The organism is Siccirubricoccus deserti (genome assembly GCF_014283215.1).
GTDB lineage: Bacteria > Pseudomonadota > Alphaproteobacteria > Acetobacterales > Acetobacteraceae > Siccirubricoccus > Siccirubricoccus deserti.
Window position 1 is genome coordinate 112063 of sequence record NZ_JACOMF010000005.1, and the last position, 55754, is coordinate 167816.

Annotated in this window: 52 protein-coding genes (2 of these 52 only partly in view); 34 read left to right on the forward strand and 18 right to left on the reverse strand. The window is 70.2% G+C overall.

The annotated features are described in order from the left end of the window. Window positions 1-170 carry the beginning of a DUF4214 domain-containing protein gene (locus H7965_RS06525; protein WP_186769745.1) on the reverse strand. 1123 nt of this gene lie to the left of the window's left edge, so only the first 170 of its 1293 coding nucleotides appear in the window; the start codon lies at window positions 168-170; the stop codon falls past the left edge of the window. A 203-nt stretch (window positions 171-373) separates the two neighbouring features. Here H7965_RS06525 and H7965_RS06530 point away from each other — a divergent pair, with 203 nt between their 5' ends. From H7965_RS06530 to H7965_RS06570, 9 genes are all read left to right on the forward strand, one after another. Further along, window positions 374-1033, forward strand: a complete 660-nt coding sequence (locus H7965_RS06530; protein WP_186769746.1) for a lectin — start codon at window positions 374-376, stop codon at window positions 1031-1033. A gap of 50 nt (window positions 1034-1083) precedes the next feature. After that, window positions 1084-2070, forward strand: a complete 987-nt coding sequence (pdxA, locus tag H7965_RS06535) for a 4-hydroxythreonine-4-phosphate dehydrogenase PdxA (RefSeq protein ID WP_186769747.1) — start codon at window positions 1084-1086, stop codon at window positions 2068-2070. Beyond that, window positions 2070-2789: a pyridoxine 5'-phosphate synthase gene (locus tag H7965_RS06540; RefSeq protein WP_186769748.1), complete on the forward strand. Its 720-nt coding sequence runs from the start codon at window positions 2070-2072 to the stop codon at window positions 2787-2789. The genes pdxA and H7965_RS06540 overlap by 1 nt, the downstream gene beginning before the upstream one ends. A 273-nt stretch (window positions 2790-3062) precedes the next feature. After that, on the forward strand, window positions 3063-3524 hold the full coding sequence (locus tag H7965_RS06545; RefSeq protein WP_222440492.1) for a (2Fe-2S)-binding protein: 462 nt from the start codon (window positions 3063-3065) through the stop codon (window positions 3522-3524). After that, complete coding sequence (locus H7965_RS06550; protein WP_186769750.1) at window positions 3521-5686, forward strand: xanthine dehydrogenase family protein molybdopterin-binding subunit; 2166 nt, start codon at window positions 3521-3523, stop codon at window positions 5684-5686. The genes H7965_RS06545 and H7965_RS06550 overlap by 4 nt, the downstream gene beginning before the upstream one ends. Window positions 5687-5976: 290 nt before the next feature. Beyond that, window positions 5977-6663 carry a substrate-binding domain-containing protein gene (locus H7965_RS06555; protein WP_186769751.1) on the forward strand — a complete coding sequence of 229 codons (687 nt, stop codon included), beginning with the start codon at window positions 5977-5979 and terminating at the stop codon, window positions 6661-6663. Continuing rightward, window positions 6660-7841 (forward strand): 3-hydroxybenzoate 6-monooxygenase, encoded by a 1182-nt coding sequence (locus tag H7965_RS06560; RefSeq protein WP_186769752.1) that lies wholly within the window; start codon window positions 6660-6662, stop codon window positions 7839-7841. Before H7965_RS06555 ends, H7965_RS06560 begins: the two co-directional genes overlap by 4 nt. A gap of 256 nt (window positions 7842-8097) precedes the next feature. Further along, window positions 8098-9096: a Bug family tripartite tricarboxylate transporter substrate binding protein gene (locus H7965_RS06565; RefSeq protein ID WP_186769753.1), complete on the forward strand. Its 999-nt coding sequence runs from the start codon at window positions 8098-8100 to the stop codon at window positions 9094-9096. 77 nt (window positions 9097-9173) lie between these two features. Next, window positions 9174-9944 carry an enoyl-CoA hydratase/isomerase family protein gene (locus tag H7965_RS06570; RefSeq protein WP_186769754.1) on the forward strand — a complete coding sequence of 257 codons (771 nt, stop codon included), beginning with the start codon at window positions 9174-9176 and terminating at the stop codon, window positions 9942-9944. Window positions 9945-10069: 125 nt separating this feature from the next. Here the strand turns inward: H7965_RS06570 and H7965_RS06575 are convergent, their stop codons facing one another. From H7965_RS06575 to H7965_RS06585, 3 genes are all read right to left on the reverse strand, one after another. Then, the gene (locus H7965_RS06575) at window positions 10070-11110 is read right to left on the reverse strand and encodes a S1C family serine protease (RefSeq protein WP_186769755.1); all 1041 of its coding nucleotides are present in this window, start codon (window positions 11108-11110) and stop codon (window positions 10070-10072) included. A 124-nt stretch (window positions 11111-11234) separates the two neighbouring features. After that, window positions 11235-12212 (reverse strand): tripartite tricarboxylate transporter substrate binding protein, encoded by a 978-nt coding sequence (locus H7965_RS06580; protein ID WP_186769756.1) that lies wholly within the window; start codon window positions 12210-12212, stop codon window positions 11235-11237. A 365-nt stretch (window positions 12213-12577) separates the two neighbouring features. Beyond that, complete coding sequence (locus H7965_RS06585) at window positions 12578-13024, reverse strand: Rrf2 family transcriptional regulator (RefSeq protein WP_229682491.1); 447 nt, start codon at window positions 13022-13024, stop codon at window positions 12578-12580. Window positions 13025-13090: 66 nt separating this feature from the next. Between H7965_RS06585 and H7965_RS06590 the strand changes: the two genes are divergently transcribed. From H7965_RS06590 to rnk, 3 genes are all read left to right on the forward strand, one after another. Next, on the forward strand, window positions 13091-13243 hold the full coding sequence (locus H7965_RS06590; RefSeq protein WP_186769757.1) for a hypothetical protein: 153 nt from the start codon (window positions 13091-13093) through the stop codon (window positions 13241-13243). A 19-nt stretch (window positions 13244-13262) separates the two neighbouring features. Then, window positions 13263-13658 carry a group III truncated hemoglobin gene (locus tag H7965_RS06595; protein ID WP_186769758.1) on the forward strand — a complete coding sequence of 132 codons (396 nt, stop codon included), beginning with the start codon at window positions 13263-13265 and terminating at the stop codon, window positions 13656-13658. 445 nt (window positions 13659-14103) lie between these two features. Next, on the forward strand, window positions 14104-15036 hold the full coding sequence (gene rnk / locus H7965_RS31675; protein ID WP_186769759.1) for a nucleoside diphosphate kinase regulator: 933 nt from the start codon (window positions 14104-14106) through the stop codon (window positions 15034-15036). A gap of 277 nt (window positions 15037-15313) precedes the next feature. On the opposite strand, the gene H7965_RS06605 is transcribed toward rnk, so the two are convergent. The 4 genes from H7965_RS06605 to H7965_RS06620 form a co-directional block, all read right to left on the reverse strand. Continuing rightward, window positions 15314-15775, reverse strand: a complete 462-nt coding sequence (locus tag H7965_RS06605; protein WP_186769760.1) for a PAS domain-containing protein — start codon at window positions 15773-15775, stop codon at window positions 15314-15316. Then, complete coding sequence (locus H7965_RS06610; RefSeq protein WP_229682490.1) at window positions 15772-16731, reverse strand: 5-formyltetrahydrofolate cyclo-ligase; 960 nt, start codon at window positions 16729-16731, stop codon at window positions 15772-15774. Before H7965_RS06610 ends, H7965_RS06605 begins: the two co-directional genes overlap by 4 nt. Then, window positions 16728-17564, reverse strand: a complete 837-nt coding sequence (locus H7965_RS06615) for an XdhC family protein (protein WP_186769761.1) — start codon at window positions 17562-17564, stop codon at window positions 16728-16730. The genes H7965_RS06610 and H7965_RS06615 overlap by 4 nt, the downstream gene beginning before the upstream one ends. A 132-nt stretch (window positions 17565-17696) precedes the next feature. Further along, window positions 17697-18554 carry a LysR family transcriptional regulator gene (locus H7965_RS06620; RefSeq protein ID WP_186769762.1) on the reverse strand — a complete coding sequence of 286 codons (858 nt, stop codon included), beginning with the start codon at window positions 18552-18554 and terminating at the stop codon, window positions 17697-17699. 135 nt (window positions 18555-18689) lie between these two features. On the opposite strand from H7965_RS06620, the gene H7965_RS06625 reads away from it, so the two are divergent. Further along, on the forward strand, window positions 18690-18905 hold the full coding sequence (locus H7965_RS06625; protein ID WP_186769763.1) for a CBS domain-containing protein: 216 nt from the start codon (window positions 18690-18692) through the stop codon (window positions 18903-18905). Between the two features lie 15 nt (window positions 18906-18920). On the opposite strand, the gene H7965_RS06630 is transcribed toward H7965_RS06625, so the two are convergent. From H7965_RS06630 to H7965_RS06640, 3 genes are all read right to left on the reverse strand, one after another. Further along, a complete protein-coding gene (locus H7965_RS06630; protein WP_186769764.1) occupies window positions 18921-19853 on the reverse strand; it encodes a hydroxyacid dehydrogenase in 933 nt (310 codons plus the stop codon). A 165-nt stretch (window positions 19854-20018) separates the two neighbouring features. Further along, window positions 20019-21719, reverse strand: coding sequence for a sensor histidine kinase (locus H7965_RS06635; RefSeq protein WP_186769765.1), 1701 nt, complete (start codon window positions 21717-21719; stop codon window positions 20019-20021). 89 nt (window positions 21720-21808) lie between these two features. Next, window positions 21809-22510 carry a response regulator transcription factor gene (locus tag H7965_RS06640; RefSeq protein WP_186769766.1) on the reverse strand — a complete coding sequence of 234 codons (702 nt, stop codon included), beginning with the start codon at window positions 22508-22510 and terminating at the stop codon, window positions 21809-21811. A gap of 108 nt (window positions 22511-22618) precedes the next feature. On the opposite strand from H7965_RS06640, the gene H7965_RS06645 reads away from it, so the two are divergent. The 5 genes from H7965_RS06645 (at window position 22619) to H7965_RS06665 (ending at window position 27343) form a co-directional block, all read left to right on the forward strand. After that, window positions 22619-23356, forward strand: a complete 738-nt coding sequence (locus H7965_RS06645) for a HugZ family pyridoxamine 5'-phosphate oxidase (protein ID WP_229682489.1) — start codon at window positions 22619-22621, stop codon at window positions 23354-23356. A 143-nt stretch (window positions 23357-23499) separates the two neighbouring features. After that, window positions 23500-25095 carry a phosphoenolpyruvate carboxykinase gene (locus H7965_RS06650; RefSeq protein WP_186769767.1) on the forward strand — a complete coding sequence of 532 codons (1596 nt, stop codon included), beginning with the start codon at window positions 23500-23502 and terminating at the stop codon, window positions 25093-25095. Further along, window positions 25095-25511 (forward strand): DUF2237 family protein, encoded by a 417-nt coding sequence (locus H7965_RS06655; RefSeq protein WP_229682488.1) that lies wholly within the window; start codon window positions 25095-25097, stop codon window positions 25509-25511. Before H7965_RS06650 ends, H7965_RS06655 begins: the two co-directional genes overlap by 1 nt. 302 nt (window positions 25512-25813) lie before the next feature. Further along, a complete protein-coding gene (locus tag H7965_RS06660; protein WP_186769768.1) occupies window positions 25814-26035 on the forward strand; it encodes a hypothetical protein in 222 nt (73 codons plus the stop codon). A gap of 180 nt (window positions 26036-26215) precedes the next feature. After that, window positions 26216-27343 (forward strand): hypothetical protein, encoded by a 1128-nt coding sequence (locus tag H7965_RS06665; RefSeq protein WP_186769769.1) that lies wholly within the window; start codon window positions 26216-26218, stop codon window positions 27341-27343. A gap of 15 nt (window positions 27344-27358) precedes the next feature. Here the strand turns inward: H7965_RS06665 and H7965_RS06670 are convergent, their stop codons facing one another. Further along, on the reverse strand, window positions 27359-28207 hold the full coding sequence (locus H7965_RS06670; RefSeq protein WP_186769770.1) for a prephenate dehydratase: 849 nt from the start codon (window positions 28205-28207) through the stop codon (window positions 27359-27361). Between the two features lie 128 nt (window positions 28208-28335). On the opposite strand from H7965_RS06670, the gene hisN reads away from it, so the two are divergent. The 7 genes from hisN to H7965_RS06705 are packed head-to-tail and all read left to right on the forward strand — an operon-like array spanning window position 28336 to window position 36141. Then, window positions 28336-29133: a histidinol-phosphatase gene (hisN, locus tag H7965_RS06675; protein ID WP_229682487.1), complete on the forward strand. Its 798-nt coding sequence runs from the start codon at window positions 28336-28338 to the stop codon at window positions 29131-29133. Between the two features lie 42 nt (window positions 29134-29175). Further along, window positions 29176-31020, forward strand: coding sequence for an extracellular solute-binding protein (locus H7965_RS06680; protein WP_186769771.1), 1845 nt, complete (start codon window positions 29176-29178; stop codon window positions 31018-31020). Then, window positions 31020-32129 carry a microcin C ABC transporter permease YejB gene (locus tag H7965_RS06685; protein WP_186769772.1) on the forward strand — a complete coding sequence of 370 codons (1110 nt, stop codon included), beginning with the start codon at window positions 31020-31022 and terminating at the stop codon, window positions 32127-32129. The genes H7965_RS06680 and H7965_RS06685 overlap by 1 nt, the downstream gene beginning before the upstream one ends. 13 nt (window positions 32130-32142) lie before the next feature. Then, window positions 32143-33180: an ABC transporter permease gene (locus tag H7965_RS06690; RefSeq protein ID WP_456308123.1), complete on the forward strand. Its 1038-nt coding sequence runs from the start codon at window positions 32143-32145 to the stop codon at window positions 33178-33180. Continuing rightward, on the forward strand, window positions 33177-34772 hold the full coding sequence (locus H7965_RS06695; RefSeq protein WP_186769773.1) for an ABC transporter ATP-binding protein: 1596 nt from the start codon (window positions 33177-33179) through the stop codon (window positions 34770-34772). The genes H7965_RS06690 and H7965_RS06695 overlap by 4 nt, the downstream gene beginning before the upstream one ends. Then, a complete protein-coding gene (locus H7965_RS06700; RefSeq protein ID WP_186769774.1) occupies window positions 34769-35209 on the forward strand; it encodes a hypothetical protein in 441 nt (146 codons plus the stop codon). The genes H7965_RS06695 and H7965_RS06700 overlap by 4 nt, the downstream gene beginning before the upstream one ends. Further along, window positions 35209-36141, forward strand: coding sequence for a 2-hydroxyacid dehydrogenase (locus H7965_RS06705; RefSeq protein ID WP_186769775.1), 933 nt, complete (start codon window positions 35209-35211; stop codon window positions 36139-36141). Before H7965_RS06700 ends, H7965_RS06705 begins: the two co-directional genes overlap by 1 nt. A 164-nt stretch (window positions 36142-36305) precedes the next feature. Here H7965_RS06705 and H7965_RS06710 read toward each other — a convergent pair whose 3' ends face one another. The 3 genes from H7965_RS06710 to H7965_RS06720 form a co-directional block, all read right to left on the reverse strand. Then, window positions 36306-36716, reverse strand: coding sequence for a MarR family transcriptional regulator (locus H7965_RS06710; protein WP_186769776.1), 411 nt, complete (start codon window positions 36714-36716; stop codon window positions 36306-36308). A 166-nt stretch (window positions 36717-36882) separates the two neighbouring features. Further along, complete coding sequence (locus H7965_RS06715; RefSeq protein WP_186769777.1) at window positions 36883-38277, reverse strand: leucyl aminopeptidase family protein; 1395 nt, start codon at window positions 38275-38277, stop codon at window positions 36883-36885. A gap of 282 nt (window positions 38278-38559) precedes the next feature. Continuing rightward, window positions 38560-39630, reverse strand: coding sequence for a hypothetical protein (locus H7965_RS06720; RefSeq protein WP_186769778.1), 1071 nt, complete (start codon window positions 39628-39630; stop codon window positions 38560-38562). Between the two features lie 406 nt (window positions 39631-40036). On the opposite strand from H7965_RS06720, the gene H7965_RS06725 reads away from it, so the two are divergent. After that, a complete protein-coding gene (locus H7965_RS06725; RefSeq protein ID WP_186769779.1) occupies window positions 40037-41842 on the forward strand; it encodes a glycosyltransferase family 2 protein in 1806 nt (601 codons plus the stop codon). Here the strand turns inward: H7965_RS06725 and H7965_RS06730 are convergent. After that, window positions 41831-42388, reverse strand: coding sequence for a D-glycero-alpha-D-manno-heptose-1,7-bisphosphate 7-phosphatase (locus H7965_RS06730; RefSeq protein WP_186769780.1), 558 nt, complete (start codon window positions 42386-42388; stop codon window positions 41831-41833). The genes H7965_RS06725 and H7965_RS06730 overlap by 12 nt on opposite strands. Next, window positions 42385-42969, reverse strand: a complete 585-nt coding sequence (locus tag H7965_RS06735) for a D-sedoheptulose 7-phosphate isomerase (protein WP_186769781.1) — start codon at window positions 42967-42969, stop codon at window positions 42385-42387. Before H7965_RS06735 ends, H7965_RS06730 begins: the two co-directional genes overlap by 4 nt. A 189-nt stretch (window positions 42970-43158) precedes the next feature. Here H7965_RS06735 and H7965_RS06740 point away from each other — a divergent pair, with 189 nt between their 5' ends. The 7 genes from H7965_RS06740 (at window position 43159) to H7965_RS06770 (ending at window position 53857) form a co-directional block, all read left to right on the forward strand. Continuing rightward, entirely contained in the window at window positions 43159-46485 is a 3327-nt protein-coding gene (locus H7965_RS06740; RefSeq protein ID WP_222440495.1) for a glycosyltransferase, read from the forward strand. Further along, the gene (locus H7965_RS06745; RefSeq protein ID WP_186769783.1) at window positions 46460-47512 is read left to right on the forward strand and encodes a glycosyltransferase family protein; all 1053 of its coding nucleotides are present in this window, start codon (window positions 46460-46462) and stop codon (window positions 47510-47512) included. Before H7965_RS06740 ends, H7965_RS06745 begins: the two co-directional genes overlap by 26 nt. Further along, on the forward strand, window positions 47509-48639 hold the full coding sequence (locus tag H7965_RS06750; RefSeq protein ID WP_186769784.1) for a class I SAM-dependent methyltransferase: 1131 nt from the start codon (window positions 47509-47511) through the stop codon (window positions 48637-48639). Before H7965_RS06745 ends, H7965_RS06750 begins: the two co-directional genes overlap by 4 nt. 333 nt (window positions 48640-48972) lie before the next feature. Then, a complete protein-coding gene (locus tag H7965_RS06755) occupies window positions 48973-50346 on the forward strand; it encodes a lytic transglycosylase domain-containing protein (RefSeq protein ID WP_229682486.1) in 1374 nt (457 codons plus the stop codon). A gap of 209 nt (window positions 50347-50555) precedes the next feature. Further along, the gene (locus H7965_RS06760; protein ID WP_186769786.1) at window positions 50556-50771 is read left to right on the forward strand and encodes a hypothetical protein; all 216 of its coding nucleotides are present in this window, start codon (window positions 50556-50558) and stop codon (window positions 50769-50771) included. Window positions 50772-50857: 86 nt separating this feature from the next. Continuing rightward, entirely contained in the window at window positions 50858-52996 is a 2139-nt protein-coding gene (locus H7965_RS06765) for an acetate--CoA ligase family protein (RefSeq protein WP_186769787.1), read from the forward strand. A gap of 3 nt (window positions 52997-52999) precedes the next feature. After that, window positions 53000-53857 carry a MaoC family dehydratase gene (locus H7965_RS06770; RefSeq protein WP_186769788.1) on the forward strand — a complete coding sequence of 286 codons (858 nt, stop codon included), beginning with the start codon at window positions 53000-53002 and terminating at the stop codon, window positions 53855-53857. Between the two features lie 42 nt (window positions 53858-53899). Here H7965_RS06770 and H7965_RS06775 read toward each other — a convergent pair whose 3' ends face one another. Further along, window positions 53900-55042: a polysaccharide pyruvyl transferase family protein gene (locus H7965_RS06775; RefSeq protein WP_186769789.1), complete on the reverse strand. Its 1143-nt coding sequence runs from the start codon at window positions 55040-55042 to the stop codon at window positions 53900-53902. A 164-nt stretch (window positions 55043-55206) separates the two neighbouring features. Here H7965_RS06775 and H7965_RS06780 point away from each other — a divergent pair, with 164 nt between their 5' ends. Continuing rightward, window positions 55207-55754 carry the 5' portion of a 3-oxoacid CoA-transferase subunit A gene (locus H7965_RS06780; RefSeq protein WP_186769790.1) on the forward strand. It continues 151 nt past the right edge of the window, so 548 of the gene's 699 nt are visible here — the first part of the coding sequence; it begins with the start codon at window positions 55207-55209; its stop codon lies beyond the right edge, outside the window.

Sequence of the window (55754 nt, forward strand, 5' to 3'; positions counted from 1 at the left end):
AGGGCGGCATCCCAGCGCACCGAGACATACAGCCCATGCGGGCCGATCGCCTCGATGCCGGTCAGCCCGGCGAGGTCGCCGGCCAGCGCCAAGGTGCCCACCCAGTCGCCCAGGCGGCTGTTCTCGGCCATGGAAGCCGGCAGGGAACCCGTCGCCGTCACCATTCGCATTGCCGCACTCCATCCCGCTGCACCACGTCCATGGAACTGCGCAAAGGCTGAAGAATCCCTTATGTTCGTCTTTTTGAGACGAAACGAGGATGGAGGTGGATTGGCTGGCGAGACGTTGTGCCTTCACCGGTTCGATGTTGGACCGCGGCCATGGCATCCGGCGTAAGCTGGCGACCGGGACAAGACCCCGATGGGAGGACAGGATGGTTGCACGACCGATGGCGGCGGCGCTGCTGGCCCTGACGCTGGGCGCCGGCCCCGCGATCGCCCAGGCCCCGGCCCAGCCGGCCCAGGCCTCGCCGCAGATGAGCTTCTTCGTCACCAGCGCCAATCCCGGCCGTGGCGGCGATCTCGGTGGCCTCGCCGGGGCGGATGCCCATTGCCGCAACCTCGCCGCCGCGGTCGGTGCCGGCACCCGGAGCTGGCGTGCCTACCTCAGCGCCACCGGCGTCAACGCCCGCGACCGCATCGGCCGCGGCCCCTGGCGCAACGCGAAGGGCGAGGTCATCGCCCAGGACCTCGCCGAGCTGCATGGCCAGGCCGCCGGGCTGACCAAGCAGACCGCGCTGACCGAGCGTGGCACGGTGGTGAACGGCCGCGGGGACACCCCGAACGACCATGACATCCTCACCGGCAGCCAGGCCGACGGCACCGCCTTCACCGGCACCGAGGACCGCACCTGCCGCGACTGGACCAGCGGCGGGGAGGGCGCGGCCATGGTCGGCCATAGCGACCGCATCGGGCTGCGCGACGATGCCGCCGCGCGGTCATGGAATTCCTCGCACGTCTCGCGCGGCTGCGACCTGTCGGCGCTGCGCAGCACCGGCGGCGCCGGGCTGTTCTACTGCTTCGCCGCGGATTGACGGTTACGCGCCGGGCGGCGCGCGACTACATCGGGGGCATGGACACCCCCATGCCCCCTGAACGGCTCCCGCTGGCGCTGACGATGGGCGAGCCGGCCGGTATCGGCGGCGAGATCGCCGCCGGCGCCTGGGCCGCGCTGCGCGCCACCGGCCCGGTCTTCCTGCTGATCGACGACGCCAGCCGCATTCCCGGCCCGGTGCGGCGCATCGAGGCGCCGGAGCAGGCGGCGGCGGTCTTCGGGCAGGCGCTTCCGGTGCTGCACCGGCCGCTGCCGCGCCCCGCCGTGCCCGGCAGGATCGATCCGGCCAATGCCCCGGCGGTGATCGCCTCGATCGATGAGGCGGTGGCGCTGGCCCGGGCCGGCCGAGCCGCCGGGGTGGTGACCAATCCGATCCAGAAATCCGCCCTCTACGCCGCCGGTTTCGCCCATCCCGGCCATACCGAATACCTGGCCGAGATCGCCGGCACCGGCGTGCCGCCGGTGATGCTGCTGGCCTGCCCCGAGCTCCGCGTCGTGCCGGTGACCATCCATGAGCCGCTGAAGCAGGCCATCGCCCGGCTCACCCCCGCGCTGATCGCCGAGGTGGCCCGGCTGACCGCCGCCGGGTTGCGCCGGGACTTCGGCATCGCCGCGCCGCGCCTCGCCATCGCCGGGCTCAACCCACATGCCGGGGAGGATGGCACCATCGGCACCGAGGACCGCGACATCGTCGCCCCCGCCGTCGCCGCGCTGCGGGCGGAGGGGATCGACGCCCGTGGCCCGATCCCGCCGGACACCATGTTCACCGCCAAGGCGCGGCCGGGCTACGATGTGGCGCTTGGCCTCTATCACGACCAGGCGCTGATCCCGATCAAGACACTCGACATGGCGGGCGGGGTGAATGTGACGCTCGGCCTGTCCATCGTGCGGACCAGCCCGGACCACGGTACCGCCCTCGACATCGCCGGCACCGGCAGGGCCGACCCGGCCAGCCTGATCGCCGCCCTCCGCCTCGCCGCCGAGATCGCGGGCCATCGCCAGAAGGGTTTCGTCTGATGCGCCTCTCCGTGAATGTCGACCACGTCGCCACCCTCAGGAACGCCCGCGGCGGCGCCTTTCCCTGTCCGGTGGAGGCCGCCCGCTGCGCGGTGCGGGCCGGCGCCGATGGGGTGACCGTGCATCTGCGCGAGGACCGCCGCCACATCCGCGACCGCGACGTGGAACGCATCTCGGCCGAGGTTGCCACCCGGCTGAATTTCGAGATGGCGGCGACCGAGGAGATGGTCGGCATCTGCCTCCGCCTGAAGCCGCCGGCCTGCTGCCTGGTGCCGGAGAAGCGCGCCGAGCTGACCACCGAAGGCGGGCTCGACGTGCTGCGCAGCGGCCCCGCCCTCGGCGAGGCGGTGAAGCGTCTGGCCGGCGCCGGCATCGAGGTCTCGATCTTCATCGAGGCCGATGCGGCGCAGATCGAGGCCGCCGCCCGGCTCGGCGCCCAGGCGATCGAGCTGCATACCGGCACCTACGCCGATGCCACGCCGGCGGCCCGGGCGCCGCAGCTCGAACGGCTGAAGGCCGGGGCGGCGGCGGCGGCGGCGGCGGGCCTCGCCTGCCATGCCGGGCACGGGCTGACCTATGACACCATCGGCCCGATCGCCGCCATGCCGCAGGTGGCGGAGGTCTCGATCGGCCATTTCATCATCTCGCAGAGCATCTTCGAGGGGTTGCCGAGCGTGGTGCACCGCTTCCGCCGGCTGATCACCGAAGCCCGCGGGTAGCTGCCTCCACGCCCGCGGGCGTTACCGCCCTCCGGCGGTCCGCTCCAACAGGGCGTGGAAGAACGGTGGTCGCACCCCACACGTCAGGCGCGGGCTTGGCCCGCGCCTCCGATGCCGGCGGAAAGCCAACGACCTGGGACGGCCGGGCCACGCCCGGCCATGAGGGGTTGTGGTGGCGTTCACGCCCGGCAGCGGATTCCTTCGCGGCCTTGCCGAGGCTTGCCGCCGTCCGCCGGGCACGGGATGCTCCGCCCCAAAATACGGAGGGGCGGCATGGTGGAATTCACCCTGAACGGCGCGGCGGTGGCGCTGGACGTGCCGTCCGAGGCATCGCTGCTGCAGGCGCTACGCGGCCCCGCCGGACTCTCCGGCCCCCGCTTCGGCTGCGGCGACGAGCAATGCGGCAGCTGCATGGTGCTGGTGGATGGCAAGCCTGCCTATGCCTGCACCCTCTCCGTCGCGGCCGCTGTCGGACGGGCGGTGACGACAGTGGAAGGCCTCGGCACCCCGGACGCGCCGCACCCGCTGCAGACGGCTTTCCTGGCCGAGCAGGCTGGGCAATGCGGCTACTGCCTCTCCGGCATCCTGGTCAGCGCCGCGGCGCTGCTGGCGCGGGATCCCGCCCCGGATGAGGCGGCGATCCGCGCCGCCCTCGACCCGCACCTCTGCCGCTGCGGCAGCCACAACCGGATCATTCGCGCGGTGCGCCGCGCGGCGCGGGAGATGGCGGCATGAGCCCGGCGAAGGAGCCTGGCGCCTCGCCCCAGGGCAGCGGCTTCGCCGCCGTCACCGCCGCGCCGCCGCCGGGGGCGCCGACGCTGCCCGGCAGCCTCAACGGCAACCGCCTTCTGTCGCACTGGCTCGGCTTTCATGCCGATGGAAAGGTCACCATCACCCCCGGCAAGGTGGAGCTGGGGCAGGGGATTCTCACCACCCTCAGCCAGATCGCCGCCGATGAGCTGGACGTGGATTTCACCCGCGTCACCGCCCGCGCCGCGGCGACGCCGGACAGCCCGGATGAGGGCGTGACCAGCGGCAGCCTCTCCACCCAGGACAGCGGCAGCGCGATGCGCCATGCCTGCGCCGCGGCGCGGGCGATCTTCCTGCAGGTGGTGGCGCAGCGCACCGGCATCCCGGTCGAGGACATCACCATCGAGGATGGCATCTTCCACGGCCCGGCCGGGGAGATCGGCAGCTACTGGGCACTGGCCGATGCTGCGCTGCTGGAGACCGAGGCGCCGCCCGAGGTCACGCCGAAGCCCGCTTCGGCACGACGCATCGCCGGCACCTCCGTGCCGCGCATCGACCTGCCGGACAAGGTCTTCGGCGCGGCGCGCTACGTCCATGACCTGCGCCTGCCGGGCCTGCTGCACGCCCGCGTGGTCCGCCCGCCGTCGCGCGGCGCGGTACTGACCATGCTGCGCGATGGCCCGCTGCCAGGCGAGGCGCGGGTGGTGCGCGACGGCAGCTTCCTCGCCGTTCTCGCCGCCACCGAATGGGATGCGGAGGCGGCGGCGACCCGCCTCGCCGCCCGCGCCGAATGGGCGGAGCGCGACACTTTGCCGGAGGCCACCACCCTGCCCGACTGGCTGCGCGAGGCCGCCGCGCGCGGCGAGCGCAGCGCCGTCGTGCAACGCGGCGACCCCGCCGCCGGCGTCACCCGCTGGCTGAAGCGCAGCTTCCACCGGCCCTACATCGCCCATGCCTCCATCGCCCCTTCCTGCGCCGTGGCGCGCTGGCAGGACGGGAGCGTGGAGGTCTGGAGCCATAGCCAGGGCCCCTACAACCTCCGCGCCGATCTGGCGAAGACGCTGAAATGCCCGGCGGAGCGCATCACCGTCCGCCATATGGAAGGTGCCGGCTGCTACGGCCATAACGGCGCCGACGACGTGGCGCTGGATGCGGTGCTGGCGGCGCGGGCGGTGCCCGGCGTGCCGGTGCGGCTGCTGTGGAGCCGGGCGGAGGAGCTGGGCTGGTCGCCCTTCTCCCCCGGCATGCTGGTGGAGATCGAGGCCGGCACCGACGCCACCGGCACGCTGGTGGGCTGGCGCAGCCACATCATCAGCAACGGCCATTCCTCCCGCCCCGGCCGGGCGCCGGAGCCGACCCTGCTCTCGGCCTCCATGTTGGCCGAGCCTTTCCCGGTGAAGCCCAGCATCAACCCGCCGATGTCCGGCGGCGGCGGGGCGCCGCGCAACGGCGTGCCGCTCTACCGCATTCCCGGCATGGACATCGCCACCACGAGGCTGCTGGAGATGCCGATCCGCGCCTCCGCGCTGCGCGGACTCGGCGCCACCTTGAACGTCTGGTCGATCGAGAGCGTGATGGATGAGCTGGCCGGGCAGGCCGGCGCCGATCCGCTCGACTACCGGCTGCGCCACCTGGACGACGGGCGCGCCGCCGCGGTGCTGACCCGCGTGGCGGAGATGGCCGGCTGGGCGAAGCGGGTGAAGCGCGAGGGATGGGGCCTTGGCCTCGGCATGGCGCGCTACAAGAACCTCGGCGGCTGGGCCGCCGTGGTGGCGGAGGTGGAGGCGTGCGAGCGGGTGTTCTGCCGAAGGCTCTGGATCGCCGGCGATGTCGGCGAGGTGGTGAACCCGGATGGTGTCGCCAACCAGTACGAGGGCGGCGCCATCCACGGCACCAGCGTCGCGCTGCTGGAGCAGGTGCGCTTCGACCGCCGCCGCGTCACCAGCGACAGCTGGGAGGACTACCCGATCCTCCGCTTCTCCGAGGTGCCGCGGGTGGAGGTTGCGTTCATCGACCGGCCGGAGCAGCCCTTCCTCGGCGCCGGTGAAGCCAGCATGGCGCCGACCATCGCGGCCATCGGCAATGCCATCACCGACGCGCTGGGTGTGCGGCCCTCGCGGTTGCCGTTTACGCCGGATAACCTCTGACGAGAGGGGCGCCGCCCCTCTCGTGCCCGCTCCGCCAGAGGCCGGAAGGTTTTTGGAAGCCATGAGTTGGCCATGACGATCAGCATCACGCTTGCCTGCACGCTCAGCGATCGGGCCCGGCCGATCCTGGATGAGGGCATCAGCATCCGGGCATCCGTCTCACGGCGCTGCCGGGAGAGCCGGGGGGCATCTTCCGCCGCGCCCTGCGCGACCGCGCCTCCGAAATCTCCGAACTCTCCAAGGGTTCGCACATCGTCAGCACGGCACGCGGCGACAGCCCCTATGTCGGCGTGCCCGTCTTCCTCTCCCGCGGCATCCGCACGCCGGCCGAGTTGGCGGGGAAGACCATCGGCCTGCCGGAATGCCAGCAGACCGCCGCCCTCTGGGTCCGCGGCATGTTGCGGGAGCACTACGGGGCCGACACGCGCCGCATCGCCTGGCGCACCGGCGGGGAGCGGATGCCGATCACCCTGCCGCCGGGCTTCGACGTGAGGCCACAGGGCGAGGGCCTGCCAGAGGCCCTGGCTTCCGGTCGCGTCGATGCGCTGGCCGCCACGCGCCCGCCCGCCTGTCTGCTGGACGGCCCCGCCCCGGTCGCCCGGCTCCGGCCTGACACGCACGCGGAGGAGATCGCCTGGCACCGGGCGACGGGGTTCTTCCCCATCATGCGTTGCCTGGCGGTGCGGAAGGATGTGGCGGGGCGCCGCCCCTGGCTGCCGGTGGAACTGCACCGCGCCTTCTGCAAGGCGCGCGCGCTGTCGCTGGCGGAGCTGCAGCTGACCAAGGTGCTGCGGGTCTCGCTGCCCTGGATCGCCAATGCCTATGCCGAGCAGGCGGCAATCATGGGCGGCAACCCCTGGCCCTATGGCTTCGCCCGCAATTGCACCGAGATGGAGGCGATGATCCGCTACGCCGTGGCCGATAGGATGGCAGCGGAGGCGCTGTTCCACCCGAGCACCCTGGCGGAACCCACATGAGCGAGCCGATTCTGATCGCCGGCGGCGGCATCGGCGGGCTTGGCGCCGCGCTGGCACTGGCGCGCGCCGGCCATCCGGTGCGGCTGTTCGAGCGTGGTGCCGAATTCCGCGAGCTTGGCGCCGGCATCCAGCTCGGCCCCAATGTTTTCGGCATGTTCGACCGCCTCGGCGTGCGCGCCGCCATGGAGGCGCAGGCGGCCTTCCCCAAGGCGCTGGTGATGCGCTGCGCGATCCATGGCCACGAGATCGCCCGCATCCCGCTGGAAGGCATGCCGGCGCGCTATGGCAACCCCTACGCCGTCATCCATCGCGGCGACATGCTGGAGGCGCTGCTCGCCGCCTGCCGCACCACGCCCGGCGTCTCGCTCGAGACCAGCCGCACCGTCACCGGCTACGAGCAGGATGCGGCGGGGGTGACCTTGCGCTTCGAATCGGGTGGGCCGGTGCGCGGCGCCGCGCTGGTCGGTGCCGACGGACTCTGGAGCCGCATCCGCGCGCAACTCCTGGGTGACGGCCCGCCTGTCGTCTCCGGCCACATTGCCTATCGCGCGGTGCTGCCGATGGCCGAGGTGCCTGAGGGTATTCCGCGCAACATCGTCCAGCTCTGGGCCGGGCCGCGGCTGCATCTGGTGCATTACCCGCTGCGCCGGGGCGAGCTGATGAACCTTGTCGCCGTCTTCCACTCCGACCGCTACGAGGAGGGCTGGGACCAGGCCGGCGACACCGCCCTGCTGTGGGAGCATTTCGCGGGCACGCGGCCGGAGGTGCGGGCGATGCTCGGGAAGATCGACGCCTGGCGCTTCTGGGTGCTCTGCGATCGCGAGCCGCAGCGCGGCTGGTCGGAGGGGCGGGTGGCGCTGCTGGGCGACGCGGCGCATCCGATGCTGCAGTATCTGGCGCAGGGCGCGAACATGGCGCTGGAGGATGCGGTCTGCCTCGCCGACCAGCTCGCCCTGCATGGCGACATCCCGCGGGCGCTGGCGGAATACGAGGCGCAGCGGGTGCTGCGCACCGGCCGGGTGCAGACCACGGCCCGCATCTTCGGCGAGATCTATCATGCGGCGGGGGTGCGGGCGGAGCTGCGCGACCAATGGCTGGCCGGGCGCGACCCGGCGACGGCGCGGGAGGGCATGGCCTGGCTCTACGACCGTCCGCGCTGGCCGGGGGAGCCGGGCTGACCTCTGCGACTGTCAGGCCGGGGCTCCTACCGGCGGCATGACTGTTCCATTCATGCCGAGGCCGCGACCGGTGCCCGCCGGTCGCGCAAGGCGCGGCGCATGACGAACGAGGGCCGGTTGATCGGCCGCGCCGCCCGTGAGTGTGGTTGCCCGGGCAGGCGCTGCCCTGGCCAGGCCGGTCATGGGCTGGCAGCATCGGCGAAACCCCGGCGCAGGCTCCGCCCGCGCCCCAAGCGAAGGGAATGCCGGAAACCCCATGACCCATGCTTCTGCTCTCTCGCGCCGGGGCCTGGCGCTGCTCGCCGCCGCGCCGGCTCTCGGCCGGCTGACGACGCCGCGCGCCGCCGCGGCGCAGGACATCGCCTGGCCGACCCGTCCGCTGCGTGCCCTGGTCGCCTTCCCCGCCGGCAGCGGCACCGACTCCCTGGCGCGCTTCTATGGCGAGCGGCTTACGCGCGCCCTCGGCCAGCCGGTGCCGGTGGAGAACATGGGCGGGGCGAACGGCGTCATCGCCACCCGCGCCGCGGCACGCGCAGCGCCGGATGGCACCACCATGTTCTTCGGCACGGTCTCCACCCATGCCGCCAACCCGAATCTGCTGCGTGAGCCGGGCTTCGACCCGATCAAGGATTTCGCGCCGGTCTCGCTCATCACCATCAACGCCCTGGCGCTGCTGGTGCGGGCGGATTTCCCGGCGCGCACCCTGCAGGAGTTCATCGCCCGGGCGCGGAGCGCGGAGAACCCGCTGAATTACGGCATCGGCAATGCCGGCGGCATCGGGGGGACGCATCTGCTGCGCCAGGCCACCGGCATCCGCGGCGAGCAGATCGCCTATCGCGGCACGCCGGCGGCGATCACCGACCTGCTCGGCGGACGGCTGGACTTCATGGTGGTCGACCTCGGCCCGGCGGTGACGCATCTGCGCGCCGGCACACTGCGGGCGCTGGCGGTGACCACGCCGCAGCGGATCGACTTGCTGCCCGATGTGCCGACGATGCAGGAGGGCGGGCTGGCCGGCTACGATTTCGCCTCCTGGAATGCGGTGTGGATGCCGGCGCGGACCCCGGCGCCGATCATCGCCCGGCTGAACCGCGAGATCGTTGCGATCGGCGAAAGCGCCGAGGCGAAGCGCTTCGCCGCCGCCATGGGCGTCACCTCCACGACCAGCACGCCGGAGGCGCTGGAGGCCTTCACCCGGCGGGAGTTGGCGCTCTGGGAGCGGATCGTGGCGGAGGCGGGGATTCCGAAGGAATGAGCCGGGCTCGCTGACGCCGGCGGCTCGGGGATGGCAGACTGAGGGCAGTGACATGCAATCGCGGGAGGGCCAGGACCATGAGCCGCTTCGACAGCTACGCCACGAGATACTCCTGCATCCGGATGCGGCGTGAGAACGGCATCCTTGAAGTGCGGCTGCACACCGATGACGGACCACTGCGCTGGGGTCTGGTGCCGCATGGCGAACTGCCCGACGCCTTCGCCGACATCGCGCGCGACCGCGATAACCGCGTGGTGATCCTGACCGGGACGGGCGAGGAATTCTCCGGCATCCGCGCCACCGCCGGTACCCGGTCCCTGGCCCAGGGCATCACCGCCAACGCCTATGACCGGGTGCATTGGGAAGGCCGTGCCCTGCTGATGAACCTGCTGAATATCGAGGTGCCGGTGATCGCCGCCATCAACGGCCCGGCCTGGCGGCATTGCGAGATCCCGCTGCTGTCGGACATCGTGCTGGCCTCCGACACCGCGGCCTTCCAGGATTCGGCGCATTTCATGTCCGGCATGCTGCCGGGTGACGGCATGCACATCGTCATGCCACTGCTGATGGGCATGAACCGCGGCCGCTACTTCCTTCTAACCGGCCAGACGCTGTCCGCCCAGGAGGCGAAGGAGCTCGGTCTGGTGGCGGAGGTGCTGCCGCCGGACAAGGTGCTGGCCCGCGCCTGGGAACACGCCGAGGCGCTGGCGCAGAAGCCGACCCTGCTGCTGCGCTACACACGGCTGATGTTCACCGAATACCTGCGGAAGCGGATGCAGGATCTGCTCGGCTACGGCCTGGCGATGGAAGGGCTGGCGCTGATGGAGCAGACCGGGCCGGAGGAGTAGCTGCGCCGCCACATCATGCACGGGCCTGACCCGTGTAGCCATTTTCGTTGTGGCGACAGTGGGTTGGATGGCCGGTCAAGCCCGGCCATGACGGGTCGGGGACGGTCACGCCCCTCCGCATCCCGCTATCGCTCGCAGCGGATGAACAGCGTGCTGCGGTGGGCGACCTCGCCGATGTCGGCGGTGCTGCGGTCCGGATCCTGGCTGGGGGCGATCCGCGGCTGCAGCCCGGCGCGGCGGACGAACTCCAGCGCTGCCGCGCCCTTCACCGCGAAATTGACGTTCTGCGCGATGTCGCCGGTGACCCGCGCCAGCCGCTGCGCATTCAGCTTGGAGACGACGACGCCAACCACATTGCCCTGGCGGTCCAGCAGCGGCCCGCCGGAATTGCCCGGCTGCACCGCGGCGCTGATCTGGAATTGCGCCTGGTTGTCGGCCAGCCCGGCCAGGCCGCTGATGACTCCCTCGGTCAGCTTGGGGTCGGAGGAGAGGACCCCAGCCAGCGGGAAGCCATAGGTCACCACGCTCTCGCCACGGCGGACCTCCGGCGTGCTGCGGAAGGCCAGCGCCGGGCCGGGCAGCCCGGGCACCGCCAGCAGCGCCAGATCGAGCTGCGCATCCACCCGCGCCGGCGGCACCGCCCCCAGCCAGCGGCCGTCCGGCGCGCGCATGACGATGCGGTCGCAGCCACCGACCACATGCTGGTTGGTCAGCACGCGATCCGCCGCCACCAGGAAGCCGGTGCCGGTCGAGACGTTGCGGGCGCCGGTGTTCGGCCGCTGCTGCGGCACCGCGGGGGCGGGCGGCACCGGCGCGGCGCCCAGGGCCGGGCGGGGCAGCGCCGCCTGGTCCAGCACCAATTCCCGCGCCACGCAGATGTCCTGGTCGCGCAGCACGGATTCGCGCCCATCGGCCAGCACCAGCCGCAGGTCGAAGCGGCAGCCGGCCGCTTCGTTCGGGTTGACGCGGAAGCCCGCGCCTGGGCGCAGCGGCCGGTCGGGGGAGAGCAGGTTATTTCCCCATAACCCCTCCGCGCCGCGCGGCGTGCGCACCGCATAAAGCGCCGTCGCATCGGCGCCGGTGCGGTTGGTGACGCGGAAGGGCTGCGGTTCGGCCGCGGCCGGGGCGGCGATCAGCAGCAGCAGGGCGAGGGGAAGGTACTTCATGCCGGCGAGATGTCGACCAATCCCGCTGGCGTTTCAATCACCCCCAGTGACCCTGAACCTCGGCACCTTCAGAGGCCCTCATGCCAGCGAACCGGCCGATGACCGTTTCGTCGTGCCGCACAGGCTACCCCGCCCGCGCCCCGATCCGCCGCACCACCGCGCCATACATTTCACGCTCCCGGTGGATGCGGCTGGCGAAGGCCTCGCCGGCCTCGAACCGTGGCATCAGCCCCATCGGCGCCATCGCCCGCGCCGCCTCTGGCGCCGCCAGGGCGGTCTGCAGCGCCCCGGTCAGCCGGTCGACGACCGGCCGCGCGATGCCGGCGGGGGCGGCGATGCCGAACCAGGGCATTGCCTCGGCCTTTGCCAGCCCGGCCTCCCGCAGGGTCGGCACATCCGGCAGCTGCGGGTTGCGGGTCTCGCCGATGGTGGCAATGCCGGTCAGCCTGCCCTCGACGATTGCCGGGATCGCCACCGGGTCGAACAGGAGCTGGATCCGCCCCGCCAGCAGGTCGGTCAGCGAGGGTGCCGAGCCGCGATAGGGCACGTGCTCCAGCCGGATGCCGGCGGCCTCGGCGAACATCTCGCCGGAGAGCTGGGTGATGGTGCCATTGCCGGCCGAGCCGAAGCGCAGCTCGCCAGGGTGGGCCTTGGCATGCGCCACCAGCCCGGCGACGTCGCGGAAGGGCAGCGACGGGTGGGCGACGACGATGCCGTAGGCGACCGCGCTCATCGAAATGGGGGTGAAGGCGGTAGCCGGGTCGTAGGACAGGGACATGATGTGCGGGCTGATGGTCAGCACCGCGGTCGGGAAGGCCAGCAGGGTCAAGCCGTCCGGCCGGGCTCGGGCGACCACCTCGGCGCCGATGCTGCCGCCGGCGCCGGCGCGGTTCTCGATCACCACCGTCTGGCCGAGCAGCTCGCTCAGCCGCGGTACCAGCGGGCGGATCGCGAGGTCGGAGGTGCCGCCCGGCGGGTAGGGCACGACCATCGTCAGCGGCCGGCCCTGGTCCTGCTGCGCGCGGGCAAGGCGTGGGGCGGCGAGCGCCGGCACGGCCGCCAGGGCCAGCAGCCCGCGGCGCCCGGGGTATTGGTGGGCCATGGAGTCCTCCCTGTGTTCTTGCTTATGGCGTGGAGTTTAGAGCGGTTCCGTTCGCCTTGGCTCACGGAACTGCTCCAGTCGTCTTGTTTGGACGAGCAAATTACTCCGATCCGGTAATTCAGCCAGCTCGGAGTCTGCCCTGGCAGACTGCGGAGAAGCGCGGACAACGCTCGTGCCCGCCGCCTCCTCGTCGGGGCCGGGCTTGACCCGGTCATCCGTTAGTAAGCGGCTTCTGCCGAACATATGGATGCGCCGGTCAAGCCCGCGCATGGCGGAAATGGGCGCGCATCGCCATTCTTCCGCAGCCTGCCAGCGCGAACGGACGTCCCGGCGGCACAGCCATTCTGCAGGCGAGGGAGGTCGGTTCACGCGGCGATCCCGAGCAATTCGCGCAGCGCCGGCGCGGGCTGCGCCAGCTCGGCGATGGTGGTCGCGTCCAGCACCGCGAGGAAGGCCTCGCGCGCCTGGTGCAGCGTCTGCTTGAGCCGGCAGGCCGGCAGGATGGCACAGTCGGCGCCGGCGAAGCAGGGGACCAGAGCCATGTCCGGCTCGACCCGCCGCACCACCTCGCCGGCGGTGATCTCCGCCGCCGGCCGTCCCAGGCTCAGCCCGCCGCCGCGGCCGCGCAGGGTGGTCACGTAGCCGGCCTGCCCGAGGAGATGCGCCACCTTCATCAGATGGTTCTCCGAGATGCGGTAGGCCGCAGCCACCTCGGCGATGGTGGCGCGACCGTCCGGCCGCAGCGCGAGGTGGATCAGCATGCGGAGGGAGAAGTCGGTCAGGGCGGTGAGGCGCATGGCCAAAAGATGCATGGTAAATCTTGCTTTACAAGCCTCGGCCTTATAAGATGTATGATGTTTACATCTTAACGGGCGCCCGTGAGTCCGCTCCAGCTGTTCCTCCTGCCCGGCAACCTGCTCAGCGATGCGCTGCACATCGCCGATCCCGACAGCCGCACCATGTTGCGCATCCTGGTGAACATGCTGGTGTGGAACCTGGTGGCGGTGCTCGCCGTGCTGCCCTTCATCTGACGCGCCAAGGCCCGAGTTCATGACCGACATCACCGAAGCGGAGATCGCCCTGCTGGTGGAGCGCTTCTACGGCCGCGTCCGCGCCCACCCGTCGCTCGGCCCGGTCTTCCACGCCGCCATCGGCGAGTCGGAAGCCGCCTGGGACCGGCACCTCGCCAGGCTGCGGCAATTCTGGTCGTCGGTGATGCTGCGCAGCGGCGCCTATCACGGCGACCCCTACAGCGTGCACCTGCGGCTGCCCGGGCTGACGCCGGCGCTCTTCGCCGATTGGCTCGCGCTGTTCGACACGACCTGCACCGAGCTCTTCCCGGAACCGCTCGCAGCGGCATTCCAGGAACGTGCGCAGCGCATCGCCCGCAGCCTGCAAATGGGGCTGTTCGATCGCCTGCCCCCGGTACGGACTGCGGCCGGCTGATGCGGCCATGCGGCGGGCAGCATGGCGGCAGGGCCCGATAACCCGGCGACAGGACAGCGCTGCAGCGCACCGCGTCGCGCCATGGCACGATGCCGTGACTTGCCGAAGCCTGCCAAGGATGCGATCCCTACGGTACGATGTTGATCCTTGTGACATTCCACCGTCGCCTCGCTCACGCGGGCAGTCTGATCACGGGCGTCTAGCCCCGGGTCGGGGTGGTGCGCGTCCGGCGCCTGCCTGAACCCGGGGGATACTCCATCGGAGAATCCTGTTCCGTCGTAGCCGCACGCCGCGCAGGCGGGCGGCACCGCGCCTCCGCCATCACACCCCTGATGCTGCCGCCCGACTGCCAGGCACCTATCGGGCACCCATTTCATTTTTGGGCCGTGTTGCCGGATGCCTGGACCGCAGGCGCCGGGACCGGTTTCTAAGGATGCTTCGCACCGTGTCCATCACCGATCCACACACCGAACTTCCGCGCGATCTGCCGGCCCCGTCGGACGTCCTGCCGGCGCCGGACCCGGACGCCGTGCCGGTGCTGGGGCCGCGTGACTATTCGCGGCTGAAGGCGCTGGCCCACAGCGCGCCGCGGTCCGGTACCCTGGGCGAAGGGGCGCTGGCCGAGTGGCTGAGCCGCTGCCGCGTGGTGCCACAGGACGATCTGTCGCCCGCGGTGGCGGTGCTGGGCGCCCGGGTGACCTTCGCCGCCGAGGGCGAGGCCTGGCAGTCCCGCATCCTGGTCCTGCCGGAGGAGCATGCCGCCGACGACCGCACCCTGTCGGTGCTGACGCCGCAGGGCATGGCGCTGCTCGGCGCCGAGGCCGGACAATGGGTCGAGGCGACCGGGCCGGACGGGCGGGCGCAGGCCCTGCGCCTGCTGCTGGTCGATCAGCACCCGGCGGCCGTTTTCAGCACTGAGCAAAGGAACGCACCGATGACCGATGGAAGGGAGGCGGCCCTGCGCCCGCCATTGCTGATGTCCGATGAGGGCTATGCGCATCTGGTCGCACTGGCCGAGGTCAGCCAGCGGAAGAACCCGCTGGTCGCCCGCCTGCTGCTGGAGGAGGCCGACCGTGCCGAGCTGGTGCCGGAGGGTGAACTGCCCGCCGCCGTCGTCACCCTCGGCTCGCAGGTCGAGTTCAGCGATTCCGCGACCGGCGCGACCCGCCAGGTGCAGCTGGTGCTGCCGGGCGGCGCCGACCTGGCCGAGGGCCGCATCTCGGTGCTCTCCCTGGTCGGGGCCGGGCTGATCGGGCTGTCGGCGGGCCAGGCGATCGACTGGCCGACCCAGGATGGCCGGCTGCGCCGCCTGTCAGTGCTGCAGGTGCAGCCGCCGCCGGATGTGGACGGCCGCAAGGCCGGCGCGCTCGTCAGCTGAGCGCGGCTTCGCGCTGCGACGGCCCGCTCCGGAGCAACCTCATCCCGGGCGTCGACGCCCGGGATGAGTGATGAGCCTGCTTCCTGGCTGCTATGTCCTTGTGGGCAAATCGCTCCATTCAGCCTGGCCGGCTGAAAGGAGTTCACTCTGGATCAGATCGCTGGAAGGCCGCAGCTATAGCAATCTCCGGTCAGGCGGAGTCGCCCAATCGGAGCAATTTGCCCGCTCGAACAAAAGGCCAGGGTGGTTACCGTAAGCCGGGGCGAGTGAAACCACCCTAGCCGGTCGCCGGCTGGGGCTTCAGCGCGGCCAGTTCTCGCCGGAGCTGCCGCAGCTCCTCGAAGCGGCGGGACACGTCGCGCAGGATGGCGATCATCCCCTCCATCCTGCCATCCGCCCCGCGCAGCGGCACGATGGTGAACTCCAGCGAGATCCGGCTGCCGTCGCGGCGCAGCCCAGGCACCGCGAGGATGTCGCCAAGGCCATAGCGACTCTCCCCGGTCTGCATCACCTGATGGTAGCCCGTCCAGTGCCGGGTGCGCTGCGGCTCCGGGATGATGAGGTCGAGGGATTGGCCGAGGGCCTCGGCGGCGGTGAAGCCGAACAGCCGCTCGGCGCCCGGGTTCCAGAAGCGGATCAGGCCGCCGGGGTCGGCCTCGATGATGGCCTCGGCGGGCGTCGCCAGCACCGCGCGGCCGAGCCGGTCGAGCGCCGCTTCCGGCAAGGAGGGGGTGTTCATCGGCGCGGCCTCGCGCTGGCGCGGATCACGCGTTGCTCGGTCACGATCATGTCCATGGGGATGTCATGCGGTTGCGGCTGGATCGTCTCCAGCCGGGCCAGCTCATGGCCGACGCCGATCGCCAGCGGCCGCTCCGGCCAGACGGCCAGGGTGCGGTCGTAATAGCCGCCGCCATAGCCGAGCCGGTAGCCCTGCTCGTCGAAGCCGAGCAGCGGCACCACCAGCGCCGCCGGCAGCGCCGGCCCGCCCTCGGCCGGCGCGGGGATGTTCCAGGCACCGGGCGCCATCCGGATGCCGGGCCACCATTCCCGGAAGACCAGCGGCTGCGCCTTGGCCACCACCACTGGCAGCGCCAGCCGCACCCCCTGCCGGTGCAGCGCATGCATCAGCGGGCGTGGGTCGTACTCGCCCTTGAACGGCCAGTAGAAGCCGATGGGTCCGGCGCCGGCAGCCGGCAGCCAGGGGCCGAGCCGCGCGGTGATGGCGGCGTCCAGCCCCTCCCGTGCCTCACGCGGAATGGCGAGGCGGTTTGCGAGCAGCGCCTCCCGCTGCGCCTTGCGCCAGCGGCGTATCGCATCCCAGCCGGAAGCCCGGCTTTCCAGCAAATCAGGCAAGGCTTGCAGTTCATCCCGCAGCGCATGGTCGTACAGCCGCGGCAGGGCGTCCCGCAGCCGGCGCGCGAGGGCGGCGGGCGCGACGTCCAGCGGTCCGGCCTCGGCGGGCCCAGCCGGCAGCGCGGCAAGATGCCGCCGCAGCATGTCCCGCTGGCTATCAGGCCAAGGCACAGCGAGCAGCGCCCTGAGCAGCGCCGCAACCTCCTCCTGCCGCAGATAGCCGAGGTAGCCGGGATCCAGCTCGTGCAGGAAGCAGGGCGGCGAGCTGCACGCGACGGTCGCGTTGGGATCCTCCTCCGGCGTGGCGATCATCGGCCGCGCCTTCGCTTCAGCCCCGTTCATCCCGCGCCTCCCCCGGCCTCGGCCGGCGCCTTGGCCGCTGCGCCAGTGTCGCGCAGCAGCCGGCCGCTGCCGCCGCGCCGCAGCATGGTGATCTCGGCCAGCACCGAGAGCGCGATCTCCTCCGGCGTCCGCGCGCCGAGGTCGAGCCCGGCCGGCGCCCGCAGCCGCGCCAGCTCCGCCGCGGTGAAGCCCTCGCCGCGCAGGAAATCCCGTATCAGCCCGGCCCGCTTGCGGCTGGCGATGATCGCCACATAGCCGGCGGGGGAGCGCAGCGCGCGCACCGAGGAAATGTGGTCGCCGCGGTGCTGGGTGGCAATGATCACGGCATCGCCGGCAGCGGGGTCGAGCCGCGCGTAATCATCGTCATCGCCGATCAACTCGGCGGCGTCTGGATAGGCGGCGGGGTCGGGGGCGGGGGTGTCGTCGACGATCACCCGGAAACCGAGGGCCGCGCCGAAGCGGCACAGCGCCTCGGTGATCCGGCCATGGCCGAGCAGCCAGAGCGCCGGCGGCGGCAGCACCGGCTCGACGAAAACCCGCATGCTGCCGCCGCAGGGCATGCCGGTGCCCAGCACCTCGTCGTCCAGGTCGAGCGCAATGAGGCGTGGCACGCCATCGGCCAGGCATTCCGCCGCGGTCTGGCGGACCGCCGATTCGGCGCAGCCGCCGCCGACCCAGCCGGCCAGCACCTCGGCCTTGGCATTGAGCAGCGCCTTGTCGCCCGGATGGGCGGAGGTGGAGCCGGTGGCCTCGACCACCGTGGCGGTGGCATGGGGTTCCCGCCGCAGCCGCAGGGCCTGCATGAGTTCGGGCAGATCGGTGCCGCCACGCATATGTCCTGTCCTGCTCCCGCTGGCCGACCGGCTTGGTCCGGTGTTTCAAAGCCGGGTCACGCCTTCCGGCCATCTGCTCAAGGGGAGGCTGGCCTCGGGCACCGGGTCGGACAAACGAAATTTATTGGTGGTTCACTGCGGAATTTCTGCTGGATCGGTCTCCTCCAGCCGCGCCACCTGTCGCAGCCCGCTGAGCGCATCGCGGATCAGCGGGCCGCCACTCTCGCTGAACACCGCATAGGCCGGGTAGGGGTATTCCGGCGCCTCGGCGACGCGCTGCAGCCGGCCATTGGCCAGGTGCGACCGGACCGCGCCATGACGGAAATATCCCGCCCCGCCGGCCGCGAGGATGTAGTCGAGGCCGAGCGGCCCGAGGTCCACCACCAGCGCCGGGTCGCCCTGGCAGGTGGCGGCCTTGGCATGTTGCAGCGCGACGTCCGGCCCCCATTCCACCTGGACGTAGTCACCGCCCTCGGCACAAGGCGTCCGTACCATGACGAGCCTTTCCTCGGCCAGCAGCTCCACCCGGAGGCCGGCGCGGTAGCGGGGGGCGTAGACAACGCCGATGTCGACGATGCCCTCGGCGACCTGCTCCACCAGCAGCTCCGGCACTCCGACATGCGCCCGCAGCGCCACATCCGGCGCCGAGCGACGCATCCACAGCAGCCAGCGCAGCAGCAGCGGGTCCCAGAGGCTCAGCTCGCAGCCGATCGCCAGCACCGCCCGCTTGCCCTCCGGCACCGCGACCTGGTGGCGGGCGCGTTCCCAGAGCTGCACCAGGGCCGGCGCATGCCGCAGGAATTGCTCCCCCGCCGGGGTCAGTGAGGCCCCGGCCTTGCTGCGGATGAAGAGCGGCCGGCGGAGCTGATCCTCCAGCGTGCGGACCCGGGCGCTGACCGTGGTCTGGCTCACATGCAGCCGCTCCGCGGCGCGGATGAAGCTGCCGGCGGAGACGATGGCGAGGAAGGTACGGGCCAGTTCGATGTCCACGGAACCTCCTCTCGGGTGGATACGGAAAAGCCGCATTGAAGCGTTAATAAATGTCGTTTGTCTGCTGGAAATTGCAGCCGCATCATCCTGCTGGCTGCCGGCGGCACGATCCGGCACGCACGGAGGGATCCGGCAATGCGCGAGCGGAGGGTGTGGGAGGTGATGACGGCCGATGTGGTGACCGTCCCGCCGGAACTGCCTGTCATCAGGATTGCCTTGCTGCTGTGCGAGCGTGGCATCTCCGCGGTGCCGGTCGTCGGCGCCGGTGGCTGCGTGCTCGGCATCGTCAGCCGGGGCGATCTGCTGCGCGCGCCGCCGGCCGGAGCGGCGGTGCCGGCCGGCCTGGCCTGAGCGGGGCCGGTCGCCTCAGCACATCGCCAGCGCGACCTGGACCCGGGCGGCGATCAGCGAGGAGATCCGCACATTGCTCTCGATGGTGGCGCCGGCGATGTGCGGGGTCAGCACCAGCCCGGGCGCGCCGACCAGCGGGCTGTCGATCGGCAGCGGCTCCACCTCGAACACATCAAGCGCGGCGCCGCCGAGCCGGCCCGCCCTGAGCGCCGTGGCCAGCGCCGCCTCATCCACCACCCCGCCGCGCGAGGCGTTCACCAGCACCGCATTGGGCTTCATCAGGGCCAGCCGCGCGGCGGAGACGATGTGCCGCGTGGCCGGTTCCAGCGGCACATGCAGGGTCAGCGCATCGGCGCGGGTGAAGAGCTCATCCAGCGACACCTGCTCGGTCGCGGTCTCCGACCAGCCGGAATGGTCGAGCGGCAGCACCGGGTCATGCGCGATGATCTGCATGTCGAAGGCCCGCGCCAGCCGGGCGACGCGCCGGCCGATGTCACCGAGGCCGAGGATGCCAAGCGTCTTGCCGGCCATCTCGCGGCCGCGCTTCAGCCGGTCCCGCGGCCATTCGCCGCTGGCGACCGCCAGCGTGTCCTGGAAGGCCCCGCGCAGCAGCATGCCGATGGCCAGGATGGCATATTCGGCAACGGATGCGGCATTCGCGCCGGAGGCCGGGACGACCTCGACGCCGCGGGCGCGGCAGGCGGCGAGATCGATGTTGTAGACGCCGACCCCGAGCCGCCCGAGCACCCGCAGCCGCGGTGCCGCGTCCAGCAGCGCGGCATCCACAATGGTGCGGTTGCGGACGATCAGCGCGCGTGCCTCGGCCAGCGCGGTGCGCAGCCGGTCGGGCGCGTCGAACAACTCGGGATCGTACAGGGTTGGCCAGGCGGCACGCAGCTTCTCGACGGCTGATGCTTCCATGAATTCGGTGATGACGATCTGGCCCATGACCGGTCCGCCCTGCATACCCTGTTGTCGCTGCCTTCGCGGCAGTCTCCACCCGGCGAGCCTAGGGCACGGGCACTTGAACCAACAAAGGAAACCGGACTTCGTTCGGTAGCGGAGGGCGGTGAAAATCAATCCTTGCCACGCCGCAGGAGGCGCGGCGCCGCGTCATGCAACCGGCAGCCGCACAACGAAGCGTGCCCCGGTGACCTTGCCGGCGGCGTCGCGGCGGTTCTCGGCGCTGATCCGGCCGCGCAGCCCCTCGACGATCTGACGGCAGATCGACAGGCCAAGGCCGGAATGCTGCCCGAATTGCTCGCCATGCGGCCGCTCGGAATAGAAGCGTTCGAAGATGCCCTCGAGCTTGGCCTCGGGAATGCCGGGGCCCTCGTCCTCCACCACCACCTCGACCATGGCGCCGGTTGGCCGGGCGCGAACCCAGACGCGGCCCTTGGCCGGGCTGAAGGAGATGGCGTTGCCCAGCAGGTTGCGCAGCACCTGCACCAGCCGGCCCTCGACGCCGCGGACCACCAGCCCCTCGGCCGGGGCCTCCAGCTGCACCGTCGGGGCGTCATCCGAATTGCGGGTCGAGTTGTGCAGCTCGGCCAGGGTGGAGAGGATCGGCGCCACATCGACCGGCACCGCCACGGTGCGCGATAGCTCGGCATCGACCCGCGAGCTGTCGGAGATGTCGGCGATCAGCCGGTCCATCCGCACCGCATCCTCGGCGATGATCGCCAGCAGGCGCTTCTGCTGTTCCGGATTCTCGACGCGGCGCAGGGTCTCGATCGCGCTGCGAACCGAGGTGAGCGGGTTGCGCAGCTCATGCGCCACATCGGCGGCGAAGCGCTCGTTGGTGTCGATCCGGGCCCAGAGCGCGCGGGCGGCCGATTGCAGGTCGCGCGCCAGGATGCCGATCTCATCCGCCCGCGCCAGCAGGCCTGCCGGCACGCTGCCGCCGCGCCCCTCGCCCTGGCGCATCGCCGCCGCGGCGCCGGCCAGCTGCATGATCGGGTTGGCCAGGGTCTGCGCCAGGTAGATCGACAGCGCCACCGTCACCACCAGGGAGATGCCGAAGATGCTGAGCACGCTGGCGCGGATCTCGAACAGCCGCTTGTCCACCTCCCGCGCCTCGCGGGTCAGCAGGACGATGCCGACCGACTGGTTGCCGCGCCGTGCCGGCTCGGCCACCGAGACCAGCAGCCTGCCATCCGCGGTGCGGCGGATGTAGGGGCGTACGCCGCCTTCCAGCGCCAGGCGCAATTCCTCCCGTCGGTCGGCGCCGCCGGTGGGGTTGAACTCCGGCTGCCAATCGAAGGAGGGGGCGTCCGGATTCTGGTCGACGAAGACGTTGTCGCGATCGCCCTGGCCGAACAGCGGTCGCGGCAGCAGGGTCAGCACCTGGTCGTAGATACGGCCGATGCTGGCCGAGAAGGCGCCGCGCGGCTCCGGCGGCGGCAGCGGCTGGGTGACCACGGCGCCGCCGGCGCCTTCCCGCACCCGGCTGTCGGCGACGACCAGGCCGGTGTTGTCGAACAGCTTGGCCTGGGTGTTCGGGGAGGGGTCGACCAGCCGGCGCAGCAGCGGCCGCGCCGCCTCCGGCACCAGCATGGCGCGGTCGTCCTGCAGCCGGGTCGCGGCCTCGGCGATGGCGCCGGCGTAGATCCGGGCCTGGGTCCGCATTGCCTCCACCTCGGCGGCGAGCAGCCCATTCTGGTACTGGTCGAGGTAGAGCATGGCCGCCGCCAACAGCGCCGGCGGCAGGGCATTCAGCAGCAGGATCCGGCGCAGCAGCGGCGAGACCCAGCGGCGGCGCTGCTGGCCGCCGGCGGATTGCTTCTGGTCCGACGGAACGCCGACATCGGGCATGGAAGATCCTGTCTGGGCGCTCCGCGCCGAGCCTGTCTGGACGTCACGTGCCGGGCCGCGGCGGCGGGAAGGGGCCCGCCCCGCGCCGCTCAGCTTTCCTTGTAGCGATAGCCGATGCCGTAGAGCGTCTCGATCTGCGCGAAATCATCATCCGCCTGGCGGAATTTCTTGCGCACCCGTTTCACATGGCTGTCGATGGTGCGGTCGTCCACGTAGATGTTCTCGCCATAGGCGGCATCGATCAGCTGGTCGCGGTTCTTCACCATGCCCGGCCGCAGGGCCAGCGCCTTCACCAGCAGGAATTCGGTGACGGTGAGCTGGATGTCGTGACCCTTCCAAACGCAGGTATGCTTGGTCTCGTCCAGCACCAGGTCGCCGCGGACGATGATGCCGCCGGCGGGGGTGCCGCTGCCCTCGGCGCGGCTGGCCTCGTTGCGCCGCAGCAGGGCGCGGATTCGTTCCAGCAGCAGCCGCTGACTGAACGGCTTGGTGATGTAGTCGTCGGCACCGAGCCGCAGCCCCATCAGCTCGTCCACCTCCTCATCCTTCGAGGTGAGGAAAACCACCGGCATGGCGCTGCGTTGCCGGAGCCGTTGAAGCAGTTCCATGCCGTCCATGCGTGGCATCTTGATGTCGAGCACGGCAAGGTCGGCGGGCCGGGCCAGCAGACCCTGCAGGGCGCTTTCGCCATCGGTATAGGTGCGGACCTGGAAGCCTTCCTGCTCCAGGGTCATGGAAACCGAGGTGAGGATGTTGCGGTCGTCGTCCACCAGGGCAATCGTGGCGGGCATGATCTGGTCTCCGGGGCTGGTCGGCAGCCCGTCTGCCTTGCAAGATGCACGGAATGATGCACGGAATATGGTGCCGGATTGTGGCAGAACCCGCGCGGGGGCAAGAGGGTGACGGAGTCTCCGGGTTTCGAGGCGCGCCGGCTGATCCGTGCCGCCGCCGTCGCCACCCTGGCCACCCAGGCGGGCGGCCAGCCCTTCGCCAGCCTGGTGACCCCGGCGGCAGCGCCGGATCTGACGCCCCTGCTGCTGCTCTCCTCGCTCTCGGAACACAGCCGCCAGCTCCGCGCCGAGCCGCGCTGCGCCCTGATGTTCACCGGCCCGGCGGAAGGCGCCAACCCGCAGACCGCGCCGCGGGTGACCCTGACCGGCCTCGCCACCCCGGTGCCGGCCGAGGAGGTACCGGCGCTGAAGCCGCGCTGGCTGGCGAAACACCCCTATGCCGCGCTTTACGCCGATTTCGCCGATTTCACCCTGTGGCAAGTGGCGCCCGGCGGGGCCCTGCTGGTGGGCGGCTTCGCCCGCGCCACCCGGCTGACGTTGGCCGAGCTGCTGCCCGACCCGGCGGCGGTCGCCGCCATTGCCGTGGCCGAAGCCGGAATACTCTCCCATGTGAACACCGACCACTTGGATGCCCTGGCGGCGATCGCCACCGGGCTTCTGGGCGCCGCCGCCGGTGAATGGCGGATGGTGGCGGTCGATGTGGATGGCGCCGATCTGGCGGCGGGGGAGGCGGTGCTGCGGCTGCCCTTCGCCGCGCCGGCCGCCTCGCCCGAGGCGGTCCGGGCCGAATTGGTCGCCGCGACCAGGGCTGCCCGGGCCGGGCACCGGGAGGCCAAGGCCAGGTGACGGGGCCGTGCCCAGGCCTCGCGTTGACCCCACCCGGCGTGGCGCCGTAATTTGGCCGCCGAAACCGCTGATACGATGTCCCGAACACCAGTGCCGCCACAACCGGCGGTTGCCGTCCCTGTCCGATGCCGGAGGAGTTTCCGATGACTGCGCCCACAACTGCCCTCGCCGGCACTGGTGTCGTGACCAGCAGTACCGTGCATGCCAACCTCACGGCTGCGAGCCTCTATGATCACGCACTGCGCCGTGGCGAGGGCCGGCTGTCCGCCGATGGCGCCTTCATCGCCGTCACCGGCGTGCATACCGGCCGCTCGGTCCAGGATAAATTCGTCGTCGACGATCCCGAGGTGCACGACAAGATCTGGTGGGGCAAGATCAACCAGCCGATGGCGCCGGAGAAATTCCGTGGCCTCTCCGCCAAGGTCCAGGCCTGGCTCGGCGCCCGGCCGGTGCTGTTCACCCAGGACCTCTACGCCGGTGCCGACCCGGCGCACCGCATCCGGGTCCGGCTGGTGACCACCAACGCCTGGCACGCGCTGTTCGCCCGCAACATGTTCATCCGCCCGGAGCGGGCCGAGCTGGATGGCTTCGTGCCGGACTTCACCATCCTGCACGCTCCGGAATACGAGGCCGACCCGGTCGCCGACGGCTGCCGCAGCAGCACCTGCATCGCACTCTCCTTCGCGGCGAAGACCATCCTGATCGCCGGCACCTCCTATGCCGGGGAGATCAAGAAATCGATCTTCACCGTCATGAACTGGCTGCTGCCGGAACGCGGTGTGCTGCCGATGCATTGCAGTGCGAACCGTGGCAAGGCCGGCGACACCGCGCTGTTCTTCGGCCTGTCCGGCACCGGCAAGACCACGCTTTCCAGCGACCCGGAACGGCAGCTTATCGGCGATGACGAGCATGGCTGGTCGCAGACCGGCGTCTTCAACTTCGAGGGCGGCTGCTACGCCAAGGTCATCCGCCTGAGCCGCGAGGCCGAGCCGCAGATCTGGGACGCCAGCCACCGCTTCGGCGCCGTGCTGGAGAATGTGGTGGCGGATCCGCTGGGCAACCTCGACCTGGAGGATGCGGCGCTGACCGAGAACACCCGGTCCTGCTACCCGCTGGAGTTCATCCCGAACATCGTGCCGGACGGCGTCGCCGGCCTGCCGAAGAACGTGGTGATGCTGACCGCCGACGCCTTCGGCGTGCTGCCGCCGATCGCCAAGCTCTCCCCGGCGCAGGCGATGTACCACTTCCTCTCGGGCTACACTGCGCGGGTCGCGGGCACCGAGAAGGGGCTGGGCAGGGAGCCGCAGGCAACCTTCTCCACCTGCTTCGGCGCCCCCTTCCTGCCGCGCCACCCGGAAGTCTACGGCCGCATGCTGGCCGAGCGCATCGCCCGCGACGGCGCCGATTGCTGGCTGGTGAACACCGGCTGGACCGGCGGCGCCTTTGGCACCGGCAAGCGGATGAGCATTCAGCACACCCGCGCCCTGTTGCGCGCGGCGCTGGATGGGTCGCTGGCCAAGGCCGAGTACGTCACGGACCCGTTCTTCGGTCTCGCCATTCCGAAATCCCTGCCGGGCGTCCCGGCCGAGGTGCTGAACCCGCGCGAGACCTGGGCGGACAAGGCCGCCTATGACCGCACGGCAAAGGAGCTGGTGGCGCGGTTCGAGAAGAATTTCGAGAGCTTCGCCGGCGCCGTCGGGGATGACGTGAAGGCCGCGGCGATTCGGGCAGCCGCCTGATGCCCGACGGCGGAATGGGGCCGGGACGCGGCGGCCGGGGCACCCCCCCGGCCACCAACGTCCTCGGCGGACTGCTACTGCCCTGTTCCGTCGCGCCGCTGACCGGATTCTTCCGGGACGGCTGCTGCAATACCGGGTCCGAGGACCTCGGGCTGCATGTGGTTTGCGTCGAGATGTCGGCCGAATTCCTGGCGTTCTCGAAAAGCCGGGGCAATGATCTCAGCACGCCGCTGCCGGCCTATGGCTTCGCCGGGCTGAGGCCCGGCGACCGCTGGTGCCTCTGCGCCGCCCGGTGGGAGGAGGCGCGGCAGGCCGGCTTGGCGCCGAAGGTGCTGCTGGAGGCGACGCATATCGCCGCGCTGGAGGTCTGCCGGCTGGAGGATCTGCGGGTGCATGCAGTGGATGCGGAGGGGTAGGTCAGGGAGGCGGAGGGGAATGGACTGGGCAGCGCTCAGCCCTCCAAATATCCGGAGGCCGCGATAATCCGGACGGATTGGGGGGGATGTGGCTGTGGGAGGTGGCGTCCGGCCTGGCCCGCTTGAACAGAACTGCCGCGGCAACAGCGGGATAACCCCGCACCGATGTCAATGGCATAACAATATCAAACCAATTTATTCTTGCGAATAAAGAACATCTTTCATTCGATTTGAGCATGGATTAGTCTCCCTGGATGCGGCGTGTCGGCATTCTGGCAGCCTGGCTGCGTTAGGGGATTAGGATGCGAGAATTGGCTAGCCCTGTGGGGGCGGATCTGCGCAAGGTTACACTGGAGAGCGTGCTGCTCGGCATTGTCATAATCGTCATGCTCGCATTCCGCTTGAATGCCGGCCTATTTCGTGACCTCTGGCAAGATGAAGTCATAGCAACTGTTAATGCGGATAATCCGTTCTGGCGCTTGCCGGCGGCGGTCATCCGGCACGACATTCATCCGATTCTGTAATTCCTGCAGCTGCGCATATGGAGTTTATTCGGAGACGAAGATTATTTTTTAAGGATCAATTCCTTACTGTGGAATATAATATCAATACTTAGTATGCTTTACGTTGTCACTAAATTGCACGGCAAGTGGACTGGATATTTCGCTGGAGCGCTTTTTTCTCTTTCGGCACCTGTGGTTTGGATGGCGCAAGAGCTGCGACCATATTCATGGATGTATTGCCTGATAATTTGGAATTACTATTTCGTCGAAAGGTACTTTGCCCGGTCGGCTATGCTGTTGCGCGAGGGTCTTATTATAGGGGCGCTTAATCTTGCAGTCATCCATTCACATGCTCTGGGGTTCCTCGCCATTCTGCTCCTGGGGCTCCAGGCTTTGGTGCGGATTGTCGAAACCGGCGCGACGCGTCGGCGGTTACTGGGCTGGCTCGTCATCTATGGCGCCTCTGCCCTGGCCGCGGTACCTCCGATCGCGGTTGGGCTGCTCCGGGATGGGAATCTAGGGGCTGGGGATGGGGCACTAGCCAACCTTCTCGACTGGATGACCCGGTTGATCATGCCGCGCGGAAACTCCCCGCTTCTGCTCGCCCTTTCCGTTGGCCTCTATGCGGGCGTGGTGCTGGGCGGGCTGCTAAATCGGCAGTTGCGGCTGACGACGCTGCTGTTCCTCGTGCTGCCATTGGTGGTCGCGACCGCGCTGGGTGCCATTGGGATGCCGATCTTCAAGCTAAATATCTTCAGTACCATCATGACCCCTTTCCTGGTCCTGGTCATGGCCTGCCTGACTGCCCGCCTGTCCGACAAGCGCAGGCTGGCCGCCGCCGTGGCGCTGGGGCTGGTCTTAAGCCTCTTCTCGGCCCAGTATCTTCTGCATCGGCCGCAGACAACCGGCTTCCGGGCTGTCACCGAGATCATCACGCGTGAGGGCCAGCCGGGTGATCTGGTCTATGTGCCGCAGGGTTCCATATTCTGGGGCGTAGCGCGCTACTTCGGCACAGAGCAGTCGGCTTGGCATCTGCGGGTCGCACCGGCGGTGCCGGTGCGCTGGCGGCAGGTGTATGATTTCCTGGGTCCGAAGCTGATTGGCTGGTTCGAGCTTGAGCCAGAGACCCGGTGGCTCGCCACGCGCGCCGGCTACGACATGGTGGTGGGGGATATGGCGCCGGTGGTGGCGGCACAGCGGCCACGGGTCTGGCTCGTGTCCTACCCGCCCGGCGCCTTCCCTCCCGGGGTGCCGCCCGCCGCCATCGGCCCGCTCGGGCAGGCATCGATGCGGAGCGTCAATTTCCTGGAGCTCCGCCTCTATCAGTGACCTCCGCCGTCCGGCTCAGCTGCCCCGGTGCTCCCGCCGGTAGGGGTGTGCCGGATAGGTGCCCAGCACCCGGACTTCCCGCGAGAAGAATTCCAGCTCCTCCAGCGCCTGCCGCAGCGCCGGCTCCTCGGCATGGCCATCGACGTCGGCGAGGAATTGGGTGGCGGTGAACTCACCGTCCAGCATGTAGCTTTCCAGCTTCGTCATGTTCACGCCGTTCGTGGCGAAGCCGCCCAGCGCCTTGTAGAGCGCCGCCGGGATGTTGCGGACGCGGAAGACGAAGCTGGTCACGCAATCCGGGGTGCCGAGCGGCGGCGCCGCGGCGGCCGGCGCGCAGACGTAGAACCGCGTGGTGTTGTGCGCGGCATCCTCGACATTCCGCCGCAGGATCTCCAGCCCATAGATTTCCGCCGCCAGGGCGCTGGCGATGGCCGCATCCTCCACCCCGCCGCGCTCGGCGATGAGGTGCGCGGCGCCGGCGGTGTCGGCCTCGATCACCGCCTCCAGATGCAGCTCCTTCAGGATGCGGCGGACCTGACCAAGCGCCACCGGGTGGCTGTGCGCCCGCTTCAGCGTCGCCAGGGTGGCCCCCTTCGGCGCCAGCAGGCAGTGCTCCACCCGCTCGAAGTGCTCGCCGACGACGGAGAGGCCGCTGTCCGGCAGCAGCCGGTGGATGTCCGGTACCCGGCCGGCAAGGGAGTTCTCGCAGGGCAGCATGGCCAGCCCCGCCTCGCCGCTGCGGACCGCATCCATGGCGGCCTCGAAGCTCGGGCAGGGCAGGGTCTCCCAGCCGGGATAGGCGGCCCGGCAGGCGAGGTCGGAATAGGCGCCAGGCAGGCCCTGGAAGGCGATGAGTCGGGTCATGAGCGGCTCCGCCGTCCGGCGCATTGCCGCCGGCGGGCGGTTGCTGCAATGCGGGGGCGGCACTAGGGTGCGCGCGCTTCTAGTCACGAGAGCGCGTGTCCGCAAACCGCGAAAGGATTGCCGCAGGCATGGCCACGCCGCTGCGGGACACAATGCCGGATTTCATCGCCGCGGCCGAGGCGGCGGCGGACGTCGCCGGGGCGGTGATCCGACCGCTGTTCCGCAGCCGGCTGCTGGTCGAGGCCAAGGGCGATGCCAGCCCGGTGACCGAGGCTGATCGCGGTGCCGAGCAGGCGATCCGCGCCCTGCTGCAGGAACGTTTCCCCGACCACGGCCTCTGGGGCGAGGAATACGGGCCGGAGCGGGCGGCGGCGGAATACCTCTGGGTGCTCGACCCGATCGACGGCACCCGCGCCTTCGTCACCGGCAGGCCGCTGTTCGGCACGCTGATCGCCCTGCTGCGCAACGGCCGCCCGATCCTCGGGCTGATTGACCAGCCGGCGCTGGGGGAGCGTTGGCTCGGCGTCGCCGGGCAGCCGACCCGCTTCCGCTCGCCGCTCGGCGGCGCCGCTGGCTGCCGGCCCTGCGCCCGCCTGGCCGAGGCGGAGCTGTCCTGCACCAGCCCCGACATATTCTCCCCTGCCGACCGCCCGGGCTTCGAGCGGCTGCGCGCCGCCGCGCGCCGGGTGACCTGGGGCGGCGATTGTTATTCCTATGGGCTGCTCGCCCTCGGCCTCGTCGATGTGGTGGCGGAATCCACCATGAAGCCCTGGGACTGGGCGGCGCTGGTGCCGGTGGTCGAGGGCGCCGGCGGCCGGGTGACCAGTTGGGACGGCGAGCCCCTGACCCTGGAGAGCGACGGAAGGGTGCTGGCGGTGGGCGATCCGGCGCTGCTGCCGGAGGCCGTCCGGCTGTTGCAAGGTTAGGCCATGGTTGTCCGGACCGGACCGAACCCCCATCCTCCGCGCATGAAACGCCGCGACCTGCTGGCCTCTGGCCTCGCCCTGCCCGCCCTGCTGGCCCGCCCCGCCGCGGCCCAGCCGGCGGTGACGCGCACCCATGCACTCTCGCTGCTGGGCGAGCCGGCGCTGCCTGCGGATTTCCCGCACTGGCCCTGGGTGAATCCGAATGCCCCCAAGGGTGGCGAGGTGGTGCTGACCGCGCTCGGCAGCTTCGACAGCTTCAACCCCTTCATCCTGCGCGGCACCGCCGCCGTCGGCATCGGCAATATCTACGACACGCTGCTGAAGGAAAGCGCAGACGAGGCAAGCTCGGAATACTGCCACCTGGCCGGCGCCATCGAGCTGCCGGCCGACCGGATGGGTGTGAGTTTCGATCTGCGCGAGCAGGCGCGCTGGCACGACGGCAAGCCGGTCACCGCCGAGGATGTGGCCTGGACCTTCAACACCCTGCGCGAGCAGGGGCGGCCGAATTACCGCTCCTACTGGGGCGATGTGACGGAGGTGTCGGCGGAGGGCCCGCGGCGCGTCACCTTCCGCTTCAAATCCAACGAGAACCGCGAACTGGCGTTGATCCTCGGCCAGTTGCGGGTGCTGCCGAAGCATTGGTGGGAGGGGCGGGACTTCACCCGGCCCTTGCTGGACGCGCCGCTCGGCTCCGGCCCCTATCGGCTGGAGCGCTTCGAGCCGGGGCGCAGCCTGGTCTACCGGCGGGTCGAGAATTACTGGGCGCGCGACCTGCCCACCGCCAGGGGGACCGCCAATTTCGACACCATGCGCTACGAGTATTTCCGCGACAGCACCGTGGCGCTGGAAGCCTTCAAGGCTGGGCAGATCGACTTCCGCACCGAGAACATCGCCAAGGACTGGGCCACCGCCTATGACTTCCCCGCAGTGCGCCGCGGCCTGGTGAAGCGCGACGAGATCGGCCACGAGCTGCCGACCGGCATGCAGGCCTTCGCCATGAACCTGCGCCGGCCGCTGTTCCAGGACGCCCGCGTGCGCCGGGCGCTGATCGAGGTCTTCGACTTCGAATGGATGAACGCCAACCTGTTCTACGGCAGCTACGCGCGCACCGAATCCTACTTTTCCAACTCCGAGCTTGCCTCCTCCGGCCTGCCGCAAGGCGAGGAGCTGGCGATCCTTGAGCGCTACCGCGGCAAGGTGCCGGACCGGCTCTTCACCGAGCCCTACAAGCTGCCCGTCACCGATGGCTCCGGCAACAACCGGGAAGGGCTGCGCCGGGCGCTCGCGCTGCTGCGCGAGGCCGGCTGGATGGTGCGCGACCGCAAGCTGGTGAACGCGAAGGGCGAGGGCTTCGCCTTCGAGATCCTGCTGCAGGGGCCGAGCTTCGAGCGCGTGGCGCTGCCCTATGTGCAGGTGCTGCAACGCCTGGGCATGGAGCCGCGGGTGCGCACGGTGGATCCGGCGCAGTACGAGGTGCGGATCGACGCCTTCGACTACGACATGACGGTGGGCGGCGCCGGCCAGTCCCTCTCGCCCGGCAATGAGCAGCGCGACTACTGGAGCTGCGCCGAGGCGCATAAGCAGGGCAGCCGCAACATCTCCGGCATCTGCGACCCGGTGATCGACGAGCTGGTCGAGCTGGTGATCAGCGCGCCGGACCGCCAGCAACTGGTTGCCCGCACAAGGGCGCTGGACCGGGTGCTGCTGTGGCACGACTACATGATCCCGCAATGGCACAGCCGCACCTTCCGCGTCGCCTACTGGGATAAGTTCGGCCGCCCGCCGCGCAATCCGCGTTACGCCCTCGCGCTCGATTCCTGGTGGATCGAGGGCGGGCGCGAGAGTGTAGTGGAGCAGGGCAAGCGCGAAGCGCGCCAGCCGCAATAGTGGGCGCCTATCTTCTTCGCCGTCTGCTGCTGGTGGTGCCGACCCTGCTCGGCATCATCCTGATCAATTTCGCGGTCGTGCAATTCGCCCCCGGCGGCCCGGTGGAGCAGATGATCGCCGAGCTGAAGGGCAGCGCCGGCAGCACCCTCGGCCGGATCTCGGGCGAGGGGCAGGGCGAGACACGCACGCCGCAGCGCGGCGAGAACACCGGCGGCAGCGGCGAGGGCAGCCGCTACCGTGGTGCCCAGGGCCTCGACCCCGCCATCGTCGCCGAAATCGAGAAGGCCTTCGGCTTCGACAAGCCCTGGCAGACCAGGCTGGGCGACATGCTTGCCGGCTATGTCCGCTTCGACCTTGGCCGCAGCCTGTTCCGCGACAAGCCGGTGGTTGATCTGATCCTGGAAAAGATGCCGGTCTCGGTCTCGCTCGGCCTTTGGTCCACGCTGATCATCTATCTCGTCTCCATCCCGCTCGGCATCCGCAAGGCGGTGCGGGATGGCAGCCGCTTCGACGTCGCGACCTCGGCCGCGGTGCTGGTGGGCTATGCGATCCCGGGCTTCCTCTTCGCCATCCTGCTGGTGGTGCTCTTCGCCGGCGGCAGCTTCCTGCAGATCTTCCCGCTGCGCGGATTGCTCTCGCCCGGGATGGAGGCGGCATCCTTCTGGGAACGGGCGCTGGACTACGCCTGGCACATGGTGCTGCCGACCCTGGCATTGGTGATCGGCGGCTTCGCCGGGCTGACCATGCTGACCAAGAACTCCTTCATGGAGGAGATCCACAAGCAGTATGTGGTCACCGCCCGGGCCAAGGGCGCGGGCGAGCAGCGGGTGCTCTACGGCCATGTCTTCCGCAACGCCATGCTGCTGATCATCGCCGGCTTCCCGGCCGCCTTCATCGGCATCCTCTTCACCGGGGCGCTGCTGGTGGAGATCATCTTCTCGCTCGACGGGCTCGGCCTGCTGGGGTTCGAGGCGGCGATCCGGCGCGACTATCCGGTGATGTTCGGCACGCTCTACATCTTCACCCTGCTGGGGCTGGTGATGCAGATCATCGGCGATTTCGCCTATACGCTGGTCGACCCCCGCATCGACTTCGAGGCGCGGCGATGAGGCGCCGGCCACGATGACGCTGACGCCGCTGACCCGCCGCCGCATCGCCAATTTCCGCGCCAACCGGCGCGGCTGGTGGTCGCTGTGGATCTTCCTCGCGCTGTTCCTCGTCACCCTCTTCGCCGAGTTCATCGCCAATGACCGGCCCCTGGTGGCGCGGGTGGACGGACGCTGGTTCGTCCCGGTGCTGGCCGACTACGCCGAGAGCGACATCATCGAGGATGGGCTGCCGCTGGAAGCGGATTGGCATGACCCGGTGCTGCAGGCGGCGATCGCCGAGCGCGGTTGGATGATTTGGCCACCGATCCCCTACGCCCATGCCAGCATCGTGCGCGACCTCGGCCGGCCGGCGCCGGCGCCGCCTTCCGCCCGCAACTGGCTCGGCACCGACGACCAGGCGCGGGACGTCCTGGCGCGGGTGATCTACGGCTTCCGCATCTCCGTGCTGTTCGGCTTCACCCTGACCTTGGTCTCGTCGGCCATCGGCATCGCCGCCGGCGCGGTGCAGGGCTTCTACGGCGGCACCATCGACTTGCTGTTCCAGCGTTTCATCGAGATCTGGTCGGGCATGCCGCAGCTTTTCCTGCTGATCATCCTGGCCAGCATCATCACCCCGAGCTTCTGGGTCCTGCTGGGCTTCCTGCTGCTGTTCTCCTGGATGGGGCTGACCGGGGTCGTGCGCGCCGAGTTCCTGCGCGGCCGCAACCTGGACTACGTGCGCGCCGCACGGGCGCTCGGCGTTTCCGACACAAGGCTGATGCTGCGGCATATCCTGCCGAATGCCATGGTGGCGACCCTGACCTTCCTGCCCTTCATCCTCTCGGGCAGTGTCACCGTGCTGGCCTCGCTCGACTTTCTCGGCTTCGGCCTGCCGCCCGGCTCGCCCTCGCTCGGCGAGTTGCTGAGCCAGGGCAAGAACAACCTTCAGGCGCCCTGGCTGGCCTTCACCGGCTTCATCGTGCTGGGCGGCGTGCTGACCCTGCTGATTTTCATCGGCGAGGCGGTGCGCGATGCCTTCGACCCGCGGAAGCTTCCGGGCGGTGGCCGATGACGCCGCTGCTGCAGGTCAGCGACCTCTCGGTCGCCTTCGGGGCGCGGCGAGTGGTGCGCGACCTGTCCTTCACCCTGCACGCCGGGGAGACGCTGGCGCTGGTCGGCGAGAGTGGCAGCGGCAAATCCGTCTCCGCCCTTTCGGTGCTGCGGCTGCTGCCGCCGGGCGGGCACAACCCGGAGGGCCGGGTGGTGCTGGACGGCACCGATGTGCTGGCGGCGGATGAAGGGGCGCTGAGGCGGCTGCGCGGCGGCGTCGCCGGCATGGTGTTCCAGGAACCCATGACCTCGCTCAACCCGCTGCACAGCATCGCCCGTCAGGTTGGTGAAGCGATCACTCTCCACCGGCCCATGTCCGGCGAGGCGCTGCGCGCGCGCATCCTGGAACTGCTGCGCGATGCCGGGCTGCCGAATGCCGAGGAACGGCTCAACGCCTATCCGCACCAGCTCTCGGGTGGGCAGCGGCAGCGGGTGATGATCGCCGCCGCGCTGGCGAACGACCCCAAGCTGCTGATCGCCGATGAGCCGACCACCGCCCTCGATGTCACCATCCAGGCGCAGATCCTGGAGCTGCTGGCCTCGCTCAAGGGGCGTCTCGGCATGGCGATGCTGCTGATCACCCATGACCTTGGCATCGTCCGCCGCCATGCCGACCGGGTCGTGGTGATGAAGGATGGCGAGGCGGTGGAGCAGGGCCGCACCGCCGAGGTCTTCGCCGCGCCGAAGCACCCCTATACGCGAATGCTGCTGGCCACCGACCCGCGCGGCCGCCCGGCGCCGGTGCCCGAAGCGGCGCCGGTGGTGCTGGCGGCGGAAGCGGTGCGGGTGCATTTCCCGATCCGCCGCGGCCTGCTCCGCCGCACCGTCGGGCATGTGAAGGCGGTGGATGGCGTGACCTTGTCGATCCGCCAGGGCGAGACGGTCGGCATGGTCGGCGAGAGCGGCAGCGGCAAGACCACGCTTGGTCTGGCGTTGCTCAGGCTGGAGCGAAGCCAGGGCGGCATCCGCTTCGACGGGCGCGACCTGCAGCCGCTGTCGCAAGGCCGGCTGCGGCCGTTGCGCCGGCGCATGCAGATCGTCTTCCAGGACCCCTACGGCTCGCTCTCGCCACGGCTCTCCGCCGGCGAGGTCATCGGCGAGGGGCTGGAGGTGCATGAGCCCGGCCTGACCCGCGCCACCCGCGAGGCCGCGGTGCGCCGCGCGCTGGAGGAGGTCGGACTCGACCCCGCCATGGCCGACCGCTATCCGCATGAGTTCAGCGGCGGCCAGCGCCAGCGCATCGCCATCGCCCGGGCGCTGGTGCTGAAGCCGCGGCTGCTGGTGCTGGATGAGCCGACCAGCGCGCTGGATGTCTCGGTGCAGGCGCAGGTGGTCGATCTGCTGCGGGAGCTGCAGGTCAGGCACCAGCTCGCCTATCTGTTCATCAGCCACGACCTGCGGGTGGTGCGCGCCATGGCCCACCGCATCATCGTGCTGAAGGATGGTCGCATGGTCGAGGAAGGCGAGGCCGAGCAGCTGACCGCGGCACCGTCGCAACCCTATACGCGCGCCCTGATGGCGGCGGCATTCGATCTCAAGGCAATCCCTGTATGAGTGAGTTGGAGCGTCTGCGCCTGTTGCTGGAGTCCGAGCGGGTGAAGCTTGGCGTGCATATCCGGCAGATGAACAGCCCAGGCAGCCCGGTCTACCGGGCACTGGAGAATGTGCTGCCGCCCGGCATCATCCTCGTCGCCTCCTTCGGCTCCACCATGCTGGTGCATTTCTACCTGGGCGCCGCGGTGCTGGCGCTGGGCTGCTGGTGGTGGCTGATGAAGCAGCAGCCGCGGGTGAAGGATGCGGTGTTCGAGCGGACCGCCGCCCTGGTGCTCTCGGCCGAGCCGCAATTCGATTTCTGGTGGTCGCGCGGCGTGCTGAGCCTTTATGCGAAGCTGCCGGATGGCGAGGAGCGCGCGGCGACGCGCCGGGATGACTGGCGCGCCTGGGTGCGCGCCTTGCCGGAGGAACTGGAAACCATGCCGAAGGTGTCGTGATGGCTGTCCTGCTTGCTACCAAGCGATCCGCGATGGAGAGCTGGCGCGACGCGCTGCTGGCGCTGGAACCGTCGCTCGACATCCGCATGTACCCGGATGCTGGCGATCCGGCGGCGATCGAGGCGGCGGTGGTCTGGACCGCCCATGACATGATGGAACTTCGGCGATACCCCAATCTGCGGTTGATTGTTTCCATGGGCGCCGGCGTGGACCATCTGATGCGCCCGCCCGGACCGCCGCCCGGCGTACCCGTCGCGCGGCTGGTGGACACGCGACTGACCCAGGGCATGACCGAATGGGTGCTGCTCAACGTGCTGCGCTTCCACCGGCAGGATCCCGCGTATCGCGCGCAGCAGGCGGAGCACCTGTGGCATGAGCTGCCGGCGCCGGACACTGCGGCGCGGCGCATCGGTATCCTTGGCCTCGGGGAACTGGGGTGCGATGCGGCGACACGGCTGCATCAGCTCGGCTTCCCGGTGATGGGCTGGTCGCGGCGGCCGAAATCCGTGCTGGGCGTGGAGAGCTTCCATGGCGAAGCCGGTCTCGCCGCCATGCTGCCGCGGAGCGACATTCTCGTCTGCCTGCTGCCGCTGACGCCGGAGACGCGCGGGCTGCTGAGCGCCGAGCGCTTCGCTTTGCTGCCGCGCGGTGCCTATCTGCTGAATGCCGCGCGCGGCGGGCATCTGGTGCAGGAAGATCTGCTGGCCGCGCTCGACAGCGGCCAGCTCGCCGGCGCCGCGCTGGACGTGACCGATCCGGAGCCGCTGCCGCCGGAGCACCCGTTCTGGGGAGACAGCCGGATCATCCTGACGCCGCATGCGGCGAGCATCACCATCCCGGCGAGCGCCGCGCCGCAGGTGGTCGAGAATATCCGCCGCATGCGCAGCGGCCAGCCGCATCTCAACCTGGTGGATTTTGCTGCAGGCTACTGACGCCGCGGCGGTTCCACGCCGTGCCGGCACGATAATGCGTGCGACAGGGCGTGGCAGGTACTCCTCTCACACCGGTTGGCGCGCGTTACGGCCGGATACGCAACGCGCGCCAGTCGGGGCAGAGCGGACACGGTGACGGCAACGCAGCCGTGACCGTTGCCGGGTCAGCCGGCCTTGCGGCCCTCGTTCCGCGCAGGCTCGGCATTCGCCGGCTCAATCATCGGCATGTCACGGGTCTGGCCTTCGGCCTCGCTCATGATCTGCCGCATGTCGCGGAGGAATGCGGTACCCTTCAGGGTGCGCTGCACGATGACGCTGCGCCGGTCCATCGGGTCCACCTTGCGGCGGGCAAGATCGAGTTCGCCAAGCCGGTCCAGCGCCCGGGTGATCGCCGGCTTCGAAACATTAAGCTCCGCCGCTAGGCCACGCACGGTATGCGGGCCGTCGGTGAGGTACACGGTAAGGAACACGCCGAGCTGCCGCGCCGAGAGGTCCGGGCCATCGCGCCGCACCAGTGCGACTACCGTATCCCGCAGAATGCCGACCAGTTGGTCAGGATTGGTTTGTACTGCCATAGCTCTAATCCCCTTGCCCGATCAGGGCCTTCAACCTTGGCTGACCCACCGTGAGCGTCATACCCGCGATGAGATGCACGTCCTGGATACCCACTACCGGCAACAACGCATTCTGACGTCGTCAGAGCCAGCCGGGCAGGAAAGTTTCCATCCTATCTCGTTGTCGTTACCTGCGCGGCCCAGGTGCGGCCTCGAACAGAGTCCCGATTGCCCGTGCCAGCGCCCTGACCGCTTGCGCTTCGCCTCCTTCCGGGCGACCGGGGCGGGAGGCGTCGTTCCAAGCATAGACATCAAGATGCGCCCAACGGATTTTTTGCGAAACAAACCGTCTCAGGAACAAAGCGCCGATTATCGCGCCCGCCATGGGTTTGCTCGCCACGTTGTTAACATCGGCAACGTAACTGTCCAGCCAAGAATCGTAACCGGAGTGAATTGGCAGTCGCCAAAGCGGGTCATGCGCCTCGCGTCCCGCGGCGAGAATAACTTCCGCAAGAGAGTCATCTGAGGTGAACAGGGCCGGCAGATCGGGGCCGAGCGCGACGCGCGCCGCACCGGTGAGTGTCGCGCAATCTATCAATAGTGCCGGTTCCCGCTCCGCGGCGAAGGTCAGCAGATCGGCAAGCACCAGCCGTCCTTCGGCATCGGTGTTGCCGACTTCGACATTGATGCCGGCGCGCGTGCGCAATACGTCGAGCGGCCGGAAGGCATCGCCCGAGATGGCGTTCTCCACCGCGCCGACCAGTACCAGCAGCCGCACCGGCAGTCTTGCCTGCATCACCATCTCGGCCAGACCAAGCACGAGTGCGGCGCCGCCCATGTCCTTCTTCATGCGCAGCATCGCGGCGGAGGGCTTGAGGTCGAGCCCGCCAGTGTCGAAGCAGACGCCCTTGCCGCAGAGGGCGACGAGTGGTGCATCCGTCTCGCCCCATTCCAGCACTGCGACCTTCGGTGCGCGCGGGCTCCCCGCGCCCACCGCATGCAGGGCGGGAAAGCCTTCGGCGAGTTCCGTGCCGGCGATGATGCTGCCGCGTGCGCCGTGTGCTGCGGCCAGCGCCTCAACCGCCGCCACGAGCTCGGCTGGCCCAAGGATATTGGCTGGTGCGTTGATCAGGTCCCGCGCGCGCCAGCAGGCTGCGGCGGTGATAATCGCAGACTCGGTGCCGGGCGGCGCCACCAGCTTTGCCGGCGGGCGCGGGCCGGGCCTGAAGCGAGTGTAGCGATAGGCGCCGAGGCACCAGCCGAGCACCGCAAGCTCCGCCCAGGCCGGCGTCGCCAGGCGCCATGTCGTGCCGGCCGGCAGCGCGAAGGGCAGGCCGCCGAACGACCACGGTGTCGGTGCCGCATCGCCGAGCCCGAGCACCGCCGCCGAGATCCCGTCCCCGCCGGGCAGCAGCCGCCATTCCTGCGCCGCTGCGGTGAAGCCACCGGCGACGAGAAAGCGCGCATGGTCCGGCCCAAGGGTCTCTAGCAGCGTTGGCAGCCCGTCAGGGCCAATACAATGGAGCGGCAGCGCCGGCGCATCGGCTGGTGCGATGACGTCATTGGGGTTCGTGGTGGTCATGCGCGCAGAACCGTCCCTTCAAGCTGGAGTCCATACATTGGATGAACAGGCAAGGTGCTGCGTCGTCCGACACTTGCCAATTATCGAGGCGAAACGATGCGTCGGACGCCTGTGCCGCCGCGCCGGCGCGGTTCATGCGTGTGGCAGAATGAATTTGTCAATTCGTGCGAGTGGAAACCGCATGGTGTGACGCCAAGCATTTATGCTTGCGCAACAATAGCGTTGCGAAATCGCCGCAAACTCTCGCCAGGCAATGATATGACCAGCTTGGCCACCGCGTGATCACCGCACAGATGAATCCAGGCTTTCGAGATGCGCGCGGATCACCGTCGCGGGGCATGGCGCATCCTGCGGTACCAGTGTTGGCCAAGTGTCGACATTGGGGAGCTGGCCTGGGTTTCGCCGTACAAGCTCGGTCTTCAGGAAGGGAAAACCGAGCTTGCGCACCAACGCCACCCACAGATGCTGTGTCGGGTTCAACGGATGCGCCTGCAACAGCGCCGCGCGTTCCCGGGGCGGCAGCGCCTCGATCTCCCGCAGCAGCGGATGGGAGCCGCTGAGCTGTGCCAGCTCGGCCGGGTCGGACAGCGCCGCATCCAGAAGCCGCTGATAGCCGAACAGCGCCGCGACGCGATGACCACGCGTGCGCATCCATCGCGCCAGCCGCAACTCGCCACGCTTCACCACCAGCCATTTCGACTGGCTCGGGCGGAACGCCGTGAGGAAGCGTGCCAGATCGTCAACCGCGGCGCGGCCGCGCGCCAGCAGCAGGTAGCTTTGCAGATGCGGCCCACCCTGCAGGCTTTCGGTCAGGCCAAACAGCCCCGCGCCACCCTGGCGCAGCGCCGCGAAATCCAGCCGCGGGCAGCGGATCGGGCCGAGCATGCTGTCGTTCACCAGCATGAGCTCCTCGGCCTCCGGCCAGCGCTGCCGGGCTTCATCGATCAGGTCATGCCAGGCGCCGAAGTCGCGGCCGAAATTGCGCCGGTGCGCAACCAGTGCCGCGACGTCGCGCACCGCGCGCCAATCCGATTCGGCAATCGAATCCGCCATGGTGATGAACACCACGGCGAACCCCTCCTCAGCGAGCAGGTGCACTTGCCGCAGCACCATCTCCGAGACCCGGCCGGTCGCGGAGTAATGGACGAAGAGCGCGACGCTGCGCGCCTGCAACTGCGGATCGCGGCCGGCTTCCAGGCGGCGCAGGGTGCGGCCGCGCCAGAGGGCGTGCACCGCATCCTTCGGCAACGCCGTGCCGATCTCGATCGCCATCTCGGCTGCGCGCCAGGCGAGGCGCGACCAAGTGCCTGCGGTGCTGTAGCCGTGAACACCGCGCCGACGGTGCGGATCCACCTCGCTCAGCTCCGAAAGGGCGAGCGGGAGTGGCACTGCGGCGGGACGACGGAGGGCGACGGTTTGCACGGGCGAAGCGGATTCCTGCCTGGCGGACAACGCCGACCCGGCTGGCAGGCGCGTTCTGTTGGCTGAACCGGAACCTACACTGCCTGCGCAGTGCCAGTGGTGCAGTGCCCGTGCATTGACTTCACAATCAGCGGAGCCGGTGCGACAGAGACATGATCGGTGAAAGGCAACCGTCGCAACTGTCGCAAACGTGGTATCGTCAGGAGAGATTTGTACCGCATGACGAACCGTCCCACTGGCAGGCGACCACCCGCATACCGTTGACCGCTGCCATTGCCTGTGGAGGCCACGTCCCGCAGCGCTGCCGTGCAAGGACATGACCATCGAGGCGAACCTCATGCCGACGCCGGGCCTGCTGCCGCGCCTGCGGCGGGCGCTGCTGCAGACCGCCAGCCGTGCGTGGCGACGCGGCTGGGGTTTGTTGCCGGCACGCGCGGCGGCGCTGCGGGTGCCGCTCGCCACGCTGGCGCAGCACGCCTTCGGTGCTCCGCCGCGCCCGCCCCGGGTGGACCGGCTGCCGCAGGCCGCGCTGCACCGCTGGCTGAGCCGGCATGCCACGCCCAGCGCCGACCAGCGCAGGGCGATTCGCGCCGCATCGAGGAGCTGGCCCGACGCGCCGCGGTTCCTGGTGCTGCTGGATGCGCGCGGCGCGGAGCCCGCCGCCGTTACCGCCAGCCTCAACTCGTTGCGACAGCAGTTGCACATGGCTTGGCGTGGTTGCGTCCTGGTCGGGGCCGACGACCCTCCGCTGGATCCGCGGGACACCAGGGTCAGCATCGCGCAACACATTGACCCATGGCCCGATGCCGATTGGGTCATGCTGCTGGCACCCGGTGACCGGCTGACGGAGACCGCGCTGCATGTCCTGGCGACAGTTGCCGAGGCGGCGCCGGTGGCGCGCATCCTCTATGCGGATGAGTGTCTCGCAGAGCCCGGCCAGCCCGGGGCGATGCTCTGGCTGAAGCCGGATTTCGATGCGGATCTGCATCTGGCGCGCGGGTTGTTCGGCCCGGCAACCGCCTATCGCGCCGCCCTTGCCGCCGGGTTGGCGGAGGAGGATCGCGACAGCTTCGCCCTGCGCGCCGCCATGGCGGTGAAGCCGGCCGCGATCCGCCATGTCCCGATGGTGCTGGCGACTGCCGCGGCATCGCCGGAACCCGCGGCACGTCGCGCGGTGCTGGAGACGGCCCTGGCGGCGCAGGGCATCGCCGCAACGGTCGAGCCGGCGCCGCTGCTGCCCTCGGCCTGCCGAATCCGCTTCGCGCTGCCGACGCCGACGCCGCTGGTGTCGGTCATCGTGCCGACGCGCGACCGCGCTGCGTTGCTCGCCACCTGCGCCGCCAGCGTGCTGGAGCGCACCGACTATCCGGAGATCGAGTTCATCATCGTCGACAACGGCAGCGTCGAGCCGGAGACACTGGCGCTGTTCAACCGGCTGCGCCGTGATCCACGGGTGCGGATCCTGCCCTCGCCCGGCCCCTTCAACTACTCGGCGCTGAACAACCAGGCGGCCAAGGCAGCGCGCGGCGAGATTCTGTTGTTGCTGAACAACGACATCGCGGTGATCGAGCCGGATTGGCTGCGGGAGATGGCAAGCCAGGCGATGCGGCCGGATGTCGGCGCGGTTGGCGCGAAGCTGCTTTACGGCGACGACACCCTGCAGCATGGCGGCGTGGTGCTGGGCATCGGCGGCGTCGCCGACCATTACCTGCCGCGCGCCGCGCGCGACGATCAGGGGCCCTTCGGTACGCTCGCCCTGGTGCGGGAGGTTTCCGCGGTGACCGGCGCCTGCCTGGCGGTGCGGCGAGAGGTCTATCGGGCGGTGGGCGGGCTCGATGCGGAGCGGCTGACGGTCGCCTTCAACGATGTCGATTTCTGCCTGAAGATCCGGGCCGCCGGCTGGCGCATCCTCTGGACCCCCTTCGCCGAGTTGTACCATCTGGAATCCGCCTCGCGCGGGCAGGACCTTGCGCCCGAGAAGCTGCGCCGCTTCGCCGGCGAGATCGCCACCATGCGCGAGCGCTGGGCGGCGGAGCTGGCGGATGATCCCTTCTACAACTCGAACCTGTCGCTCGAAGGCGCCCATGCCGTCCTTGCCGACCGGCCACGGTGGGCGCCGCCCTGGCAGGCCTCAGACGGGTAGCGCCGCCAGCCAGGCCGCCGCTGCGGCCACGTCCGGCAGCAGCAGCGTGCCCTGCGGCGCCCGCGCCGCCTCCTCCGGGTCGCGCGTCACCAGCACCAGCGTGCCGACGCCGGCGCGGCGCCCGGCCTCGGCATCAGTGGCGTGATCGCCGACCATGACAGAGCGCGGCAGGGCGATGCCATGCGTCGCCGCGGCGTCGCGCAGCATGCCGGGGCCGGGCTTGCGGCGGTCATTCTCCCGCCGGTAGCAGCCGATTCCGTGGGTCGGATGGTCGGGACAGTATTCCACTGCATGCAGCGGCGCGCCCTCCGCCGCGAAGCGGTCCGCCATCCACGCCATCAGCCGGTTGAAATCCGCTTCGGTGTAGTGGCCGCGGCCGATGCCGGATTGGTTGGTGACCACCACCGGCAACATCCCGCGGGCTCGCGCGGTGCGGACCAAGGCGAAGATGCCGGGGAGGAATTCGACCTCGGCGATATCATACACGTAACCGTGATCGACATTGATGATGCCGTCTCGGTCGAGGAACAGTGCCGGCCTGGTCACTCAGGGCGCGGGAAGAGCCGCTGCTCGATCCGGGCGCAGATGATGTGGCCGGCGACCTCATGCGCTTCCTGCACCAGCGGCGTGACGCCGGCGGGGACCCGCAGGATGAGGTCGCAGAGCGGCGGCATCTCGCCCCCCTCGGCGCCGGTGAAGCCCAGGGTCACCATTCCCTTCGCCCGCGCCGCCCGCAGCGCCGCCAGCACATTGGCCGAGCGGCCGGAGGTCGAGAGCGCGAAGAGCACGTCGCCGGCGACGCCCAGCGCTTCCACTTGGCGGGCGAAGACCCGCTCATAGCCATAGTCATTGCCGATTCCGGTCAGGATCGAGCTGTCGGTGGTCAGGGCGATCGCCGGCAGGCCGGGCCGGTCGTAGTGGAAGCGCGAGACCAGCTCGGCGGCCCAGTGCTGGGCATCCGCGGCGCTGCCGCCATTGCCGCAGAGCAACAGCTTCCGCCCGGCCGCCAGCGCGGCGACCGAGGCTTCGGCCATGGCTGCGATCGTGTCGCAACAGGAGGCATCCGCGGCCATGCGTTGCAGGACCTCGGCGGACCGCAGGATGCTGCCGCGGATCTCCTCACTCATCCCCGAACTCCCCATGCGGCCGGGTGCATGCGCGAATCGGTGGCGCGGATCAAGCTTGTCATCACGGAAATGGCACAGGAATGTGCGGTGCGGCACCGGCGCATCCTTGCAATAGGTCTGGAAGGGCTACGCCGAAGGCGGCAGCCAGCTGCCGAGGATACTATGGATCTGAATTTGACCGGACGACCGATGCGCGCCCTTTCGCCGTTGCCGGAGACGACCGCGGCGTTAGACCTGGGCGCCGAGCTGGAGTGGCAGCCCGACCACCTCGCGCCGAGCGCCTGGCACGAACATGTCCCCTTCGCCTTCTGGCTGGTGAAGGCGTTGCGCCCTGGCAGCATCCTTGAGCTCGGCACCCATTGGGGCGTCTCCTATGGCGCCTTCTGCCAGGCGGTGGAACGCCTCGGGCTCGCCGCGCGCTGCCATGCGGTCGACAGCTGGGAGGGCGACGAGCACGCCGGGCATTACGGCGCCGAGGTCTTCGCCGCCGTCTCCGCGGTCAACGAGCAGCGCTGGCGGGGCTTCTCCTCCCTGCTGCGCACCAGCTTCGATGATGCACGCGGCTATTTCGGCCCCGGCGAGATCGACCTGCTGCACATCGACGGGCTGCACACCGAAGCCGCCGTTACCCACGACTTCGAGCAATGGCAGGAGACGCTGTCCGACCGCGCCGTGGTGCTGTTCCACGACATCAATGTGCGGGAACGGGAGTTCGGCGTCTGGCGGCTGTGGCAGTCGCTGAAGGCAGAACATCCGCATTTCGAGTTCGTCCATGGCCACGGCCTTGGCGTGCTCGGCCTCGGCAGCCGCATTCCGCCGACGGTTGCGGCCCTGTTCGATGCCAGCGCCGAGCCCGAGCGCGCCGCGGCGATCCGCACCCTGTTCGCCAGGCGCGGCGAGGCGGTGCGCGACCGCTGGCTGCGGCAGGATGCCGAGGCCCGGCTGCGCCAGAGCGCCGAACAGCTTGCCGCCGCCAGCGCCGCGGCCACGGCGGCGCAGGCCGCGGGCAGCGCCGCGGCCGAGGCCGCCGCCGCCCGGCAGGCGGAGCTGGAGGCCCGGCTGACGGCCGAGACCGCCCGGCTCCAGGCCGAGCGCGATGCCCTGAAGGGCCAGCTGGACCGGCTGCGCGACGTCACCGCGGCCGATCATGCGGCGCTCGACCGGCTGCGCCGCCAGCTCGAGGTTGCGCGCGGCGAGCGGCGCACGGCCGAGGCGGAGCGCGCGGCGCGCGAGGCCGAGGCCCGCCAGGCCGTGGCCGCGGTCGAATGCCTGCGGACCGAGATGCAGGGTATCCGCGCCCATCGCGACGCCATCGTTGCCTCGACCTCCTGGCGGCTCACCCGGCCGCTGCGCGTGGCGATACGGCTGGCGCGTGGCGAGCGGGTGGACCTGCCGCGGCTGCGGCGGCTGGCGATGCCCTTTCGTCGCCGCCTCGGCCTGCCGCAGACGGATCTGGCCAATCCAGTGGTGCCGGCGGCGCCCGCGCCGACCCTGGCGGCCCCGCCCGGGCTGCCCGCTTTGCCGGCGCCGCGGCTGGACCCGGTCGATATCGTGGTCTGCGTGCATAATGCGCCGGAGGATGTCCGGCGGTGCCTTGCCTCGGTGCTCGCCGGCACCCTGCCGCCCTACCGGCTGGTGCTGGTGGATGACGGCAGCGGGCCGGAGACGCGGGAACTGCTGGCCGGCTTCGCGCACCGCCACGGCGCGACATTGATCCGCCACGAGGTGGCGCAGGGCTATACCCGCGCCGCCAATGCCGGGCTGCGGCGCACCGACGCGCCCTGGGTGGTACTGCTGAACAGCGACACCATCGTCACCGATGGCTGGCTCGACCGGATGGTGGAGCAGGCGGCGGCGGACCCCCGCATCGGCATCCTCGGGCCGCTGTCCAACACCGCCTCCTGGCAATCGGTGCCGGAGGTGCAGCAGGGCGGCGATTGGGCGGAGAATCCGCTGCCGGAGGGGATCAGCGTGGCGGAAATGGGCCGGCTGGTGGCCCGCGCCGCCGCCCGCCAGGCGCTGCCGCTGCCCTTCCTCAACGGCTTCTGCCTGCTGCTGCGGCGACGGCTGATCGAGGAGATCGGGCTGTTCGACGAGGAGATCTTCGGCGCGGGCTACGGCGAGGAGAACGACTATTGCGTGCGGGCGCGGAAGGGTGGCTGGAGCCTTGCCGTCGCCGACGATGTCTTCATCTACCATGCCCAGTCGCGCAGCTATTCGCATGACCGCCGCCGCGCCCTGGTGGCCCAGGCCGACCAGGCGCTGGTCGAGAAGCATTCGGCGCCGGAGCACATCTGGCCGCAGGTGCATTTCTGCCGCGACAGCCTCGGCATGGCCGGCATCCGCGCCCGCATCGGCGCCGCCGTCGCCCGGCGGGAATGGGTGGAAGGCGGCAGGGCGCGCTTCGAAGGCCGGCGCATCGCCTTCATCCTGCCGATCATCACCGAGGGCGGCGGCGGCAATGTGGTGCTGCAGGAAGCCCAGGCGCTGGGCCGCATGGGCATCGACGTGACGCTGCTGAACTTCAGCCGGCACCGCGCCTCCTTCGAGGCTTCCTACGGCGCGCTCGACATTCCGGTGCTCTATGCCGACGACGAGGCCGGCATCACCGCCCTGGCCGGCGACCCGGCGCTGGGCTTCGACGCGGTGGTGGCAACCACCTGCTTTTCCATGTTCTGGCTGCCGGCCGCCGCGACCGGCCAGGCGGTCGCCTACTACATCCAGGATTTCGAGCCGTATTTCTTCCCGGCCTCGGACCCGCTGCATGCGGCGGCGCACAGCACCTACAGCATGCGGCCGGAGATCCGCCGCTTCACCAAGACCGCCTGGAACGCCGAGGAGGTGGTGCGGCACGGCGGCTACCGCCCGGCGGTGATCGGGCCGAGCGTCGACATCGACCTGTTCCGCCCCGCCCCTGGCGCGGTGGAGCGGCGGGAGGGGCCGGTCAGGGTCACCGCCATGGTGCGGCCCTCCACCCCCAGGCGCCAGGCCGGGCTGACGGTGCAGGTGCTGCAGCGGCTGCGCGCCCGCTGCGGCGGCGCGGTCTCGCTGACCGCCTTCGGCGCCGACCAGGCGGAGCTGGCGCAGCACGGGCTCGACCTCTCGGGCATCCACAGCCATGGAAGGCTGGACCGTGGCGCCATGGCGGCGCTGCTGCGGGAGAGCGACGTCTTCCTCGACCTCTCCGAATACCAGGCGATGGGGCTGACGGCGCTGGAGGCGATGGCCAGCGGCTGCGCCGTGCTGCTGCCGGAGCGCGGCGGCGCGGCGGAGATCTCAGCCGCCGGCACCGCTGCCCTGCTGGTCGACACCGCCGATCCGGCGCGCGCCGAGGCGGCGGCGCTGCGGCTGGTGGAGGATGTGGAGCTGCGTGCCGCCATGCGCCTTGCCGCGGTGGCCGAGGCGGCGCGCCACCCGCCGGAAGCCGCAGCCTGCCGGATGCTGGAGGCGATCTTCGCCACGACTGGACGGAAGAAGGAGATGGCGCCCGATGCTGCGGCTGCACCTGCTGCCTGAAACCCCCGAGACCGGGCCCGCCCATGCCTGCGCCGCGATCCGGCTGATCGGCCCCTGGACCCACCCGTCGGTGGAGCGGCGGGTGCAGGTGACGATTGGGCCGCGGCTGCCGGGCGGCAGGCTGGACGCAGTCATCACCCAGCGCAGTGGGCCGGTTGGCGCTACCCTGGCCGGGCTGCAGGAACTGGTGCGGGAGCTGCGGGCGCGCCGCATCCCCCTGCTCCAGGACCTTGATGACGACCTGACGACCGAGCACCCCTCGCCGCGGGTCGAGGCGGAGCTGACCAAATGGCAGGTCCGCCCGCGCGTCCGCTACCTGCTGCGGGAGGCGACGGCGGTCACCGTCTCCACCCCGGCGCTCGCGGCGCGGGTGGCGCGGTTCAACCCCTGCATCCATGTCTGGGAGAATGCGCTGGACGAGCGGCTGGCGCTGCCGGCGCTGCCGCGGGCCGAGGGCGCCGAGCTCGGCTATTTCGGCACGCTCTCCCACCTTGAGGATCTGCTGCCGGTGGTGCAGCCGCTGGAGGAAGCGCTGGCGGCGCAATCGCGCCGGCCGCGGGTCGAGTTCTGCGGCATCTCCGAGGATCCGCGCGTCGCCCGGCTGTTCGCTGCCACGGCGGAGGTGGCGCTGCGGCCGGTGGATGGCGACTATCCGCGCTTCATCCGGGCGCAACAGCAGCGCCCGGCCTGGCAGGCGGGCATCGCGCCGCTGGCCGACAATTCCTTCAATCGCGGCAAGTCGGATATCAAATTCCTCGACTACGCACTGTTCGGCGTGCCCGGCATCTATGCCGACACCCCGGTTTATGCCGCGGTGCAGGATGGCGAGACCGGGTTGAAGGCGGGGCCCGGGCAATTCGGTGCCGCCCTCAGCCGCCTCCTGGGCGATGCCGGGCTGCGCCAGCGCATTCGCAGCCGTGCCCGGGACTATGTGCTGGAAGAACGCGTGCTGGCCCGCCGGGCACCGGCGCTGCTGGCGATCCTGGAAGCGGTGCTGGATGGCGCCCCCCAGCAGGTGGCGGCGTGACCGGGCGCAACGCGGCGCTGCTGCGCGGCCTCTCGCCCGGCGATCCGATCATCGAGATCGGCCCGAGCTTCGCCCCGGTGGCGGCCAAGCGCGACGGCTGGGCGACCACGGTGGTGGACCACGCCAGCCGGGCCGAACTGGCCGCCAAATACACCGGTCACCCCAACGTCGATCCCAGCCGGATCGAGGAGGTGGACCACATCTGGACCGGCGGGCCGCTGGACGCGCTGCTGCCGCCGGAGCGGCACGGGCGCTACGCCGCCATCATCGCCAGCCATGTCATCGAGCATATCCCGGATCCGGTTGGCTTCCTCGCCAGCGCGGCGAAGCTGCTGGACCCGGAGCGGGGCGTGCTATCGCTGGCGGTGCCGGACAAGCGCTGGTGCTTCGACCTGCTGAAGCCGCTGACCACCACCGGCCAGGTGCTGGCGGCGCACCGCCGCGGCACCGGGCGGCACGGCCCGGCGACGCTGTTCGACCACACCGCCTATTATGCCACGGATGCCGAGGGACGGCCAAGCTGGATGGCCGGGGAGGCGTTGCCGACGCTCCGCCTCGGCGCCCGGCTGGAGGATGCGAAATCCGCCTTCGATGGCTACTCCGACGCGCCGGACGCGCCCTATGTCGATTGCCACGCCTGGCATTTCACCCCGTCGAGCTTCGCGCTGCTGGTCCTGGAACTGGGTGAAGTAGGGGTCGCGGATTGGCGGGTGGACTGGATTCGCCCGGAGCCGGCGGTGGAGTTCCTGGTCCACCTCCGCCGCGGCCGGCAGCGCTTCGCCTCGGCCGAGGCGCGGGAGGCAGCGCGACTCGACCTGCTCAAGGCGGCATTGCTGGAAGTCCGGGCGCAGACCGACTGGATGGTGGCACCGGTGCCGGCGCCGGCCGCGCCGCCCCCATCGGAGCCGCTCGGCCCGCGGCTGGAGGCGATCGAGGCGCGGTTGCGGGTGATCTCCGAGTCGCAACTGCCGGAGATCGCCACGACCGCTGCCTGGGCACGCCAAGCGATGCGGCCGGCCCGCGCGGCCTGGCGACAGATCATGCCGCTGCGCCGGCTGGTGGCGCGGCTACGTGGCCGGGCTGACGCAACCACGCTCAGTATGGACCGGAGAACGAAACTACCATAAGTTGCGTCGGGGCGCGTACCTGATGCGTCGCGGCAACAGGGAAGCGTTTCCCTGTACAAAGTATTGCGATGCCAACTCGGTCTTGCTTTGCCGGCCGTGCAGCGTGTACGGCTTGCATGCAGGACGCACACCGTCCGCCTGGTCTTTGGAGCAGCCTGGGAGCCGTGGCGTGGGGACGCCGCGGGTCTGGTGGGGGCAGGCTTCGGAAATCCGGTGGCCCAAGACGTGACGGAGCGGTAGGGGATGCCCAAAGGGCGATCGACGGGTCAACAGACCACCCATGTGGCGTCGCAGGCCGGGAGACGGCCAGCCAGACGCTTCGGCCAGCCGGCCATGCTGCTGTCCACCCTGGCCTTGCTGGCCGCCTGCGGTCAGCAGGCAGCGCAGCACCGGGGACCGGGCGGCCATGTGGCGGTGACCCATGGCAATTACAACCGCCCATCCAGCTACAACCCACCCGGCCCCTCTCATGATCCCTGGGGCCCCTGGATCCGTGACGCCAGCCGCCGCTTCGACGTGCCGGAGCGCTGGATCCGCGAGGTGATGCGCCAGGAATCCGCCGGCCGCGTCGGCGCGACCAGCCCGGTCGGCGCCATGGGGCTGATGCAGGTGATGCCCGGCACCTACCGCGAGCTGCAGGCGCGCTACGGCCTGGGGTCCGACCCCTACCATCCCTACGACAGCATCATGGCCGGCACCGCCTACATCCGGGAGATGTACGACCTCTACGGCTCGCCCGCCTTCCTCGCCGCCTACAACGCGGGTCCGCGGCGCCTGGAGGATTACCTCTGGAACAGCCGCGGGTTGCCGGCCGAGACGCGGAACTACGTCGCCCGCATCGGTCCCAACATCGTGTCGTCCCACCCCAGCCGTCGGGCGGCGCCGGAGATCTACGCCGCCGCCGAGATCCCGCTGCGCATCCCAGCCGGCCCGCGGCGGATGGACAGCGCCACCATGCTGGCGCTGCGCGAGCAGCGGCAGGCACTGGACCCCGGCGTGCAGATGGCGCAGTTGCCGCCGGGCCCGGTGGTGCGGATGGACCCGATCCCGGATGGCAGCACCACGCCGCCGCCGGTCCAGGTCGCCTCGCTGGGCGACAGCATCCCGCTGGGCGGCAGCGTGGTCCGGATGGATCCGATTCCGGATGGCAGCACGCCGGAAGGCGCCGCCCGCATCGCAGAGGCCGATGCACCGGAGCCGCCGCCGCGCAGCGTCGCCGCGCCGGCCCTGCCGCCGCCGCGCGCCCCGGCGACCTCGCACCCGACCCGGCTTGCCAGCGCCGCCCTGCCGCCGCCGGTGCCGCGTGGCGCCGCGGCCCGCGCCGCCCCGGTCACCACGCCGCGCCAAGCCTTCGCCAGCGCTCCGGCCGCGCCGTCGCGCAGCGGCATCGGCTTCATGGGCACCGCCCATGCGGCAACCCCGCCGGCGACGCTGCGCCAGGCCGTGGCGCGTCCCGCCGCGGCGCCGGCCGGCGGCTGGGCAGTGCAGGTCGGCGCCTTCGCCCGCCAGGACCAGGCCCGCGGCGCCGCCAGCAGCGCGGCCGGGGCTGCCGGCGGGCGGGCCCAGGTCCAGCCGGTGGTCCAGGGCCGCACCACGCTCTACCGCGCCCGGGTGACTGGCCTGACCCAGCCCGCGGCCCAGGCGACCTGCGACCGGCTGCGGCGCAGCGGTGCCTGCATGGTGCTGTCGCCCGACGTCCAGGGCTGAAGCCGCCGGCGCTGCGGCGCCGGCGTGGCGCCTCAATTGTCCTGCGCTGGCGGATTGCGTTCAGACATGAACGCCGATCCGCGATAGCCTGCGCGCGCTGGCCATGCCATGCGGCTGGCATTCATCCTGCCGGTCCGAGCCCGTCGCCGGCCGACGGCTTGCCCCATCCATGGCTGGTACCGTGTGCCAACCGATCGGAGAGGTTCCGCATGTCCACCCCGCCCCGCGATGCCGATCCCGCTCCAGAAGCGGCCGAGCCATGGTCCTTCCGCCTGAGCGGCGGAGGCGAGGATGGCGAGGACTTCGATGAGGAAGACGAGGAGGATGAGGACGAGGAGGACGAGGAGGAAGACGACGGCGACGACGACGATGACGATGATGACGACCCGGACTTCGACGAGGACGAGGATGAGGAGGAGGATTAGCCGCGGCGGCTGACCGCGCCCCCCTTGTCGTCCAGGGCTGCCTCGCTCAGGGTGGCTGCCGCCTGAGAACAACAGGGAGGATGTCCATGTCAGCCGATGCCGTGTCCGGAGTGCGGGCCGAGGATCCCATTGATTTCGCCTCGCTCGATGCCCTGGTGCGGCCGCGTTCGGTGGCGGTCATCGGCGCTTCGGACGAGCCGGCTCGCATCGGCGGCCGGCCCATCGCCTATATGCGGGAGCGGGGCTTCGCCGGCGCGCTCTGGCCGGTGAACCCGAAGCGGCCAACGGTGCAGGGGCTGCCGGCCTTCGCCTCGGTCGCCGCCCTGCCGTCGGCGCCCGATGTGGCGATCATCGCGGTGCCGGCGGCGCTGGCGATCGACACGCTGGAGGAGCTGGGCAGCAAGGGCTGCCGCGCCGTCATCTGCTTCACCGCCGGCTTCGCCGAGATGGACGAGGCCGGCGCCGCGGCGCAGGAGAAGCTGACCGCCATCGCCCGGCGCCACGGCATCCGCCTGCTCGGGCCGAACTGCCTCGGCGTCTTCAACGACGCCATCCAATTTTACGGGACCTTCACCGCCAGCTTCGAAAAGGGCTGGCCGATCCCCGGGCGGATCGGCATCGCCTCGCAATCCGGCGCCTATGGCACGCATATGTTCGCCGCCGCGCTCGATCGCGGGCTCGGCACCCAGGTGGTGATCACCACCGGCAACGAGGCCGAGGTGGCGCTGGGCGACGTACTTGGCTGGATGGCGCAGGCGCCGGAGGTGGACGTCATCTGCGCCTATGCCGAGGGCATCCGGGAAAGCCGGCGCTTCCTCGCGGCGCTGGAGCTGGCGCGGCGCAACCGCAAGCCGATCGTCATGATGAAGGTCGGCCGCAGCCAGCTCGGCGGCGCTGCGGCGCAATCCCACACCGCCTCCATCGCCGGCGACGATGGCGTGACCCAGGCGGTGCTGGACGAGTTCGGCGTGGTTCGCGCCCGCACCACGGAGGAGATGCTGGACATCGCCTATGCGGCGACCAAGCGCATCTACCCCGCGCGCAACACCCTCGGCGTGCTGACCGTCTCGGGTGGCGCCGGCGTGCTGATCTCGGATGCCGCGGAGGCGGCCGGCGTGGCGATGCCGCCGATGCCGGAGGAGGCGCAGGCGAAGCTCCGCGCCCTGGTGCCCTTCTGCGCCCCGCGCAACCCGGTGGATTGCACCGCCCAGGTGACCAACGACCTGTCGCTGATCACCCGCTTCGCCGAGAGCGTCGCCGAGGATGGCGGCTATACCTCCATCCTGTCGTTCTGGTCGCAGACCGCGGCGGGGCGGAGCGTCGGGCCGAAGCTGCAGGAGCAGATGCGCGCGGTGCGGGCGAAGTACCCCGACCGGCTCTGGGTGATGTCGATGCTCGCCCCGGAGAAGATCCGCGACTACGAGGCGGATGGCTGGATCTGCTTCGAGGATCCCTCCCGCGCCGTGGTGGCGATCGAGGCAATGGGCCGCTTCGGGGCCGCATTCGCCAAGCCCGAGGCGGCGGCGGTGCCGCTGCCCAAGGTGACGCTGCCGGAGACCACCCCCTCCGAGGCGGTGGCCAAGGCACTGCTGGCCGAGGCCGGGGTGCCGGCGGTGCCGGAACACGCGGCGCCGGACACCGAAGCGGCGGTCGCCGCGGCGGAGGCCATTGGCTACCCGGTGGTGCTGAAGATCCTGAGCCCCGACATCCTCCACAAGAGCGAGATCGGCGGCGTGTTGCTGGATGTCGCCAATGCCGACCAGGTGCGTCAGGGCTTCGCCATCCTGCTCGACCGCGCGAAGCATCATGCGCCGGCGGCACGGATCGAAGGCGTGCTGGTGGCGAAGCAGATCAAGGGCGCGGTCGAGATGGCGCTCGGCGTGTTCCGCGACCCGGTGTTCGGGCCGGTGGCGATGGTCGGGCTTGGCGGCATCTTCATCGAGATCCTGAAGGACGTCGCCTTCCGCCGCTGCCCCTTCGACACCGCGGAGGCGGAGCGGATGATCCGCGGGCTGCGCGGCTTCCCGCTGCTGGATGGCGCGCGCGGCCGGCCGAAGGCGGATGTCGCGGCGCTGGCCAGGGCGCTGTCTTCATTGTCGGCCTTCGCCGCGGCGGCCGGGCCGCGGCTGGCAGGGGTCGATGTGAACCCGCTGCTGGTACTGCCGGCAGGGCAGGGCTGCTACGCCGCGGATGCGGTGATCGAACTCGCCGGGGAGGGCCATTGAGCAATGCCGATCGTCTACGACAAGCTGATCAACTACCCGATTCCCGAGGTGCGGCAGCGGCTGCGCTGGCAGGATGTGGCGCTCTATAATTTCTCCGTCGGTCTCGGCCAGGACCCGATGGACGAGAAGCAGCTCGACTTCGTCTATGAGCCGCGGCTGAAGGTGATGCCTTCCATGCCGGTGGTGCTCGGCTCGCCCGGCTTCTGGTCGCGCAACCCGGATACCGGGATCGACTGGGTGAAGATCGTGCATGGCGAGCAGGGGCTGACCCTGCACAAGCCGCTGCCGACCGAGGGCGAGATCATCGGCCGTTCCCGCATCACCGGCATCGTCGACCGCGGCGCGGGCAAGGGCGCGCTGATGTATTCCGAGCGCGAGGTGGTGGATGCCGCCACCGGCGAGAGGCTGGCGACCCTGACCTCCACCAGCTTCCTGCGCGGCGATGGCGGCTTCGGCGGCCCGGCCGGGCCGGTGCAGCAGCCGCATCCGGAGCCCGAGCGGGCGCCGGACGTCACGCTGGAGCTGGCGACGCGGCCGGAGCAGGCGCTGGTCTACCGGCTCAACAGCGACCTCAATCCGCTGCACATCGACCCGCAGGTGGCGAAGGCCGCCGGCTTCCCGCGGCCGATCCTGCACGGGCTCTGCACCTTCGGCACCGTCTGCCATGCGCTGCTGCGAAGCCTCTGCGACTACGACACCACCCGCTTCGGCCGGATGAACCTGCGCTTCTCCTCCCCGGTCTATCCGGGCGAGACCATCCGCACGGAGATCTGGCACGAAGAAGGCGGCGCCGCCTTCCGTGCCCGGGTGGTGGAGCGCGACAAGGTGGTGGTCAGCAACGGGCTGTTCCGCTTAGCCTGATGCCGGCGGCGGTCGATCGGCCATGATCGACCGCCGGCAGCATCACCCCATCCGGTGCGGCAGGCCGTTCTGCTCCAGGACGAAGCGCATCTTGTCGTAGCGCGGGGCGAACAGCTTGTTGAAGACGTCGTAGGAGGTTTCGGCGATCAGCCGGTCCGGGTCGATCTCCGCCACCGCGCTCGTGGCGATGGCGGGGATGGCGTGGGTGTCGGCAAGCTCGGCGCAGCGCGCGTCATAGGTCACGAGGATGCCCGGTACGCCATTGGCCAGCGCGGGCAGCACCCCATGCACCCGGTAGCCGACCGCCAGATCCTGGGTGCGGATGAAGTCGTCGTATTCGCTGACCTTCAGGAAGAAGAACAGGTCCCCGTAGAGGCGCTCCATCTCGGCGGCGGTGTCCTCGGTCCACCAGCGCTGCTGCAGGAACAGCTTTCTCGCCTGCTGCATGCGTTCGGCATTGCGGTAGACGAAGGCCTTCTCCTCCACCTCGCCATGCGTGGTCACCCGCAGCGCGAAGCGCCGGGCGAAGCGCAGCAGCATCTCCCGCTGCTCCTCGCGGTAGCGCTCGACGGAGGTGGCATAGTCCGCGCCGGCCTCGCGCCGGATGGAGAAGGCGACCCGTTCCACCGCGCCGGGCCGGATCTGCAGGTCGCGCTTGCGGGCGCGGAACAGCGAAGGGCAGCCGACGACCTCGACATTCTTGATGCCGTTCGCAGCCAGCACCTCCGCGGTGAAGGTGCCGCGGACGCCGATCAGCGTGCTGCGCTCGGCGACGGTCTTCCAGAAGCGGAGGTTGCGGTCGTCCAGCTGGTATCGGCCGAAGCTGCTGGCCTGGGCGCCGACGCCGATGGCGAAGATCGGCAGTTGCACGGCATCGAACAACTCCAGCGCCTGGTGCCATTCCATGTTGGAATGGATGAAATTGGAGGCCCGGACCAGGAAGAAGTCGTAGTTCCTATAGGCTTCGATCTCGGCTTCCGGCGTGTTCTCGATGGCCGTTCCCCTGACTTCGGTCAGGTCGAGCAGCTTCAGGGTCGAATCATAGACCACCATGTCGCCGATGTTGAAGTAATTCGTCTCGATTTCGTTTTGGCTCTGGCGGTACCATTGGACGCTGTCGCGCCCGGAGACCTGACCGGCCGGAGAAACTATGAGCGCTTTGCCCCCAAGTGGCAGCTGAACCATCACTTCCTCTGAAAGACCTGATGGTTGATTCTAACAGATTGCGCCTGCAAGTGCAGGATATCCGTTCGTCATCGCCTGACGGGGAGCCGCGCCGGGCTGCCGCTGGCATCTGGACCACCGCCGGAGCAGGCGCTAGGACCGGGGGCGGAGATCGAGGAGCGTTCATGATCAACAAAATCGTGGCCACGGTCGCCGAGGCCCTGGCCGGCGTTAAGGACGGCTCGACGGTGCTGATCGGCGGCTTCGGCTCGGTCGGCCAGCCGGATGTGCTGATCGAGGGATTGATCGAGCAGGGCGCCACCAACCTCACCGCCGTATTGAACAATGCCGGCGTCGGCCGCGTCGGCGTGGCGCGGCTGATGGAGCTGGGCCGGGTGCGGAAGATCATCTGCTCCTTCCCCCGCTCCTCCGACCCGGTGGTGTTCGAGACCTTGTACCGCGAGGGCAAGATCGAGCTGGAGATCGTGCCGCAGGGCACCCTGGCCGAGCGCATCCGCGCCGCCGGCGCCGGCATCCCCGCCTTCTACACCGCGACCGCGGCCGGCACCCTGCTGGGGAAGGACAAGGAGAACCGCGAGTTCGACGGGCGGCAATACGTGATGGAGCGGGCGCTGAAGGGCGATGTCGCGCTGGTCGAGGCCTGGGAGGCCGATCGCTGGGGCAACCTCGTCTACCGGGGCTCGGGCGCCAATTTCAACCCGGTGATGGCGAT

Excerpts from the sequence above, each read along its gene's own strand:
- H7965_RS06710 (WP_186769776.1), bottom strand. The coding sequence starts at position 36,716 with ATGGCAGTACAAACCAATCCTGACCAACTGGTCGGCATTCTGCGGGAT.
- H7965_RS06530 (WP_186769746.1), top strand. The coding sequence starts at position 374 with ATGGTTGCACGACCGATGGCGGCGGCGCTGCTGGCCCTGACGCTGGGC.
- H7965_RS06630 (WP_186769764.1), bottom strand. The coding sequence starts at position 19,853 with ATGGGCCAGATCGTCATCACCGAATTCATGGAAGCATCAGCCGTCGAG.
- H7965_RS06715 (WP_186769777.1), bottom strand. The coding sequence starts at position 38,277 with ATGACCACCACGAACCCCAATGACGTCATCGCACCAGCCGATGCGCCG.
- H7965_RS06690 (WP_456308123.1), top strand. The coding sequence starts at position 32,143 with ATGACGCTGACGCCGCTGACCCGCCGCCGCATCGCCAATTTCCGCGCC.
- H7965_RS06775 (WP_186769789.1), bottom strand. The coding sequence starts at position 55,042 with ATGGTTCAGCTGCCACTTGGGGGCAAAGCGCTCATAGTTTCTCCGGCC.
- H7965_RS06695 (WP_186769773.1), top strand. The coding sequence starts at position 33,177 with ATGACGCCGCTGCTGCAGGTCAGCGACCTCTCGGTCGCCTTCGGGGCG.
- H7965_RS06660 (WP_186769768.1), top strand. The coding sequence starts at position 25,814 with ATGCGAGAATTGGCTAGCCCTGTGGGGGCGGATCTGCGCAAGGTTACA.
- H7965_RS06725 (WP_186769779.1), top strand. The coding sequence starts at position 40,037 with ATGCCGACGCCGGGCCTGCTGCCGCGCCTGCGGCGGGCGCTGCTGCAG.
- H7965_RS06745 (WP_186769783.1), top strand. The coding sequence starts at position 46,460 with ATGCTGCGGCTGCACCTGCTGCCTGAAACCCCCGAGACCGGGCCCGCC.
- pdxA (WP_186769747.1), top strand. The coding sequence starts at position 1,084 with ATGCCCCCTGAACGGCTCCCGCTGGCGCTGACGATGGGCGAGCCGGCC.
- H7965_RS06625 (WP_186769763.1), top strand. The coding sequence starts at position 18,690 with ATGCGCGAGCGGAGGGTGTGGGAGGTGATGACGGCCGATGTGGTGACC.
- H7965_RS06605 (WP_186769760.1), bottom strand. The coding sequence starts at position 15,775 with ATGAACACCCCCTCCTTGCCGGAAGCGGCGCTCGACCGGCTCGGCCGC.
- H7965_RS06705 (WP_186769775.1), top strand. The coding sequence starts at position 35,209 with ATGGCTGTCCTGCTTGCTACCAAGCGATCCGCGATGGAGAGCTGGCGC.
- H7965_RS06585 (WP_229682491.1), bottom strand. The coding sequence starts at position 13,024 with ATGCATCTTTTGGCCATGCGCCTCACCGCCCTGACCGACTTCTCCCTC.
- H7965_RS06565 (WP_186769753.1), top strand. The coding sequence starts at position 8,098 with ATGACCCATGCTTCTGCTCTCTCGCGCCGGGGCCTGGCGCTGCTCGCC.
- H7965_RS06595 (WP_186769758.1), top strand. The coding sequence starts at position 13,263 with ATGACCGACATCACCGAAGCGGAGATCGCCCTGCTGGTGGAGCGCTTC.
- H7965_RS06765 (WP_186769787.1), top strand. The coding sequence starts at position 50,858 with ATGTCAGCCGATGCCGTGTCCGGAGTGCGGGCCGAGGATCCCATTGAT.
- H7965_RS06655 (WP_229682488.1), top strand. The coding sequence starts at position 25,095 with ATGCCCGACGGCGGAATGGGGCCGGGACGCGGCGGCCGGGGCACCCCC.
- H7965_RS06635 (WP_186769765.1), bottom strand. The coding sequence starts at position 21,719 with ATGCCCGATGTCGGCGTTCCGTCGGACCAGAAGCAATCCGCCGGCGGC.
- H7965_RS06610 (WP_229682490.1), bottom strand. The coding sequence starts at position 16,731 with ATGAACGGGGCTGAAGCGAAGGCGCGGCCGATGATCGCCACGCCGGAG.
- H7965_RS06665 (WP_186769769.1), top strand. The coding sequence starts at position 26,216 with ATGGCGCAAGAGCTGCGACCATATTCATGGATGTATTGCCTGATAATT.
- H7965_RS06615 (WP_186769761.1), bottom strand. The coding sequence starts at position 17,564 with ATGCGTGGCGGCACCGATCTGCCCGAACTCATGCAGGCCCTGCGGCTG.
- H7965_RS06680 (WP_186769771.1), top strand. The coding sequence starts at position 29,176 with ATGAAACGCCGCGACCTGCTGGCCTCTGGCCTCGCCCTGCCCGCCCTG.
- H7965_RS06550 (WP_186769750.1), top strand. The coding sequence starts at position 3,521 with ATGAGCCCGGCGAAGGAGCCTGGCGCCTCGCCCCAGGGCAGCGGCTTC.
- H7965_RS06540 (WP_186769748.1), top strand. The coding sequence starts at position 2,070 with ATGCGCCTCTCCGTGAATGTCGACCACGTCGCCACCCTCAGGAACGCC.
- hisN (WP_229682487.1), top strand. The coding sequence starts at position 28,336 with ATGGCCACGCCGCTGCGGGACACAATGCCGGATTTCATCGCCGCGGCC.
- H7965_RS06650 (WP_186769767.1), top strand. The coding sequence starts at position 23,500 with ATGACTGCGCCCACAACTGCCCTCGCCGGCACTGGTGTCGTGACCAGC.
- H7965_RS06570 (WP_186769754.1), top strand. The coding sequence starts at position 9,174 with ATGAGCCGCTTCGACAGCTACGCCACGAGATACTCCTGCATCCGGATG.
- H7965_RS06670 (WP_186769770.1), bottom strand. The coding sequence starts at position 28,207 with ATGACCCGACTCATCGCCTTCCAGGGCCTGCCTGGCGCCTATTCCGAC.
- H7965_RS06770 (WP_186769788.1), top strand. The coding sequence starts at position 53,000 with ATGCCGATCGTCTACGACAAGCTGATCAACTACCCGATTCCCGAGGTG.
- H7965_RS06560 (WP_186769752.1), top strand. The coding sequence starts at position 6,660 with ATGAGCGAGCCGATTCTGATCGCCGGCGGCGGCATCGGCGGGCTTGGC.
- H7965_RS06640 (WP_186769766.1), bottom strand. The coding sequence starts at position 22,510 with ATGCCCGCCACGATTGCCCTGGTGGACGACGACCGCAACATCCTCACC.
- H7965_RS06735 (WP_186769781.1), bottom strand. The coding sequence starts at position 42,969 with ATGAGTGAGGAGATCCGCGGCAGCATCCTGCGGTCCGCCGAGGTCCTG.
- H7965_RS06545 (WP_222440492.1), top strand. The coding sequence starts at position 3,063 with ATGGTGGAATTCACCCTGAACGGCGCGGCGGTGGCGCTGGACGTGCCG.
- H7965_RS06700 (WP_186769774.1), top strand. The coding sequence starts at position 34,769 with ATGAGTGAGTTGGAGCGTCTGCGCCTGTTGCTGGAGTCCGAGCGGGTG.
- H7965_RS06755 (WP_229682486.1), top strand. The coding sequence starts at position 48,973 with ATGCTGCTGTCCACCCTGGCCTTGCTGGCCGCCTGCGGTCAGCAGGCA.
- H7965_RS06740 (WP_222440495.1), top strand. The coding sequence starts at position 43,159 with ATGCGCGCCCTTTCGCCGTTGCCGGAGACGACCGCGGCGTTAGACCTG.
- H7965_RS06760 (WP_186769786.1), top strand. The coding sequence starts at position 50,556 with ATGTCCACCCCGCCCCGCGATGCCGATCCCGCTCCAGAAGCGGCCGAG.
- H7965_RS06580 (WP_186769756.1), bottom strand. The coding sequence starts at position 12,212 with ATGGCCCACCAATACCCCGGGCGCCGCGGGCTGCTGGCCCTGGCGGCC.
- H7965_RS06575 (WP_186769755.1), bottom strand. The coding sequence starts at position 11,110 with ATGAAGTACCTTCCCCTCGCCCTGCTGCTGCTGATCGCCGCCCCGGCC.